This window comes from Erwinia sp., assembly GCF_049696395.1.
Classification (GTDB): Bacteria; Pseudomonadota; Gammaproteobacteria; order Enterobacterales; family Enterobacteriaceae; genus Erwinia.
Genome location: NZ_JBAVTT010000171.1, coordinates 1 through 54,286, shown reverse-complemented (window position 1 = coordinate 54,286; position 54,286 = coordinate 1). Strand labels below are relative to the sequence as shown.

60 protein-coding genes and 5 tRNA genes (1 of these 65 cut by a window edge) are annotated in these 54,286 nt (G+C 53.4%); 39 read left to right on the top strand and 26 right to left on the bottom strand.

Features of this window, described 5'->3' with window-relative positions; all coding sequences use genetic code 11:
• Together yccS and WCC56_RS20060 are read right to left on the bottom strand one after the other, a co-directional pair.
• A protein-coding gene (yccS, locus tag WCC56_RS20065; RefSeq protein WP_424694078.1) for a YccS family putative transporter crosses the window boundary here: on the bottom strand, positions 1 to 1,872 show its 5' portion. 267 nt of this gene lie to the left of the window's left edge; the window shows 1,872 of its 2,139 coding nt (coding positions 1–1,872); it begins with the start codon at positions 1,870 to 1,872; its stop codon lies off the left edge, out of view.
• A gap of 6 nt (positions 1,873 to 1,878) precedes the next feature.
• The gene (locus WCC56_RS20060; RefSeq protein WP_424694077.1) at positions 1,879 to 2,325 is read right to left on the bottom strand and encodes a YccF domain-containing protein; all 447 of its coding nucleotides are present in this window, start codon (positions 2,323 to 2,325) and stop codon (positions 1,879 to 1,881) included.
• 133 nt (positions 2,326 to 2,458) lie between these two features.
• Between WCC56_RS20060 and helD the strand changes: the two genes are divergently transcribed.
• Positions 2,459 to 4,513 carry a DNA helicase IV gene (gene helD, locus WCC56_RS20055; RefSeq protein ID WP_424694076.1) on the top strand — a complete coding sequence of 685 codons (2,055 nt, stop codon included), beginning with the start codon at positions 2,459 to 2,461 and terminating at the stop codon, positions 4,511 to 4,513.
• 32 nt (positions 4,514 to 4,545) lie between these two features.
• Here the strand turns inward: helD and mgsA are convergent, their stop codons facing one another.
• The gene (gene mgsA, locus WCC56_RS20050; RefSeq protein WP_424694075.1) at positions 4,546 to 5,004 is read right to left on the bottom strand and encodes a methylglyoxal synthase; all 459 of its coding nucleotides are present in this window, start codon (positions 5,002 to 5,004) and stop codon (positions 4,546 to 4,548) included.
• Between the two features lie 83 nt (positions 5,005 to 5,087).
• Positions 5,088 to 5,729, bottom strand: a complete 642-nt coding sequence (locus WCC56_RS20045; RefSeq protein WP_424694074.1) for a DUF2057 family protein — start codon at positions 5,727 to 5,729, stop codon at positions 5,088 to 5,090.
• 195 nt (positions 5,730 to 5,924) lie between these two features.
• Between WCC56_RS20045 and WCC56_RS20040 the strand changes: the two genes are divergently transcribed.
• Positions 5,925 to 6,341 (top strand): CoA-binding protein, encoded by a 417-nt coding sequence (locus WCC56_RS20040; RefSeq protein WP_424694073.1) that lies wholly within the window; start codon positions 5,925 to 5,927, stop codon positions 6,339 to 6,341.
• Between the two features lie 28 nt (positions 6,342 to 6,369).
• Here WCC56_RS20040 and hspQ read toward each other — a convergent pair whose 3' ends face one another.
• Positions 6,370 to 6,687 carry a heat shock protein HspQ gene (gene hspQ, locus WCC56_RS20035; protein WP_424694072.1) on the bottom strand — a complete coding sequence of 106 codons (318 nt, stop codon included), beginning with the start codon at positions 6,685 to 6,687 and terminating at the stop codon, positions 6,370 to 6,372.
• Positions 6,688 to 6,748: 61 nt separating this feature from the next.
• Positions 6,749 to 7,939, bottom strand: a complete 1,191-nt coding sequence (gene rlmI, locus WCC56_RS20030) for a 23S rRNA (cytosine(1962)-C(5))-methyltransferase RlmI (protein ID WP_424694071.1) — start codon at positions 7,937 to 7,939, stop codon at positions 6,749 to 6,751.
• Positions 7,940 to 8,028: 89 nt separating this feature from the next.
• On the opposite strand from rlmI, the gene yccX reads away from it, so the two are divergent.
• Entirely contained in the window at positions 8,029 to 8,307 is a 279-nt protein-coding gene (gene yccX, locus WCC56_RS20025; RefSeq protein ID WP_424694070.1) for an acylphosphatase, read from the top strand.
• Between the two features lie 3 nt (positions 8,308 to 8,310).
• Here yccX and tusE read toward each other — a convergent pair whose 3' ends face one another.
• Together tusE and yccA are read right to left on the bottom strand one after the other, a co-directional pair.
• On the bottom strand, positions 8,311 to 8,637 hold the full coding sequence (gene tusE / locus WCC56_RS20020) for a sulfurtransferase TusE (RefSeq protein ID WP_424694069.1): 327 nt from the start codon (positions 8,635 to 8,637) through the stop codon (positions 8,311 to 8,313).
• Between the two features lie 147 nt (positions 8,638 to 8,784).
• Positions 8,785 to 9,441 carry an FtsH protease modulator YccA gene (gene yccA, locus WCC56_RS20015; protein ID WP_424694068.1) on the bottom strand — a complete coding sequence of 219 codons (657 nt, stop codon included), beginning with the start codon at positions 9,439 to 9,441 and terminating at the stop codon, positions 8,785 to 8,787.
• A 216-nt stretch (positions 9,442 to 9,657) separates the two neighbouring features.
• On the opposite strand from yccA, the gene WCC56_RS20010 reads away from it, so the two are divergent.
• From WCC56_RS20010 to agp, 3 genes are all read left to right on the top strand, one after another.
• A tRNA-Ser gene (locus tag WCC56_RS20010) sits at positions 9,658 to 9,745 on the top strand.
• A 225-nt stretch (positions 9,746 to 9,970) separates the two neighbouring features.
• Positions 9,971 to 10,058, top strand: a tRNA-Ser gene (locus tag WCC56_RS20005).
• 304 nt (positions 10,059 to 10,362) lie between these two features.
• The gene (agp, locus tag WCC56_RS20000) at positions 10,363 to 11,979 is read left to right on the top strand and encodes a bifunctional glucose-1-phosphatase/inositol phosphatase (protein WP_424694067.1); all 1,617 of its coding nucleotides are present in this window, start codon (positions 10,363 to 10,365) and stop codon (positions 11,977 to 11,979) included.
• Positions 11,980 to 12,049: 70 nt separating this feature from the next.
• Here agp and WCC56_RS19995 read toward each other — a convergent pair whose 3' ends face one another.
• The 3 genes from WCC56_RS19995 to wrbA all read right to left on the bottom strand — a co-directional run bounded on the left by WCC56_RS19995 (position 12,050) and on the right by wrbA (position 14,445).
• Complete coding sequence (locus tag WCC56_RS19995) at positions 12,050 to 13,423, bottom strand: NAD-dependent succinate-semialdehyde dehydrogenase (RefSeq protein WP_424694066.1); 1,374 nt, start codon at positions 13,421 to 13,423, stop codon at positions 12,050 to 12,052.
• A 172-nt stretch (positions 13,424 to 13,595) separates the two neighbouring features.
• Positions 13,596 to 13,826 carry a YccJ family protein gene (locus tag WCC56_RS19990; RefSeq protein ID WP_013201581.1) on the bottom strand — a complete coding sequence of 77 codons (231 nt, stop codon included), beginning with the start codon at positions 13,824 to 13,826 and terminating at the stop codon, positions 13,596 to 13,598.
• A gap of 19 nt (positions 13,827 to 13,845) precedes the next feature.
• The gene (wrbA, locus tag WCC56_RS19985) at positions 13,846 to 14,445 is read right to left on the bottom strand and encodes an NAD(P)H:quinone oxidoreductase (protein ID WP_424694065.1); all 600 of its coding nucleotides are present in this window, start codon (positions 14,443 to 14,445) and stop codon (positions 13,846 to 13,848) included.
• A 363-nt stretch (positions 14,446 to 14,808) separates the two neighbouring features.
• Here wrbA and WCC56_RS19980 point away from each other — a divergent pair, with 363 nt between their 5' ends.
• A complete protein-coding gene (locus WCC56_RS19980; RefSeq protein ID WP_424694064.1) occupies positions 14,809 to 14,997 on the top strand; it encodes a general stress protein in 189 nt (62 codons plus the stop codon).
• A gap of 101 nt (positions 14,998 to 15,098) precedes the next feature.
• The gene (locus WCC56_RS19975; protein ID WP_424694063.1) at positions 15,099 to 16,025 is read left to right on the top strand and encodes a DMT family transporter; all 927 of its coding nucleotides are present in this window, start codon (positions 15,099 to 15,101) and stop codon (positions 16,023 to 16,025) included.
• On the opposite strand, the gene rutG is transcribed toward WCC56_RS19975, so the two are convergent.
• The 7 genes from rutG to rutA are packed head-to-tail and all read right to left on the bottom strand — an operon-like array spanning position 16,022 to position 21,587.
• Complete coding sequence (gene rutG, locus WCC56_RS19970) at positions 16,022 to 17,350, bottom strand: pyrimidine utilization transport protein G (protein WP_424694062.1); 1,329 nt, start codon at positions 17,348 to 17,350, stop codon at positions 16,022 to 16,024. The genes WCC56_RS19975 and rutG overlap by 4 nt on opposite strands.
• A gap of 47 nt (positions 17,351 to 17,397) precedes the next feature.
• Entirely contained in the window at positions 17,398 to 17,922 is a 525-nt protein-coding gene (gene rutF, locus WCC56_RS19965) for an NADH-dependent FMN reductase RutF (protein WP_424694061.1), read from the bottom strand.
• Between the two features lie 10 nt (positions 17,923 to 17,932).
• Positions 17,933 to 18,523: a malonic semialdehyde reductase gene (locus tag WCC56_RS19960; RefSeq protein ID WP_424694060.1), complete on the bottom strand. Its 591-nt coding sequence runs from the start codon at positions 18,521 to 18,523 to the stop codon at positions 17,933 to 17,935.
• Positions 18,508 to 19,323 (bottom strand): pyrimidine utilization protein D, encoded by an 816-nt coding sequence (gene rutD / locus WCC56_RS19955; RefSeq protein WP_424694059.1) that lies wholly within the window; start codon positions 19,321 to 19,323, stop codon positions 18,508 to 18,510. The genes WCC56_RS19960 and rutD overlap by 16 nt, the downstream gene beginning before the upstream one ends.
• An 11-nt stretch (positions 19,324 to 19,334) precedes the next feature.
• Complete coding sequence (rutC, locus tag WCC56_RS19950; RefSeq protein ID WP_424694058.1) at positions 19,335 to 19,721, bottom strand: pyrimidine utilization protein C; 387 nt, start codon at positions 19,719 to 19,721, stop codon at positions 19,335 to 19,337.
• A gap of 28 nt (positions 19,722 to 19,749) precedes the next feature.
• Positions 19,750 to 20,496, bottom strand: a complete 747-nt coding sequence (gene rutB, locus WCC56_RS19945) for a pyrimidine utilization protein B (RefSeq protein WP_424694057.1) — start codon at positions 20,494 to 20,496, stop codon at positions 19,750 to 19,752.
• The gene (gene rutA, locus WCC56_RS19940) at positions 20,496 to 21,587 is read right to left on the bottom strand and encodes a pyrimidine utilization protein A (protein WP_424694056.1); all 1,092 of its coding nucleotides are present in this window, start codon (positions 21,585 to 21,587) and stop codon (positions 20,496 to 20,498) included. The genes rutB and rutA overlap by 1 nt, the downstream gene beginning before the upstream one ends.
• A gap of 279 nt (positions 21,588 to 21,866) precedes the next feature.
• Here rutA and rutR point away from each other — a divergent pair, with 279 nt between their 5' ends.
• Positions 21,867 to 22,532, top strand: a complete 666-nt coding sequence (gene rutR / locus WCC56_RS19935) for an HTH-type transcriptional regulator RutR (protein WP_424694055.1) — start codon at positions 21,867 to 21,869, stop codon at positions 22,530 to 22,532.
• 33 nt (positions 22,533 to 22,565) lie between these two features.
• Here the strand turns inward: rutR and cycA are convergent, their stop codons facing one another.
• A complete protein-coding gene (cycA, locus tag WCC56_RS19930) occupies positions 22,566 to 23,960 on the bottom strand; it encodes a D-serine/D-alanine/glycine transporter (protein WP_424694054.1) in 1,395 nt (464 codons plus the stop codon).
• Positions 23,961 to 24,168: 208 nt separating this feature from the next.
• On the opposite strand from cycA, the gene WCC56_RS19925 reads away from it, so the two are divergent.
• Complete coding sequence (locus tag WCC56_RS19925; protein ID WP_424694053.1) at positions 24,169 to 24,867, top strand: extensin family protein; 699 nt, start codon at positions 24,169 to 24,171, stop codon at positions 24,865 to 24,867.
• Here WCC56_RS19925 and WCC56_RS19920 read toward each other — a convergent pair.
• Both WCC56_RS19920 and WCC56_RS19915 read right to left on the bottom strand, forming a co-directional pair.
• Positions 24,864 to 25,352, bottom strand: a complete 489-nt coding sequence (locus WCC56_RS19920; protein ID WP_424694052.1) for a DUF4396 domain-containing protein — start codon at positions 25,350 to 25,352, stop codon at positions 24,864 to 24,866. The two genes, WCC56_RS19925 and WCC56_RS19920, sit on opposite strands and share 4 nt — an antisense overlap.
• Entirely contained in the window at positions 25,315 to 25,530 is a 216-nt protein-coding gene (locus WCC56_RS19915) for a hypothetical protein (protein ID WP_424694083.1), read from the bottom strand. Before WCC56_RS19915 ends, WCC56_RS19920 begins: the two co-directional genes overlap by 38 nt.
• Before the next feature lie 695 nt (positions 25,531 to 26,225).
• On the opposite strand from WCC56_RS19915, the gene sdiA reads away from it, so the two are divergent.
• Both sdiA and WCC56_RS19905 read left to right on the top strand, forming a co-directional pair.
• Positions 26,226 to 26,948, top strand: a complete 723-nt coding sequence (gene sdiA, locus WCC56_RS19910; protein WP_424694051.1) for a transcriptional regulator SdiA — start codon at positions 26,226 to 26,228, stop codon at positions 26,946 to 26,948.
• Between the two features lie 128 nt (positions 26,949 to 27,076).
• Positions 27,077 to 27,703, top strand: coding sequence for an acyl-homoserine-lactone synthase (locus WCC56_RS19905; protein WP_424694082.1), 627 nt, complete (start codon positions 27,077 to 27,079; stop codon positions 27,701 to 27,703).
• Here WCC56_RS19905 and WCC56_RS19900 read toward each other — a convergent pair.
• Together WCC56_RS19900 and WCC56_RS19895 are read right to left on the bottom strand one after the other, a co-directional pair.
• Positions 27,700 to 28,038 (bottom strand): GlpM family protein, encoded by a 339-nt coding sequence (locus WCC56_RS19900; RefSeq protein WP_424694081.1) that lies wholly within the window; start codon positions 28,036 to 28,038, stop codon positions 27,700 to 27,702. The genes WCC56_RS19905 and WCC56_RS19900 overlap by 4 nt on opposite strands.
• Before the next feature lie 81 nt (positions 28,039 to 28,119).
• Entirely contained in the window at positions 28,120 to 28,344 is a 225-nt protein-coding gene (locus tag WCC56_RS19895) for a DUF2594 family protein (protein WP_424694050.1), read from the bottom strand.
• Positions 28,345 to 28,584: 240 nt separating this feature from the next.
• On the opposite strand from WCC56_RS19895, the gene uvrY reads away from it, so the two are divergent.
• The 6 genes from uvrY to WCC56_RS19865 all read left to right on the top strand — a co-directional run bounded on the left by uvrY (position 28,585) and on the right by WCC56_RS19865 (position 32,134).
• Positions 28,585 to 29,244, top strand: a complete 660-nt coding sequence (gene uvrY, locus WCC56_RS19890; RefSeq protein WP_424694049.1) for a UvrY/SirA/GacA family response regulator transcription factor — start codon at positions 28,585 to 28,587, stop codon at positions 29,242 to 29,244.
• A complete protein-coding gene (gene uvrC / locus WCC56_RS19885; RefSeq protein WP_424694048.1) occupies positions 29,237 to 31,069 on the top strand; it encodes an excinuclease ABC subunit UvrC in 1,833 nt (610 codons plus the stop codon). The genes uvrY and uvrC overlap by 8 nt, the downstream gene beginning before the upstream one ends.
• A 71-nt stretch (positions 31,070 to 31,140) precedes the next feature.
• Positions 31,141 to 31,689, top strand: a complete 549-nt coding sequence (pgsA, locus tag WCC56_RS19880) for a CDP-diacylglycerol--glycerol-3-phosphate 3-phosphatidyltransferase (RefSeq protein WP_424694047.1) — start codon at positions 31,141 to 31,143, stop codon at positions 31,687 to 31,689.
• A gap of 156 nt (positions 31,690 to 31,845) precedes the next feature.
• Positions 31,846 to 31,921 (top strand) — tRNA-Gly (locus tag WCC56_RS19875).
• A 41-nt stretch (positions 31,922 to 31,962) separates the two neighbouring features.
• A tRNA-Cys gene (locus WCC56_RS19870) sits at positions 31,963 to 32,036 on the top strand.
• 12 nt (positions 32,037 to 32,048) lie between these two features.
• Positions 32,049 to 32,134 (top strand) — tRNA-Leu (locus WCC56_RS19865).
• Positions 32,135 to 32,414: 280 nt separating this feature from the next.
• Here the strand turns inward: WCC56_RS19865 and WCC56_RS19860 are convergent.
• The 3 genes from WCC56_RS19860 to WCC56_RS19850 form a co-directional block, all read right to left on the bottom strand.
• On the bottom strand, positions 32,415 to 32,627 hold the full coding sequence (locus tag WCC56_RS19860) for a hypothetical protein (protein ID WP_424694046.1): 213 nt from the start codon (positions 32,625 to 32,627) through the stop codon (positions 32,415 to 32,417).
• Positions 32,628 to 33,573: 946 nt separating this feature from the next.
• Entirely contained in the window at positions 33,574 to 33,981 is a 408-nt protein-coding gene (locus tag WCC56_RS19855; protein WP_424694045.1) for a DUF2000 domain-containing protein, read from the bottom strand.
• An 88-nt stretch (positions 33,982 to 34,069) separates the two neighbouring features.
• The gene (locus tag WCC56_RS19850) at positions 34,070 to 34,900 is read right to left on the bottom strand and encodes an AraC family transcriptional regulator (protein WP_424694044.1); all 831 of its coding nucleotides are present in this window, start codon (positions 34,898 to 34,900) and stop codon (positions 34,070 to 34,072) included.
• 224 nt (positions 34,901 to 35,124) lie between these two features.
• On the opposite strand from WCC56_RS19850, the gene WCC56_RS19845 reads away from it, so the two are divergent.
• From WCC56_RS19845 to WCC56_RS19745, 21 genes are all read left to right on the top strand, one after another.
• Complete coding sequence (locus WCC56_RS19845; protein WP_424694043.1) at positions 35,125 to 35,556, top strand: MarR family winged helix-turn-helix transcriptional regulator; 432 nt, start codon at positions 35,125 to 35,127, stop codon at positions 35,554 to 35,556.
• 1 nt (position 35,557) lies between these two features.
• Positions 35,558 to 37,255, top strand: coding sequence for an MFS transporter (locus tag WCC56_RS19840; protein ID WP_424694042.1), 1,698 nt, complete (start codon positions 35,558 to 35,560; stop codon positions 37,253 to 37,255).
• Positions 37,255 to 38,349, top strand: coding sequence for an HlyD family secretion protein (locus WCC56_RS19835; protein ID WP_424694041.1), 1,095 nt, complete (start codon positions 37,255 to 37,257; stop codon positions 38,347 to 38,349). The genes WCC56_RS19840 and WCC56_RS19835 overlap by 1 nt, the downstream gene beginning before the upstream one ends.
• Positions 38,349 to 39,728 carry an efflux transporter outer membrane subunit gene (locus WCC56_RS19830; protein ID WP_424694040.1) on the top strand — a complete coding sequence of 460 codons (1,380 nt, stop codon included), beginning with the start codon at positions 38,349 to 38,351 and terminating at the stop codon, positions 39,726 to 39,728. The genes WCC56_RS19835 and WCC56_RS19830 overlap by 1 nt, the downstream gene beginning before the upstream one ends.
• A 294-nt stretch (positions 39,729 to 40,022) precedes the next feature.
• Complete coding sequence (locus tag WCC56_RS19825; RefSeq protein WP_424694039.1) at positions 40,023 to 40,409, top strand: hypothetical protein; 387 nt, start codon at positions 40,023 to 40,025, stop codon at positions 40,407 to 40,409.
• Positions 40,410 to 40,620: 211 nt separating this feature from the next.
• The gene (locus tag WCC56_RS19820; RefSeq protein WP_424694038.1) at positions 40,621 to 41,349 is read left to right on the top strand and encodes a beta-ketoacyl synthase chain length factor; all 729 of its coding nucleotides are present in this window, start codon (positions 40,621 to 40,623) and stop codon (positions 41,347 to 41,349) included.
• Complete coding sequence (locus WCC56_RS19815) at positions 41,342 to 42,142, top strand: lysophospholipid acyltransferase family protein (RefSeq protein ID WP_424694037.1); 801 nt, start codon at positions 41,342 to 41,344, stop codon at positions 42,140 to 42,142. The genes WCC56_RS19820 and WCC56_RS19815 overlap by 8 nt, the downstream gene beginning before the upstream one ends.
• A gap of 16 nt (positions 42,143 to 42,158) precedes the next feature.
• Complete coding sequence (locus WCC56_RS19810; RefSeq protein WP_424694036.1) at positions 42,159 to 42,425, top strand: phosphopantetheine-binding protein; 267 nt, start codon at positions 42,159 to 42,161, stop codon at positions 42,423 to 42,425.
• Between the two features lie 22 nt (positions 42,426 to 42,447).
• Positions 42,448 to 42,696, top strand: coding sequence for an acyl carrier protein (locus WCC56_RS19805; protein WP_013201615.1), 249 nt, complete (start codon positions 42,448 to 42,450; stop codon positions 42,694 to 42,696).
• 10 nt (positions 42,697 to 42,706) lie between these two features.
• Complete coding sequence (locus WCC56_RS19800; protein ID WP_424694035.1) at positions 42,707 to 43,267, top strand: hypothetical protein; 561 nt, start codon at positions 42,707 to 42,709, stop codon at positions 43,265 to 43,267.
• On the top strand, positions 43,264 to 44,607 hold the full coding sequence (locus tag WCC56_RS19795) for an AMP-binding protein (RefSeq protein ID WP_424694034.1): 1,344 nt from the start codon (positions 43,264 to 43,266) through the stop codon (positions 44,605 to 44,607). Before WCC56_RS19800 ends, WCC56_RS19795 begins: the two co-directional genes overlap by 4 nt.
• A complete protein-coding gene (locus tag WCC56_RS19790; RefSeq protein WP_424694033.1) occupies positions 44,594 to 44,941 on the top strand; it encodes a 3-hydroxyacyl-ACP dehydratase FabZ family protein in 348 nt (115 codons plus the stop codon). Before WCC56_RS19795 ends, WCC56_RS19790 begins: the two co-directional genes overlap by 14 nt.
• Positions 44,935 to 46,629 carry a glycosyltransferase family 2 protein gene (locus WCC56_RS19785; RefSeq protein WP_424694032.1) on the top strand — a complete coding sequence of 565 codons (1,695 nt, stop codon included), beginning with the start codon at positions 44,935 to 44,937 and terminating at the stop codon, positions 46,627 to 46,629. The genes WCC56_RS19790 and WCC56_RS19785 overlap by 7 nt, the downstream gene beginning before the upstream one ends.
• 2 nt (positions 46,630 to 46,631) lie before the next feature.
• The gene (locus tag WCC56_RS19780; RefSeq protein WP_424694031.1) at positions 46,632 to 47,054 is read left to right on the top strand and encodes an acyl-CoA thioesterase; all 423 of its coding nucleotides are present in this window, start codon (positions 46,632 to 46,634) and stop codon (positions 47,052 to 47,054) included.
• Positions 47,051 to 47,656, top strand: coding sequence for a LolA family protein (locus WCC56_RS19775; protein WP_424694030.1), 606 nt, complete (start codon positions 47,051 to 47,053; stop codon positions 47,654 to 47,656). The genes WCC56_RS19780 and WCC56_RS19775 overlap by 4 nt, the downstream gene beginning before the upstream one ends.
• On the top strand, positions 47,628 to 49,946 hold the full coding sequence (locus WCC56_RS19770; RefSeq protein ID WP_424694029.1) for an MMPL family transporter: 2,319 nt from the start codon (positions 47,628 to 47,630) through the stop codon (positions 49,944 to 49,946). The genes WCC56_RS19775 and WCC56_RS19770 overlap by 29 nt, the downstream gene beginning before the upstream one ends.
• Complete coding sequence (locus WCC56_RS19765; RefSeq protein WP_424694028.1) at positions 49,943 to 50,509, top strand: DUF3261 domain-containing protein; 567 nt, start codon at positions 49,943 to 49,945, stop codon at positions 50,507 to 50,509. Before WCC56_RS19770 ends, WCC56_RS19765 begins: the two co-directional genes overlap by 4 nt.
• A complete protein-coding gene (locus WCC56_RS19760; protein ID WP_424694027.1) occupies positions 50,509 to 51,666 on the top strand; it encodes a beta-ketoacyl-[acyl-carrier-protein] synthase family protein in 1,158 nt (385 codons plus the stop codon). Before WCC56_RS19765 ends, WCC56_RS19760 begins: the two co-directional genes overlap by 1 nt.
• The gene (locus WCC56_RS19755; RefSeq protein ID WP_424694026.1) at positions 51,659 to 52,132 is read left to right on the top strand and encodes a 3-hydroxy-fatty acyl-ACP dehydratase; all 474 of its coding nucleotides are present in this window, start codon (positions 51,659 to 51,661) and stop codon (positions 52,130 to 52,132) included. The genes WCC56_RS19760 and WCC56_RS19755 overlap by 8 nt, the downstream gene beginning before the upstream one ends.
• Complete coding sequence (locus WCC56_RS19750) at positions 52,129 to 52,860, top strand: 3-ketoacyl-ACP reductase FabG2 (protein WP_424694025.1); 732 nt, start codon at positions 52,129 to 52,131, stop codon at positions 52,858 to 52,860. The genes WCC56_RS19755 and WCC56_RS19750 overlap by 4 nt, the downstream gene beginning before the upstream one ends.
• Positions 52,857 to 54,089: a beta-ketoacyl-ACP synthase gene (locus WCC56_RS19745; protein ID WP_424694024.1), complete on the top strand. Its 1,233-nt coding sequence runs from the start codon at positions 52,857 to 52,859 to the stop codon at positions 54,087 to 54,089. The genes WCC56_RS19750 and WCC56_RS19745 overlap by 4 nt, the downstream gene beginning before the upstream one ends.
• Positions 54,090 to 54,286 lie beyond the last annotated feature (197 nt).

Here is a 54,286-nt window from a genome sequence, read left to right as displayed (position 1 = left end):
CGAGATATAGCTCAGAAAAGAGTGATTAAGGCAGAGCAGACGAAACGCCGCTTCCTTCATGGCCGCCGAGGCGTTTTTTTCTGCCGAGATGTTAGAGACCACGGAGGCCAGTTCGGCATCGCCGTTATGAGCATCACGGCGGGCAATGCGGTAGTCCAGCCGATTGTCTTTTCCCTGGTGATACTGCACCAGAATGGCATCAAGATAGCGGCAGTTTGCGTTTAGCGTGCGTTCTACCACCGAAGACAGCCGACGAAAACGCCAGTCCGGCCAGAGAAACGCCACCGCCAGCCAGGCAATGCCGCAGCCCAGTACCGTATCAATGATGCGGGGAAGGGCGATCTCAAAACCTTCGCCTAGCAGATTGAAACAGAACAATACCAGCAGGGTGATAAACATCGTGGCGTGCGCATACTGTGATTGCCGGAAGGCGAAGAACAGCACCCCGGTGATCACTATCAGCAGCAGCTGCCCTTCTATTGAGGGCACTAACCACAGCAAAGGCAAGCCAAGCACGATGCCAGCCACCGTCCCGACGATACGCAATGCCAGTCTTCGCTTTGTCGCATTATAGTTAGGCTGGCAGACGAACAGGCTGGTCAGCAAAATCCAGTATCCGTGCTCAAGTCCGGTAAGTTGAATAAATCCGTATCCAGCGCAAAGCAGCAGGGACATCCGTACCGCATGGCGGAAAAGTGGCGATTCTGGCGTTAAATGACGGTTGAGGCGTAATCGAATATCCGCCCACCCGGTTAACCCCTCACTGGAGAGCGTCTGGTCATGGAGCTCATGCTGGCTTTCCAGAATCTGCTCTGATTCAAGGGTAGCGAGCTGGGCATCAATAGCCTTCAGGTTGTTTAACAGATAGTGCATCGCCTTCACTTCGCTGCTGCCTGGACGAGCAGTAGCCAAACGATCAAGTGCGGCATTAAGGTGGATAAATGTTCGTTCAAAGCGGCTGTTATGCTGATAGGTTTCACGCAGCAGAATACAGTTGGCCAGCTGTTGGCAGGCTTTCGCCTGCAGCGTCAGCAGGCGCTGGAAGCGAAACAGAATATCGCTGTAACGGTATTCCTGTCTGAGCGCATGATATTGCGCATGTGACGAGCTGGCGCGTTCATGGATATCCTGCGCAACAAAGTAATAATGCAGCGTTCTGCGTGTGCTGCGCTGCCCCCGATCGCCACGAAGACGGGATTGAATCGAGATTTTTGCCTGATTGAGCGTGGCCACCAGCTGGCTGTTGGCCATGGCCACATCAATCAATGAAGCGTTCTCGTTCTCTTCTATATCCGGATCGAACAATCCTGCCTTGGCTTCCAGATAGACCGACAACCCTTCAAAGCAACGGGCGATATTTTCCTGCAAAGGCCTGACGGGAAAGATCACATGACCGGTCAGCGTCAGCAGGTTATACCAGATAGCCCCGACCAGCAGCAGAGAGGGTTGCAGATACCATTGCGGAAACAGCCCAAGACCAAGCAGCGTATAGATTGCGATCAGCAATGCGCCAAACGCGATGGTGGCATAACGTTGCCCCAATGCGCCAAGCAGAATGAATCCCCAGGTAGACAAGGCAAGGCCAATGATGAAAAGCCAGGGATAAGGAGACAGCAGCTCTACAGAGACCGAAGCAATGCAGAAGCAAACCAGGGTGATGACCAGATTGCGCAGCCTACCGCTAAGGCGATCGTCAAGGTCTGCCAGCGCGGCGGCCACTACCCCTAACGTCAGCGGGATGGTCCAGGTGATTTGATTCAACCACCAGGGCAACCCTGCGGTACCAAGCAGGGCGATAAGAATACGCAGGTTGTAAAGCAGCGCACTGTTATAGGCGTAACGCCGCAACCCGGAGCTTAACGAGAAGCGCATCAGTAACTAGTTGAACCGGCTGCGGGCGTTGGCTTCACGCGCGGCTTTTGCCACTTCAACACTGACCACGCGGCGACCCACAGGCCATAACGCGATGGCGGCGATTTTAAAGTTAGCAAGGCCTACCGGAATACCAATAATCGTAATGCACTGCGCAATCCCGGTCATGATATGCATCACACACAACCACCAGCCAAAAAAGACGAACCAGATGATATTCAGCAGCGTGCCGCCAGAGTTCATCAGCGCATTTTTGCGGCCCGGTTCCAGCTCATCAACATGCACCGCTTCATTACCGTAAGGCAGCAGTGACAGTTTGGTAATTTCCCAGCAGGAGCGGGTTAGCGGTAAAGTGAAGATAAAAACAATGCTCACAACAGTAGCAAAGAGCCACGAAAGTGTGGTCAGAAAACCACCGAGAATGAAATTCAGAATGTTTAAAATGGTGCGCATGGATCGTTTTCCTGACAGAGCGTGAGGCTCAAAAATACAATGCGTTGATTGTAGCGCGTTTTAACTCTGGAGCGGTACACTCCTGCCAGCTAAACTACAGCCCATTGAAAGCAACCACAGCCAGAGGCAGGTCATGGAACTGAAAGCAACGTCGCTGGGCAAACATCTGGCGCAGCATCCCTACAATCGGGTACGAATGTTGGCCGCAGGCGTTGAGGTGAGTGGTGAAAAACATGAATATCTCATTCCGTTCAACCAGTTAATCGCCATCAAATGCAAACGCGGGATGGTGTGGGGTGAACTCGAGTTTTCCCTGCCGGAAGAGAAAGTCGTGCGCCTGCACGGCACCGAATGGCAGGAAACTCAGCGTTTTTATCATTACCTCAACCAGGCGTGGCAGCAATGGAGTGAGGAGATGAGTCAGGTTTCTGCTGACGTCCTGCAGCAGCTGGTCAGCCGTTTACGTGACGGTGAACAGCAGGATAAGTGGCTAAAGCGCAGCGATATGGCCGGCTGGCGCACGGCCATTCAGGACGGTTTCTCCTCGGTGCCCTTGCCGGTAGAGCGCCTTAACGAATTCGATAACTGCCGCGATGAGTATCAATTTTGCCTTAGCTGGCTGGAGAACAGCGATACACAGCGGCAAAAACGCAACGCTCAATGGTCAGAGAAAATGCTGACTCAATATGCAGATTTCTTTAATACCGTCGAGACTTCGCCTCTTAACAACGCCCAGGCAAAAGCGGTGGTGAACGGCGAAGACTCGCTGCTGGTGTTAGCTGGTGCGGGCAGCGGCAAGACCTCGGTACTGGTCGCACGTGCAGGCTGGTTGATGCTGCGCAAGCAGGCCAGCGCTGAGCAGATCCTGCTGCTGGCCTTTGGCCGCCAGGCGGCTGAAGAGATGAATGAACGCATCAAGGCACGCCTGAATACTAACGGTATCCAGGCCCGCACTTTTCATTCTCTGGCGTTGAACATCATCCAGCAGGGCAGCAACAAAACGCCTTCAATCAGCAAGCTGGAAACCGACACTTCTCTACGCCATAAGCTGTTAATTGACGTCTGGCGCCAGCAGTGTGCAGAAAAGAAAGCGCAGGCTAACGGCTGGCGGCAGTGGTTACAGGACGAGCTGAAGTGGGAAATCGGCGAAGGGGATTACTGGAAAGAAGAGCGACTGGCTAAACGTCTGGCCAGCAGGCTGGAGCGCTGGCTGGGACTGATGCGCATGCATGGCGGCGCGCAGGCAGCGATGATTGAGTCAGCCCCTGAAGAAGTGCGCGATCTCTTCTCCAAACGCGTGAAGCTAATGGCACCGTTGATGAAGGCCTGGAAAAGTGCGCTGAAAGAAGAAGGGGCGGTGGATTTCTCGGGCTTGATCCATCAGGCGGTCAACATTCTTGATAAAGGCCGGTTTATCAGCCCGTGGAAGCACATCCTGGTTGATGAGTTCCAGGATATCTCGCCACAGCGCGCCGCACTGCTTGCCGCCCTGAGAAGGCAGAATAAGCAGACCGCCTTGTTTGCCGTCGGCGATGACTGGCAGGCTATCTACCGCTTCAGCGGGGCAGAAATGACCCTTACCACCGCTTTCCATCACCACTTTGGTGAGGGCGATCGCTGCGTGCTGGATACCACTTACCGCTTCAACGACCGCATAGGTGAAATTGCCAATAAGTTTGTGCAGAGCAATCCGCATCAGCTAAAGAAACCGCTTAACAGCCTGACCAAAGGGAATAAGAAGTCGATTTCGTTGCTGCCGGAAGATCAGCTGGAGGCGTTACTGAATAAAATCAGCGGTTATGCCACCGCCGATGAACGGATTTTGATCCTGGCCCGTTATCACCATATCCGCCCGGCAGTGCTGGAAAAAGCCAAAACACGCTGGCCAAAGCTGCGGATTGATTTCACCACGATTCATGCCAGCAAGGGGCAGCAGGCTGATTATGTCATTTTGCTGGGATTACAGAGTGGCAAAGATGGCTTCCCCGCAGCAGCAAGAGAGTCCGTGATGGAGCAGGCATTGTTACCGCAGCCGGAAGATTTCCCCGATGCTGAAGAGCGCAGGCTGGCTTATGTCGCCATCACCCGGGCGAAACAGCAGGTTTGGTTACTCTTCGATAAAGCGCAACCTTCTGAGTTTGTGGACGAGATCAAGCGGCTTGGGGTGCCGGTCTTACGTAAGCCTTAACAAGGTGAGCGCGCTGAGGCACGCTCATCAGCTTATTTCAACCGTTCCTGCAAATAGCGTTGATAATCAGGGATAAGGATATCAACAGCCTGAGCAAAGAGTGGCGAGCGGATAATAAAGTCGGCGGTTGCGCGATTCGTTGCCACGGGGATATTCCATACCGTAGCCAGACGCAGTAAGGCTTTGACGTCAGGATCGTGCGGAACGGCGTTTAGCGGATCCCAGAAGAAAAACAGCACATCAATTTTCCCTTCCGAAATCAAAGCACCTACCTGCTGGTCGCCGCCCATGGGACCACTCAGCATTGCCGTTACCGGCAAACCAGTAGCACGCTGAACAAGGTTACCAGTAGTGCCAGTAGCATAGAGCGTATGGGCCTGTAGCACGTCTTTGTGAATATCGACCCACTGCATTAACGAGGTTTTACAGTGGTCATGCGCAACCAGCGCAATGTGTTTCTTTTCCTGAATCTTACGGGTGGTCTGATCCATTCCGGCTTCCTGGTTTCACGTCAATCAGATTGGGGGAACTGCCTGATAAAGCGTATCGAGTGTAGGCGGAAGGCCGGCAGACATCAACTGGTACGCAGGGCGCGCATCAGCATCACAAAGCGTTGACGGGTGGCGGAATCAACCTGTTGATACCAGAGCTGCAGGATACGGCTGCCGGCATGGTTGCCGCTGGCAAAATCCTGTGACTCATTGCCGATCGAGGTGCTGGTGGTTTGTGCCTGAGCAAAGCGGGGAACGGAGGCGACGTTACCTTTCAGGTTGTACATCATCATGGCCTGTTCATAGTTGCTGCCCACTTTTGCCAGCAAACGGTCTTGCTGACTTTCTATAACCGCGCCATGCTCATTAAGCAGCTGGAATTCGGGATGCTTATCAAACGATTTCCCTTGTGCGGTCGTTGCCAGAGGGGGAAGTGTGATGGTGACTGATTTAGCCTGTGTGGTGAAGGTCACGATCAGTGGCACAGACATCCAGGGCGTGGCCATCTGGGCATCTTTTTTCAGGCTTTTCTCGACCCGAAACAGTACCTGATGCTGGCCCTGCTCGAGTTCGAGCCCTTCAGCACCTTTCAGTAACGAACCCGAAATTTTTCGGCCATCCAGCACTAACAGGTCAATATCAGGGGCAAGTTTGAGCGTTGTGGCAGAGACCGTGGTCGCAACCAACAAAGCTAAAACGCCTGTAATGACCAAACGCAGCTTCATTCTTTATTCTTTCTCCAGAGGCGAGGGCACGCAAAACACATCGAATGTATCAAAGTCTTTCAGTATGGCAGGATATTAACATTTTAACATATTTATTCGTGCTATACAGTCAGGAATTGACATCTTCTGTCTGAGGCGTTTTCTCAACAAAGCGACTGCGCATACACTGTTATTCAGTCTGATAAGGAGAGCTGCATGCAAGATAAAATAGTTGCCGATATTCTCACCTCTACACAACACATCGCCTTGGTTGGCGCCAGTGATAACCCTGCAAGGGCCAGTTATGGAGTGATGGCGTATCTGCTGGCGCAGGGATATAAGGTGACGCCGGTTAGCCCAAAACTGGCAGGCCAGACGTTACAGGGGCAAAAGGTCTACGCAAAACTGGAGGATATCCCGGAGCCGATTGATATGGTTGATGTGTTCCGCAATGCCGAAGCGGCCTGGGGCGTAGCTCAGGAAGCTATCGCCGTTGGGGCGAAATCGTTGTGGCTCCAGCTTGGGGTGATTAACGAGCAGGCTGCCGTGCTGGCGGGGGAAGCTGGATTAAAAGTGGTGATGGACCGTTGTCCTAAAATCGAGATCCCACGATTAGGACTGGAAAAAGGCTAAAAAAACCCCGCGCTGCGGGGATTTTGTCTTAATTCCTCAGGCGTGGTGCCTGTAACTGTTCGCGAATCGATGCGGCCAGTTCGTCCATTGAAGGTTGTTCCGGATGGTCGCCCGGCAGCTCCCAGGAGAGCTGGGCTTCTGCCAGATAAGTATGAACGGTCTCGCCGTCTTCATTCTCCATCACGACATGATACCAGGGCGCTTCACGCAGCGATTCGCTGGTAGCTACCTCATCCTCTTCCGGATCGTCTAACGAATATTCCGGATCCACATCAACTACTACGCCGAGGAAACCGTGCAGCTTATGCCGCACCTGTTGTCCGAGCCCAAATTTGCTGGCAATCATCGTGACCTCCTGAGAAACAGTGCCCTGCTACCAAAATGGGGGCAGGGACAGCTTTTTCAAGTCACAGTACGCGGCAGGCAAATCCTTTCAGATACATGCCTTCCGGATAGCTGGCGATCACCGGGTGATCGGCTGCCTGCCGGAACTGCTCTATAAATTGTACATCACGTCCGGCATCCAGCGCGGCATCCGCGATGATTTTCTGGAATAAGTCCGTTGGCATCAGACCTGAACAGGAGAACGTCAGCAGTATGCCGTCCGGGTTCAACAGCTGCATAGCCAACATATTGATGTCTTTATACCCCCGACAGGCACCGGCCAGCTGATTTTTGTTTTCAACAAATTTTGGCGGGTCCATCACGATAAGATCAAACTTCTCACCGTTGTCACGATAGCGACGCAACAGCTTAAACACGTCATCGCGCAGGAACTCAGCCTTAGACAAATCCAGCCCGTTCAGCTCTACGTTCTGGCGGGCAATATCGAGCGCGCCTTGTGAAGTATCAACACTAATGACTTGTTTACAGTCGCCCATCAGCGCAGAAACCGCAAAACCTCCGGTGTAGGAGAAGCAGTTCAGCACCCGGCGATCTTTAGCATAGCGACGAGTCGCCATACGGCTGTCACGCTGATCAAGATAATAACCGGTCTTGTGGCCTGCCTGAATATCGACAAGCAACTTCATACCGTGCTCAACGATAGGCAACTGTTCTGGTGGCGTATCGCCCAGCACGTTGCCCTGAACCAGTTCAAGGCCTTCTTTTTTACGTACCGCAACGTCGGAGCGGTCGTAAATTGCACAGTCCGGATAGCAGCTTTGCAGTGCTGAAATCAATGCAGCGCGCTGATATTCTGCGCCAGCCGACAGCAGTTGCAGCACGAGGAATTTACCGTAGCGGTCAATGGTCACGCCCGGCAGGCCGTCAGACTCACCAGCAATCAGGCGATAGCTGTCGAGGTTATCGCGCTCTGCCAGCCAGTCACGCAGCGACTGCGCAGCCTTAAGGCGACGGATGAAGAAGTCAGTATCAATCGCCTCGTCCTGCTCCCAGCTCCAGACGCGGGCTGAGATTTGTGAGACAGGTGACCAGGCGGCGTGGGCCAGCCAGTTGCCCTGGCTGTCACAGACGTCAATGGTTTCGCCCGACTCGGCTTTCCCTTCCAGGCGAGCAACAGCACCAGAAAAGATCCACGGATGGCGGCGAAGTAAGGATTTTTCACGTCCTTTGGACAGAATTAAACGAACAGTCATATTTGCTATGCTTATACAGTAAAGAATCAGGCGTTATTGTCCGGTGCCAACCGGTAAAATGCAATCTGCGTGGTGAAAGGAGAGAAAATATGACCACTGTCTGCGTAAAAGCCTGGATCCACGGTGTGGTTCAGGGGGTTGGGTTTCGCTACAGCACCCAACATCAGGCTAAGTCGCTCGGGCTGAAAGGCTATGCGAAGAACCTGGAAGATGGCAGCGTTGAAGTGCTGGCCTGCGGGGAAGAGAAAGAGGTTCAGATGCTTATAACCTGGTTAAAAGAGGGCGGCCCCAGAAGTGCCAGAGTGGAAAAAGTGCTGGAGGAACCCCATCAACCGCCGCAGATGCCGGACGGTTTTACCACCGGCTAGCCTTTAAAGGCATTTAGCCGGTTTTGGTAAGCCGGCAATTTTAGTCGCCTGTTTGGCCGGCCCTTTAGGGAACAGGCGGAACAGATAGCGGCTGTTGCCTTTTTCTTCGCCATATTTTTGCGCCATGGCTTTAACCAGCATTCTTACCGCCGGAGAAGTATTGAACTCCAGGTAGAAGGCGCGGACGAACAGCACCACTTCCCAGTGCGGCTCAGTGAGCTCAATGGCTTCTTCCTCTGCCAGTAACGGAGCCAGTTCTTCACTCCAGTCGCTGGTGGACTTCAAATAACCCTGCGCGTCACGTTCAATTTCTTTACCCTGGAATAACACCGTTTTGCCTCTGTGTGTTCTGCTAAGCCACCCAGTTTAGCAAAATGCGCTCAACTGTGGATAGCCTGCACGTGTGGGGTTCTCTTTATACAAGCCATAAAAAAGCCCCGCTAAGCGGGGCTCTTATTCTTGCATCAGCTGCCGCGATTAATTGCTACGCGACATACCCAGAATACTTAACAGGCTGACGAAGATATTGTAGATCGAGACATACAGGCTGACGGTAGCGCGAATATAGTTGGTCTCGCCGCCGTGAATGATGTTGCTGGTTTCCCACAGGATGGCACCTGAAGAGAACAGAATAAACATCACGCTGATGGCCATATGCAACGCTGGAATGTTGAGGAAGATATTGGCCACAACGGCAACCAGCAGAACCACAAATCCAGCCATCATCATGCCGCCAAGGAAGGACATATCCTTACGGGTGGTCAGCACGTAGGCAGAACAGCTGAAGAACACCAGTGCGGTGCCGCCTAACGCCAGACCAATCACATCGCCCATGCCTGCTGAAAGCAGTGAGTTAAGCATTGGACCCAGACAGTAGCCGAGGAAACCGGTAAAGGCGAACGCCGCCAGAATGCCGGTAGGGCTGTTAGCCAGGCGGTAAGTCAGAAACATCAGTCCGTAGAAACCTACCAACATCAGGATGAAACCTGGCGCAGGTAAAGCAAAAACAGTGCTGAGGGTGGCGGTTACGGCCGAAAAGGCCAGTGTCAGCCCCAGCAGGAAATAGGTATTGCGCAGCACCTTGTGAGTGGTAATTAAGGAACTGCTACGGGTAGACGAAACAATGCGATCCATAAAAAGCCTCTTTGGGTCACTAATTTACCTGTGAGAATAGGGAGCAGGGCGAAGGGGGGAAAGGCGTTTTACCCTTCTTTACGTGATCCACGGCTGTTTTAGTGAGCGGGCTGGCGATATTGCCAGCAAAAAAACGTCAATCGGCTGTTTTTCAGGCGATCGAACCGCAACGCACTTTACATCGCCAGGGAGGGTGTTTATAGTTCGCCTCATTGTGGAGGGGTGGCCGAGTGGCTGAAGGCACCGGTCTTGAAAACCGGCGACGGGAAACCGTTCCAGAGTTCGAATCTCTGCCTCTCCACCATCTAATTTAACGGGTCAGCTTAAGCTGGCCCGTTTTGCTATGGGTGGCATAAATTCACCGATTGAACGTTTGTTGAACAACTGAAAATAAATTGCATAAAAGCGCAATAATTCAACAAACTAGCCAAAATTATACTTGGCAAAGCGATCGGTATCCCCTATACTGCGCCCCATCAGTTGCTCAGGAAGTTTAGCCACTCCCTGAAACGGTAACTGGTACTAGTGTGGAGGGGTGGCCGAGTGGCTGAAGGCACCGGTCTTGAAAACCGGCGACGGGAAACCGTTCCAGAGTTCGAATCTCTGCCTCTCCACCATCAAATTCAACGGGTTAGCTTAGGCTGGCCCGTTTTGCTTTCTGCCTTTCCTGTTTTCTCTTTCTCCTGAGCCCGTTGACTAAAGAGCATTCTGAAAAACATCCTGTTTCTTTTCAATCTCCTGATGCGACTCAACGGCAAAGGCGATACTCTGCTATATTCTCAACACCAATGAAGAATGCCCACCCCTGGCCTGAATGTCCAGGAACGCCGAGCGAGCCTCATTTGCGTTGTTGCGAACATTTTACCAACCGCATCGCCATATTACGGCCGGGTGATTTACCTTGAATCAATGGAAAAACACATGATTAAAAAGTTTAGTCTTTGCGCGTTAGCAGTCTGCTCGGCACTCACCGGGATTTCAGCTTATGCTGCTGACGACGATTACCAGCTTGAGCAAGTGTTAATGATGAGCCGTCATAACCTCCGTGCGCCGCTGGCTGATAATGGCAGCGTGCTGGCTCAGTCCACTAAAAAGGCATGGCCAAAGTGGGATGTCCCAGGTGGACAGTTGACGACTAAGGGCGGCGTGCTTGAAGTTTATATGGGCCGTTACACTCGTGAATGGCTTGCGCAGCAAGGGTTGGTAAAAGACGGCGAGTGTCCAACCTCTGAAGATATCTATGCTTATGCCAACAGTCTTCAGCGCACTGTAGCGACGGCTCAGTTCTTTATCACCGGTGCGTTCCCTGGCTGTGATATCCCGGTTTCTCATCAGGATGAGATGGGCACCATGGATCCGGTGTTTAATCCGATCATTACTGAGGGTAGCGAAGCCTTTAATAAGCAGGCTTTGACCGGAATGAACAGCGCCGGAGAGAAACTGGCCCTCAAACCTGCTTTCCAGCGTCTCGAAAAAATCATCGATTACAAATCCTCTGCTGCCTGCGATGGCAAAAAGCAGTGCGATCTCTCAAGTGATAATCAGAACAAGTTCACGGCGGAAAACGGCAAAGAGCCTAACGTTTCTGGTCCACTGAAAGTCGGGAACTCGCTGGTGGATGCCTTCACCCTGCAATATTACGAAGGTATGCCGCTGGACCAGGTTGCCTGGGGCCAGATCAAAACGCCCGAACAGTGGAAAGAGCTGTCTGCAATAAAGAATGGCTATCAGGACGCGTTGTTCACTTCACCTGAAGTAGCGCGGGATGTGGCCGCTCCGTTAGTGGATTACATTCGCAGCATGCTGGTAGATGAAGATAAAGCGTCAGCGCCGAAAGTCACCTTGATGGTGGGTCATGATTCGAATATCGCTTCCCTGCTGACGGCGTTGGATTTCAAACCTTATACCTTACCAGAGCAGAACGAACGCACGCCAATTGGCGGAATGATCCAGTTCCAGCGTTGGCATGACAAGAAAAACGATCGTGAGTTGGTGAAGGTTGAGTACGTTTACCAGACTACCGATCAGCTGCGTAATGCCACGCCACTGTCACTGGATACGCCACCAAAACGCGTCACGTTGCAGATGAACGGTTGCCAGACTGATGCCAATGGCTTCTGCCCATGGGATCAATTTACCCAGGTTCTGAACAAAGCGATTCAGGGCACGCCGATGGCAGTCAACGCAGTTCAACCTGCTGCACCGGCTCCAAAAACTGAAGCTCCAGCACCTGCAGCGGCTAAAGATGCTGCGGCAGATAAAGTGGCTGCAGCGAAGGCCGCTGCCGACCAGGCGGCTGCAGATAAAGCCGCTCAGGCTAAAGCTTCGGCAGAAAAAGCCGCCGCCGATAAAGCCGCTGCTGAGCAGGCCGCGAAAGATAAAGTCGCTGCCGATAAAGCGGCTGCTGAACAGGCAGCCAAAGAGAAAGCGGCAGCCGATCAGCAAGCCAAAGATAAAGCCGTTAAAGATCAGGCAGAAAAACCCAAAGCCGATCAGCCAACTGCGGCTCCTCAGCCACAGACTGAGAAGTCTTCCTGAAGCTGAAGGGCAGATAAAAAAAGGCCGACAATTATTGTCGGCCTTTTTATTGGGCTTAAAAAGTCAGCGATCAGTCACTGCTGACCACAACCAGCTTCTGGTTAACGAATTCTTTGATACCCAAATCAGACAGTTCACGGCCGTAACCCGAACGTTTTACGCCGCCAAACGGCAATTCTGCAGCGGTATCAGTGGCTGAATTGATGTACACCATGCCGGTTTCAATCCGTGAAGCCAGTTTTTTACCGCGAGCAATATCTTTGGTAAATACCGCACCGCCCAGGCCATAGTGGGAATCGTTCGCGAGTTTCACAACTTCATCATCATCCTTCACCACGTAAACCTGCGCTACCGGGCCAAAGAACTCTTCAAAATAGGCCGGATTGTCACGGGTGATACCAGAAAGGATGGTTGGCTCAAAGAAGCAACCTTCACCGGCAACGGCTTTTCCACCAAGATGCAGTTTCGCGCCTTTTGCCACGGCCTGTTCAACTTGTTTAACCAGCGTATCGCGCGCCGTTGAAGAAGAGAGAGGGCCGAGAGTGGTGCTTTCGTCCAGTGGGTCACCAATCTTCACTTCGCGGAAAGCCTGGCTGAATTTTTCAAAGAAGGCATCCGCCACTTTTTCATGCACGATAAAGCGCTTAGCCGCAGTACAAACCTGACCACAGTTGCTGAGACGTGCACCAGCGCCCGATTTCACGGCCTTATCCAGATCGCAATCATCCAGCACGACAAAGACGTCATTTCCGCCCAGTTCAAGGGTGGTTTTCTTCAGGTATTTACCAGCCTGTTGAGCGACAGCACTCCCGGCACGCTCAGAGCCTGTCAGAGCTGCGCCTTGCACACGGTCGTCAGCAATCAGGGAAGCAACCTGGTCGTTACTGATAAACAAGTTTGTCCACGCGCCTTTTGGTGCACCGGCCTCAATCACCAGTTCTTCGAACAGCGAGGCGCAGTGAGGAACATTGGCCGCATGTTTAGCCAGTACGGGATTACCCGCAGCCAGGTTAGGTGCCAGCACGCGCATTAACTGATAGAACGGGAAGTTCCAGGGCTCAACGGCAACCAACACGCCGATAGGGTGGTTTTCAACCCAGGCTTCGCCCAGCTCGGTCGGATAGCGGGTTGGCGCAAGGAAACGCTCGGCATTTTCTGCATAATAACGGGCTATCTGCGCGCAAAGTTTTACTTCGCCACGGCTTTGATTGATCAGTTTTCCCATCTCAAGGCTGGCTGTTTTTGCCAGCTCTTCCACACGGCCATCAATCAGGTCGGCCAGTTTTTTCAGCACCTGTAAGCGGGGCTGAATGTCACCTTTAGACCAGTCTGAATGATAAAGGTCATCTGCAATTTTCAGCGCCTGTTCAACCTGCTGGTCATTATGGTCTGGCCAGGATTTGATCAGCTTATTACTGGCGGGATTAATTGTCTGGTAAGACATACTGCACTCCTTTTCGAGTAATCGGCCTGGCGTTCAGGCAAATGAATATGGCCTTAAGCCTGGTAGAGAAACGCGGGTTTTACAACGTGACCAGTGGGTGGTTTCGGAGCTATCTGAGGTTTTAAAACAACAAAAAGGGCGGATAAATCCGCCCTAAAACCAGTTCCAGGTGCTAAACGTTTTTGCGCTCTACAACCTTATTATCCCAGGTCAGCACGTCCTGATCGGTTTTCTCAAAGGCCCGGAGCAGGACTTCATCGCTGCCCTGTTGCTCCCAGATACCTTCCGCCAGCTTTTCATCGTAATTAGCCACTTCAAAAATGGCCTCCGCAATTTCTGGAGAGGTGCTACGCAGGCTTGCCCACTCGCCTACGTGATGTGCTTTCGATTGTTGCGTTGCCATAATAGTCTCCTGATTGAGGTTATCCGTTCAGTTTTACTGCCAGACCGGCGACATATTCACCCTGATAACGGGCGATGTTCAGTTCTTCTTCGCTGGGTTGTCGCGAACCGTCACCGCCGGCAATGGTCGTGGCGCCATAAGGTGTACCGCCACGGACCTGCGAGATATCAAAGAGTTCTTTGGTGCCATAGCCAATAGGCACGATAACCATGCCGTGGTGGGCAAGAGTCGTCCAGGTGGAGGTGATGGTTTGTTCTTGTCCACCGCCTGTTCCCGTCGAGGCAAAAACGCTGGCCAGCTTGCCATAAAGGGCACCTGAAGCCCAAAGACCGCCGGTCCGGTCGAGGAAATTACGCATCTGACCGGCCATATTGCCGAAGCGGGTCGGCGTACCAAGCAGGATGGCATCATAGTGCGGCAGCTCATCCGGTGTGGCTTCGGCTGCTGACTGCTGCGTTTTTCCGCCAACCTGGGCGAACCGTTCCGCGTCCATGGTTTCTGGAACGCGCTTGATAGTCACTTCCGCTCCGCTCACCCGGCCTGCGCCTTCTGCAACCGCATTGGCCATGGTTTCGATATGTCCGTACATGGAATAATAAAGCACCAGAATCTTTGCCATTTGTTCCCTCGTCGACTGGTTGTTGGATGGTGTGGGATAAAACAGGCCCTGAAGGCAATCAGAAAAGTATAGAAGAGGCTGAGGAGTCATGCTGGTGTCAGCGGTTCTTTTGCTTGAAATGCAGGCATGTGCGATTTTTTCTGGTGAAAAAATATCAGTTTTAATGATGAGATTCTTCAGGTGTTTCTGGCTGTTGTCACCGTTTTGCGACCTCTTTCAGGGATATTTTTTCACCACTTCAGGCTTGATAATCTATGCTTAGTAACGCGGCGGGGAGCAAGCCTTCCCCTAAAGTCGCCACGGCAGGCCGGCTGGCTTTCCGTGATAAAACAGTATGATTGCTTAACTATTCGGAGGTAAGAAATGGCAGAACATCGTGGTGGATCTGGAAATTTCGCTGAAGACCGTAAAAGAGCATCAGAAGCAGGTCGCAAAGGCGGCAAAGTCAGCGGAGGGAATTTCAAGAATGACCCTCAGCGAGCCTCACTCGCTGGCGAAAAAGGTGGGCGTAACAGTCGGGGTAGTAGGAGCAAAACGGAGACGGAAGACTAGCCTGCTTTAAAACCGTCGGGCCATCCCGGCGGTTATGTCACAGAGTTGACCACAGACCTCCCTCCCGGCACACTAGCGCCAAATTACGAACCGAGCCTGCTATGTCTGCCTTACTTTCCCGCTATAAACTTTCGTTTACTCGCCAGGAAATCGTGCTGGTCCTGATCACCCTGATCTGGGGCGGAACCTTTTTGGCTGTTCATCATGCGATGACCGTAAGCGGGCCTTTCTTCTTTGTTGGCACCCGATTTGCCACCGCTGCGCTGGTTTTGGGGGTTCTTTCATGGCGATCGTTGCGGGGCATCACCTGGTATGAAATCAAAGCAGGGGCATTAATCGGAATCGCGATTGGCTGTGGTTACGGCTTGCAGACTTATGGCATGCAAACCATTAGCAGCAGTAAATCAGCCTTTATTACCGCGATGTATGTGCCGTTGGTTCCGTTGCTGCAATGGCTATTTTTGGGGCGCTTACCCGGTTTGATGTCCTGGATTGGCGTGGCGTTGGCCTTTTCCGGCCTGATGTTACTGGCCGGGCCGGACAGTGATTCGCTGGCATTTGGTGCCGGTGAAATTGCCACCCTTGTGAGCACCCTCGCGATTGCTGCAGAAATTATTTTAATCAGTGCCAGTGCAGGAAAAGTGGATGTCAAAAGAGTCACTATCATCCAACTGGCCTGTGCCTCGTTACTGGCCTTTATTCTGATGGTGCCAAATGGCGAATCAGTGCCGCCGTTTTCACCTTACCTGTTGTTTAGTGCTATCGGCCTGGGGTTGGCGAGCGCGTTGATTCAGGTAACGATGAACTGGGCGCAGCGCAGCGTTTCGCCAACTCGTGCTACGGTCATTTATGCTGGTGAGCCGGTTTGGGCGGGGATAGTGGGCCGGGTTGCCGGGGAGCGTTTACCTGGTGCAGCATTGCTGGGTGGGGCGCTGATCGTCATCGGCGTGCTGGTCAGCGAATTGAAGCTGAAGCGTAAAAAAAAGGCGAAGGGGAAACCTTCGCCTGATAAAGCAGAAGTCAGTTAGTTGTCCTGATGGACTACGCCGCTGCCGTTGAGTGCAGCGGCTTTGCGGCGAGTCAGGATGGCGTTAAGGATGATTGCGCCAAAAGTCGCTGTACCGATCCCGCCCATCGTGAAGTTACCGATCTTCAGGGCAAAATCTCCCGCGCCAAGGACCAGCGTCACCGCAACCATAATCAGGTTGTTGTTCTGCCCAAGGTCGACGTTGTTTTGCACCCAAATCCGCGCGCCTGCGACGGCAATCAACCCAAACACCACGATCGAAGCCCCGCCAATGACCGGGCCTGGAATAGTGTGGATTAACGCACCAAACTTAGGCGAAAACCCTAACAGGATGGCTATCACCGCCGCGGCTACAAACACCAGAGTGGAATACACCTTGGTGACCGCCATCACGCCAATATTCTCAGCATAAGTCGTGACACCGCTGCCGCCCACACCGCCAGACAGCATGGTCGCCAGGCCATCACCGACAAAAGCTCTGCCCATATACGGGTCGAGGTTTTTGCCCGTCATTCCGGCAACGGCTTTAATGTGGCCCAGGTTTTCAGCCACCAGGATTACCGCGACCGGAGCAATCAGGAACATGGCATGGCTGTCGAATATGGGTGAGGTGGTCGTAGGTAACCCGAGCCAGGGAACGGCAGCCATCAGGGTGAAATCGATCGGTTTACCCAGTCCCAGTCCATTGGTTAACAGGGCATAAATGGCGCAAGCCACAATCAGGCCGACCAGGATCAGCAGTCTCTGAACCATGCCACGGGTGAATACCGCGACGATGCCGATACAAAGCACGGTCATCACCGCCATCCAGCTGTCAAACATCGACGAAGAGACGCTGTGTACGGCAATAGGCGCCAGGTTCAGGCCGATTGCCATCACCACTGCGCCTGTGACCACCGGCGGCATCAGCTTCTCAATCCAGCGAGTCCCGACCTTCATGACCACAAACCCGATCAAGGTATAGACCAGGCCGCAGGCGATAATGCCGCCCAGCGCCACGCCAAGGTTAGGGTTGATGCCCTGACCAGTAAACCCAGTCACAGCAATCACCACACCCACAAACGCCGCACTCGATCCCAGATAGCTTGGCACTCGTCCGCCGGTGATCAGGAAGAACAGCAGCGTGCCGACCCCAGACATCAAAATCGACAGATTGGGATCCAGTCCCATCAGTAAAGGCATCAGAACAGTGGCACCAAACATCGCTACCGCGTGCTGAAGCCCCATAATCACCGTTTGTCCCAGCGGCAGCGTTTCATCAGGGGCAACTATCCCCTGAGCTGTTGCCGACTGTTTACGCCATTGAGGAAACCAGGAACTCGCCATCGTCTTCTCCAGAGAAGTGAAAAAAGCAGTAACCGCCGTAGGCGGGATTAGGCTTCCTGCCGCAGTACATGGTGATAGCCACGATCAAAATAGATCAGGCCGTGCGTTTCATCGTTACAGACCAGGGCCTGGGCTTCGCAGACCAGCACATCATGGGTGCCCACACTGATCACCTGGGTGATTTTGCAATCAAACGAAGCCACGGCACCGGCCAGAATTGGGGAACCGGTGATCAGCGTTGACCAGTCAGCCGCGATAAAGCGTTCGGCCATCGGTGTTTTGCCGCCGAACAGGTTTGACAGGGATTCATGGCCGGCAGCCAGCGTGTTCACACACAATTGCTGATTGGTCTTGAACACCTCATACACCGAAGCCGAGCGGTTAAGACAAACCAGCAGAGTGGGCGGCGTATCGGTCACGCTGCAAACAGCGGAGGCGGTAAAACCAGCACGTCCAGCCGGTCCATCTGTGGTGATGATATTGACAGCCGCGCCAAGGCGAGCCATCGCGTTGCGGAAATCTTGTTTTTCTACGCCCGACGTTACCGTGGGCGACAGGGTTGCCAGAGACATAATCAGTTCCTTACGCCAGAGTGCAGGCATCAGCAAAGGAGAGACGCGGCAGGCGCGCATAGACTTTGCTGACATCGCCATAACCGATGTTGATTAGCAGGTTGCTTTTCCAGCCACTTTCGGCAAAGAAAGCCGCATCTACTGCCGCGCGGTCAAAACCGGACATCGGCCCGGTGTCTAATCCCATTGCACGACAGGCGCTGATCAGATAAGCCGCCTGCAGCGAGCTGTTGCGGAAAGCCGTTTCTTCCGCCAGCGCCGGGCTGCTGGTGAACCAGGCTTTAGCATCGGCATGAGGAAACAGGTGCGGTAACTGGTCAAAGAACTGCGGATCCCAGGCCACAATCACCGTGGCCGGGGCGCTCAGGGTTTTTTCCAGATTGCCGCTGGAGAGCGTTGGCTTCAGCCGGGCTTTGCCTTCTTCACTGCGCACAAAGCAGAAGCGTGCAGGACTGCAGTTAGCCGACGTGGGGCCCATCTTCACCAGCTCATACAGCTGATGGAGTTGCTCGTCAGTGATCGGGCGATCCTGCCAGCCATTATGGGTACGGGCAGCGGTAAACAGGGTTTCTAACGCAAGAGAATTCAGGGCTTCTGCCATAACAGCTCCAGTTCAGCAGGGGATGAGGTTTCGCTCAGCCAGTTCAGTAACAGTCGGTTAAATGTGCTGCTGTCGGTCACGCTCATCGCATGACCGCCCCAGGACATTTTTTCCAGTGTGGCATTTGGCAGCGCCTCAACGAGGGTTTGCGAGCAGGTCCATGGCACCAGTAAATCATCCTGTGAACAGATCACCAGCACCGGCTGGCTGAGGGTGCTGGCCAGCTCGGTGAAGTCACAGGCCATCAAAGCCGTCAGGCGACGAAGCAGGTTCTCCATTCCCTGGAAATGCGCTGTGTGGAGCGCATCTTCAGCTTCGATTCGGGCCTGATTATCTGCCAGCCAGTCAGCTGGATAGAGAAACAGCGGTTGCGCGCGGACATAGGCTTCAACACCTACATTGAGCAGCAACTCCTGGCGAACGGTAAAGCAGCGACGGGTATGCGCATTCAGCCTCAGCCAGCCATTAACAATCACCAGTCTTGACACTCGCTCGGGGAAGTCGACCGCCAGCTGCATCGCCACCATGCCGCCCAGTGCATGGCCGATAACGTCATAGCTATCGATTCCCAGCGCAGCCAGTTCATCAGCTAATTCAGCCGCCATATCCCGCATGCTGTAGCCTTCTGGCAGCGAGTCTGGGCTGCGACCGGTTCCGCGCTGATCGTAAACCACCACCCGATGGTGCTGGCGCAGTTCATTTAGCTGGGGCAGCCAGAAATTCGCTAACCCGCCTAACCCGGCAGAGAGCACCAGCGTTCTGGCCTGAGGATCGGTCGATCCGGAGAGCTCAATATGCATCTCTTCCTCCGCTACTTAGCGATATGAGCCACGCTGGCAATCTCGATCAACGCATCGGGTTTTACCAGACCACACTGAATGCAGAACCGCGCTGGTTTCTCGCCAGGGAAATACTCGGCATAGACGGTATTCACTGCGGCGTAGTTACTCCAGTCAGTCAGAAAAATAGAGTTGAAGGTCACGTCATCCATCGTGCCGCCAGCGGTTTCAATCACGCTTTTAATGGTTTCCAACACATGGCGGGTTTGAGCGGCGGCATCGCCAACGTGCACCACGTTGTTGTCTTTATCAAAAGGCAAAGTGCCCGAGACATACACCACGCCATCGGCCAGCGTACCTGGTACGAATGGGGCAATCGGAATGCTGGTCCCCGGCGGGGTAATAATCGTTTTAGGCATTGTGCGTTCTCCAGTCAGGTTGCAGGTATCAGGCCGTTTGGTGTTGCTGCAGAGTGTGAGTTTGCAGTGCAGAGCAGAACGTCGACACGTCTGAAACCCAGCCGAAGAACGTTTCGATATTGAAGATCGCTGCCTGCTGGGCGAAAAGCGGGCCAGCCTGATAAGTCGCGTCTTCCAGCACGATGCCGAAATACTCAAGGAAGAAACCATCGCGCAACGTAGATTCAACGCAGACGTTAGTGGCGATGCCGGTAAACACCAGATGACGAATGCCGCGGCTCCGTAACATGCTGTCTAAGGAAGTATTGAAGAAGCCGCTGTAGCGAGGCTTGGGCAGCACGATATCGCCAGGCTGCGGGATCAGCTGATCGACCAAATCATAATCCCAGCCGCCTTTAGCCAGCAGTTTTCCTTCCAGTTCAGGATTCTGGCGCATGGTTTTCAGCGCATTGGACTTGTGCCAGTTTGGCGAGCCTGGTCCACCGGCTTCAACATACCGATCGTCCCAACCGTTCTGGAACCAGATAATTTGAATGCCAGCTTCCCGCGCGGCTTTAACCGCCACGTTGATGTTATCGATCACCGGACGGGTAGCGGAGACATCGAAACCAGCCAGATCCAGATAGCCGCCGGTTGTGGCGTAAGCATTTTGCATGTCCACCACGATCAGCGCAGTTTGCTCCGGTGGAAAGGTAATCGGCTCTGGCCTGGCGGGCAGGGTAAGGGCGTTTTTAGTCGACGCTGTTGTGCAAACTACGGGCTCTTTACTGCTCATTACGCAACCTCCTTCGCGGCTTCAATGGTGTCGATGCGGCACTGCATCAGCGGCTGGATACGCTCGCCAAATTTCTCAATGCCCTGTAAGAAATCATCAAATGTCAGCAACACGCCCTGAGTCCCTTCGACGGTAGCCACCTCATCCAGCATGCGTGCTACGTTGGCGTAAGATCCCACCAGCGTGCCCATATTGATGTTGACCGCTGAAGTCGGGTCAGCCATCTGGCGAACATTGGTATCGCTGCCGGAGGTTTTATCCTGCTGGCTTTGGGTGGTCAGCCAGGAGAGCGCTTCTTCGTCGGCCCCTTCTTTGTAGTGTTCCCACTTCGCGCGGGCAGCTTCGTCGGTTTCATCGGCAATGATCATAAACAGCACGTAAGAGCCGACGTCACGACCCGCTTCATCGGCCGCTTTTTTCATTCGGGTTGCGGTAGGGGCGAAGGCGGTTGGCGTATTCACCCCTTTGCCGAAGCAGAAGTTGTAATCAGCATGTTTGGCTGAGAACGCCATGCCGGCATCGCTCTGACCGGCACAGATCACCTTGATTGGCTTCTGTGGCTGCGGGCTGAGGCGGCAATCGTTCATGGTGAAGAACTCACCTTTAAGATCGGATTTACCGGTGCCCCACAGGTCTTTCAATACCGAGACGTATTCGGTCAGGTAGTCATAGCGGCGAGCGAAGTATTCATCACCTGGCCAGATCCCCATTTGTTCGTATTCAGGTTTCTGCCAGCCGGTCACCAGGTTAACCCCGAAGCGGCCATTGGAAATGGAATCTACGGTAGAGGCCATTCTGGCGACAATCGCGGGAGGCAGTGTCAGGGTGGCGGCCGTGGCATAAATTTCGATGCGAGAGGTCACGGCAGCCAGGCCAGCCATCAGGGTGAAGGATTCAAGATTGTGATCCCAGAACTCGGTCTTTCCGCCAAAGCCACGCAGTTTGATCATCGACAGCGCAAAGTCGAAGTGATAATGCTCGGCTTTCTGCACAATCGCTTTGTTCAGTTCAAAGGTAGGCATGTACTGCGGCGCGTTGGTGGAGATCAGCCAGCCGTTGTTGCCAATTGGGATAAAGACGCCGATTTTCATTGGGATACCTCTGGGTGTGCGTTAGGGTAAAGTTCTGCGCTGCAGTGCTTCCTGCACTCTCCCTGAAGCGGCGCTTGCTGAACTCATTGCAAGCGCTGTGCCAGTTTATAAAAAGGCATAGCAATCATGGCATTGAACGATTTGGGTTAAAGTGATCTGGAGTGTTTGGTCTGAAACAGACCATTTGGTAAAAATTATGTGCACAAAAAGCAGGCATCGTGGTCAATTTAAGTGCATTAGGCCTGGACGAGGGGTTTTGCTATTATCCTGGCAACCCACATGGATCATGAGGTCTCAGTGAATTCTACAGATAAGACATCGGTGAAAGCGCCAACAAGACGCTCTCGTGCAGTAGCAGCGAAACGCACGGCGATCCTCACTGCGGCACTGGCGCTGTTTTCCCAGTATGGCGTGCATGGCACCAGTCTGGATAAAGTGGCAGAAGGGGCAGACGTCTCTAAAACTAACCTGCTCTATTATTTCCCGTCAAAAGAAGCGCTGTATATTGCGGTGTTGAAAGATATTCTCGATATCTGGCTGGCTCCGCTGCGCGCGTTGAGGGAAGATCAACAGCCGCTGGTCGCCATCAGGGACTACATCAGGCTTAAACTGGAAGTGTCACGAGATTATCCGCAGGCTTCCCGCCTGTTCTGCATGGAGATGCTACAGGGAGCACCTTTGCTTAAGGGGGAGCTGGAAGGCGATCTGAAAGGGCTGGTAGATGAGAAATCTGCGGTGATCGAAGGCTGGATAAATCAGGGTAAACTGGCGGCTGTAGAGCCCCACCATTTGATCTTTATGCTCTGGGCCACGACACAGCACTATGCAGATTTTTCAACTCAGGTAGAAGCGGTGACTGGGCAGACGTTAAATGATGAAGGATTTTTCAACCAGACGGTGGAGAACGTGCAGCGGATGGTGATCGAAGGGATACGTGTACGTTAAGTAGAGGTGGGCCGTGCGGCCCACCGGCAACATTTAAGCTTGTTTTCTCTGGCGTAACCACCAGCCAATCCCCAACAGGATAAACCAGATCGGCGTCACCATCAGCGCCTGACGGGTATCCTCTTGCAGCGTCAGCAGTACCAACACAAACGCAAAGAAGGCGATGCACACCCAGCACATAAACTTGCCCAGAGGCATTTTATAGCTGGACTCAGCATGCAGCTCAGGGCGTTTTTTACGGTATGCCAGATAAGAACAAAGAATAATCGTCCAGACAAACATAAACAGGATCGCCGAAACGGTGGTGACCAGGGTAAACACCTGCATCACGTTCGGGATCAGGTAAATCAAGGCAACGCCAGCCAGCAAACACAGGCAAGAGAAGAACAGGCCAGTGGTTGGCACAGCACGGCTGGAAAGCATGCCGAAGCGGCGGTGCGCCACCCCCTGCTGCGACAGGCCATACAACATGCGGCTGGTGGAGAAGATGCCGCTGTTGGCAGAAGAGGCCGCCGAGGTCAGCACCACAAAGTTAACGATACTGGCAGCCGCTGGTAAGCCAATCAGCATAAACATCTCAACGAACGGGCTGCGGTCCGCAACCACGCTGTTCCATGGGGTAACGGCCATGATCACCAGTAACGCGAGCACGTAAAACATAATAATACGCAGCGGAATGGCGTTAATAGCGCGTGGCAGAACCTTTTTAGGATCGTGGGTTTCAGCGGCCGCTGTACCCACCAGTTCAATGCCGACAAAGGCGAATACCGCAATCTGGAACCCGGCAAAGAAGCCGCTCAGGCCTTTCGGGAACATGCCGCCATGATCCCAGATATTGCTGATGGCAGCCTTGCCGCCGCCCGGGGAAGGGTAATGCAGGGCAACCAGCACAATCCCTGTCGCAATCAGCGCCACAATGGCAACAATTTTGATAATGGCGAACCAGAACTCCATCTCGCCGAACAGTTTCACCGTAGCGATGTTCAGTGACAGGAACACTGCAATGCACAGCAGGGCGCTCATCCAGATTGAAAAATCAGGGAACCAGAGCTGGAAGTAAGAGCTGATGGCCACCACATCGGCGATGCCGGTCACCACCCAGCAGAACCAGTAAGTCCAGCCGGTAAAATAGCCGGCCCAGGGACCCAGCAGATCGGCGGCGAAATCACTGAACGACTTATACTCCAGATTCGACAGCAGGAGTTCGCCCATGGCACGCATAACGAAAAACAGCATAAAGCCGATGATCATATAAACAAAAATGATCGACGGGCCAGCCAGACTGATGGTTTTACCGGAGCCCATAAACAGGCCTGTGCCGATAGCTCCCCCAAGGGCGATGAGCTGGATATGACGATTGTGCAAGGTTCGCCGGAGCTCGCCCGGGGCTTCTTCAGTGAGAAGCGTCTCTTTTGATTGGTCAACCATAACGATTTCATGTCCTTTACGTGATGTTATGTAAGCTCTGAAGGCTTTTACGGCGCAAATCTTAACGTAAAAGCCCCGGAATGGCAGGTAAAGTTCGGTATAACCGGACCGATTGCACAAAAACGCCGCTACACTGTTTAATTCTGATTTCGGCCAGACGAAAGCCTGACGGATCTGGAGCTTAGCTGGCGGGGAGAGGATTTATCAGATGAAAGCATTGTTGATTGTTGCCGGTATTTTGCTGCTGCTGGTGGCCATAACGCCCTGGTTTGAGCAGCATCTGCCGTCAGCCTGGAACCCCTTCACGCCTTTAGAAATGACGGACTCGCCTGGCTTTATCACCCGCTATAAACTCAAGCGCCTGGCGGGTGATCCGCAAGCCTGTCTGGCGGTTTTACAACGGGCTCAGCAACAGGGCTACCTTCGCTTCAGCCAACCAGCGCCCACATCCGGCACTTGTCCCTTACCCGATCCCATCAGAGTGCAGAGTTTTGGTGATGTGCGCCTGAGCTCAAGTTTTCTGGCCAGCTGTTCTTTAGCCGTCAGCACCACGATGTTTGTGACTCAGAAGGCTAAGCCGCTGGCCGCAGCAGAATTGGGATCGCCTCTGGCACGCATCGACCATCTTGGGAGTTACGCGTGCCGGAATATCTATCATCGGGCGGAGGGCAGGTTAAGCGAACATGCCACGGCAGAGGCACTGGATCTCTCCGGTTTCAGGCTGGCCAACGGTCAACAGATTAGCGTGCTGAAAGAGTGGCCACGTCAGGGGTCTGGCTCGCAGTGGTTGCACCAGATTTTTCAACAAAGTTGCCAGTTTTATGGCAACTCGATTGGTCCTGACTACAACGCGGCGCATGCCAATCACTTTCATCTTGGCATGCGGGGAAGAGGATATTGCCTTTAGATGACGGGTTTAATCCCTCGTTGCAGAAGAAACCGGTTCGCTGGCCAGGCGAAGACAAAACCGAACAGTAAGGCAATTTGCAACATAAACCAGAAGGTCAGCAGTCGCGGTTCAATCTGACCCTGCAAAATAAAGCGAAACGCCAGCTCCAGATAGAGGGACATCCCAGCCTGATAAACGATCGGCGAAAAAATATCGGTTTTAATTGCCCGCCACAGCGCACGAAATAGAGAGAAGCCTTCTATTTGACGCAGCGCGAAAAATTGCAAAAGCACCCCAAAAAACAGCGATAAAACCAGCGACAGAATAGCGTGAGAGATCAGCAAAGAGTGAAAAGGGATGTCGTTCATCATTGAAATTATCGGAATAGCACCTATATCACCCAGTGCGCAGCCGGCGGCGCAGTGGCTGGTAGAGGAGAAAATTTGTTTTAACTCGGGCTGCTGCTTACCGCGATTGAGGTGCAGCTGAGAAACTGGGGACATTTTTCGTGCAAAAAAACCTCCAGGCCAGCCAGCCAAAAAACGGCATATAGAGGCCTGTAATCGGCCACACCAGATTCATAATCCGTACCGGAAGCGGGCGACGGAGGATGTCTTTGATAATCATCAGGGAAGTACAAGCACCTAACAGGATAAACACCATCGCGAGTCTGTCTAACATCACTATTTCCTTATCGGCATAATGCGTAGAGGGAGGTCTGTTCTATTACCTCCATTCAGTCAGCTAGATTATGGTTCTCTGCCGTTCGAAAGCCAACGAGAGGTAAGACAAATTCACCCTGGCCAATCCCGGCAATTCAGGATGAAAAACAGATTGCGCTGATAAAACCCTGATGATTTGAAGGGTACCCTGTGTTCGCTGCAGATATGTTGATGATTAAACGTAAAGGCAAATATTGACATGAAATAAGATAAAACTGATTTATTTCAATTTGATATGCGTATTTTTGTTGGGTGGGCGAGGGCGCGATGAATCGAGGAACTTCGACTATTCAGTAAAACTTTAGCAGGGATTACTGCTGACAGGGTGGTCATAAATATTGAATGTTTTCAGGAAAAATCCTATTCTAATTGGGTGAATGAATTCGCGGAGCAAGGCTTGATTTTTAGCCTTTTGAGCGCCATGTAAACACTCTTTTTTGTTCTTTTATAAATTAAATTGACAGCGCTTTTAATGAATGAGGATTCTGCTCTTCATTCGTTGGATGCATATATCGGTAATTAAGGTTATTATCACCTGAAGGAAAAATTAATTTTTACATTAATTTTTTTTCTCGTTTTAATTCATTTTTTCCCACACCACCGAAAATTATAAGCAAAATTTGGGGCGTTCGTCGTATCCACGATGAGGAATTAATGACTTCTGATAGCTATTTCAGTTGGCGTGAAAAAATACAGCTTGCATTCCTGAATGTGACAGATTTGTCGGAGATTACAGCACTCATCGAGCAGCAGGCGCTCGAGTTGGGATTTGACTTTTATGCACTCTATATTCGTCATCCTGTGCCTTTCACCCGACCGAAAATTTTCATTTACACCAGCTACCCTAAAAAGTGGGTCAAAGCGTACCAGAAAGGGAATTTTGCTGCGATAGACCCCGTTATCGAAAATTGCCAGATCCCAGGTAAAATATTGTTATGGGATGAACCTCTTAGCCGCAGTGGTCAAAAAGTGTTTGAGGCGGCTAAAGAGTATGGCATTCAAAGCGGATTTTCAGCCTGTGCAATGGCGAAAAATAGATCCATTGGTATATTATCAATGGCATCAGGTAAAACTTTCGAAAAGATAATGTTAACGCCAGAAAAGCAACTTAAGCTTCAGTGTTTATCGGTGCTGATTATGGAGGCGTTACAACAAGTGAAAGATATTTCCATGTCGATCATGAACATGGAATTAAGCCAGCGGGAGCTGGAGATACTCAAATGGACGGCGGAAGGAAAAACCTCAGCAGAAATATCGCTGATCCTGTCGATTTCAGAGAATACGGTCAATTTCCATCAGAAAAAAATGCAAAAGAGGTTCAATGCACCCAACAAAACCCAGGTGGCCTCTTACGCAGCCGCAATCGGTCTACTTTGAGGGAGATGCAACTACCAGATTTGGTAGTTTCGTAATGTTAATCGGTTGTCTACCCTGCGCGCAGGGTGACAACCCTGATCTAGCCGTGAGGAGCGGCGTTCACGAGGGAATGCGATAGGGGATCAATGATGAAAATTATCCAAACAAAGCTCAGGGATATGCCGTCCTCATTGCTGGCAGAACTGGGAAGTTACCGTTACAACGTTTTTGCCCGCGGGGAAGGGTGGTCAATCCCTTCTCGTCTTAGCACGCCTGGCCAGGAGTACGATCGTTTCGATCGCTCTGATGTGGTTTGGCTGATTGCCTGGAAAGCTCAGCATGGTATCTGCGGTTGTGCGCGGCTGATGCAGTGGCAGGATCCTGAAACAGGCGCAATTCTTGAGCCTGGTGAGAAAAAAAGCCCGGCCGAGGTTCCTGTTTGGGAAATGTCGCGCTTTTCGGCGAAGCTGGACATTGATGTTGAGCTGCCCTTGAGCATTTTATGGCATAGCGTGCAGCTGGCGGAGCAGTCGGGGATTGAGTATCTCTACAGTGCCGCTACGCCGATGCTGGAACAGATGTTCGAACAGCATCAGGTGGTTTACGAGCCTTTAAATGCTGGCGTCATCCAGTCTGAAGACAATCTGTTTGCCGTCAGGATCCCGGTGAATCAGCCACAGCTGGCGGAGAAGTTTCAAGGTGCGCGCCGTTTCAGTCCGGAAGAAGTGTTACCCACTTTGGGTGTTTCCGTCAGTTGGAGCGCAAGAGGCCGCTAAGCGTGCCACTTCGCCCACAGCGTAATCAGCAGCCAGGCGGCCAGGCACCAACAGGCAACCGCACTGCTTAACGCATAGGGTAAACGCATCATGCTGACAAAATACCAGAGTGAAAGCAGATAGACGAAATAGGGAATGATGGCCCACATACCAAAAACGATCGTGGTGCGCAGCGCTTCAATGCCACGGTCGCTGGCCACAATGTAGTGAGCAATCAGCGCGAAGGTGGGAAACAGAGGGAGAAGGCCAGCGATGTAATAGTTGCGGGTCTTCGATAACATCCCGATCAGCACGACGACCAGCGCACCGAGTACCGCTTTGAAAAGTAAGCCCATTGTTCCGTTCAGCTCAAGAGAAAAGGTAACCATGTTACAACGCTGAAGGAAAAGCAATGGGCTAAGGCGTGGCAGATAAAATTATTGGCGATAAGCCTGTTTAATCTGCTTAATGGTGCTGCTGAACACGTCAGCCTGCTGCTGATCGGTCAATTGATCAATATACCTTTCCATATTAATGATGACTTTGCCGGCATCGGCTTGTCCCATCCCTTTTAACATGAAGGTAACGAGTGCTTTCATACAGGCCATTTCTTCTGACAGAGTTTTGGCTTCTTGGCTGGTTGAAAAGTCAGTGTTGCTCATGATTTCTCCTTGTTGTCATCATCAATTCAACGCGGTTCACGCCCGGCGTTGAAAATGTAAATCGATAACAAGTATATCACATAACCCGGGCTGAGAAGCCACAGCGACAGCGGGTCACGTGAAATGCTTTCACCGGACAAAGTCTATTATTTCAGTTCAATCAGCGGCTAAAAAGAGGTAAGATCCGGCCTCCTTAAGCATCCTGATCCACTCTGGTAGTGCCCACTTGGAGAGACCTTTTTGATTAGCGTTTTTCTTGTTGATGACCATGAACTGGTCCGCGCCGGTATCCGTCGAATACTGGAAGATATAAAAGGTTTCCAGGTGACCGGAGAGGCAAACTGCGGCGAAGATGCGGTGAAGTGGTGTCGTGCCAACAGTGCGAACGTGGTGTTGATGGACATGAATATGCCAGGTATTGGCGGGCTGGAAGCCACGCGTAAAATTGTGCGCTACAATCCGGACATTAAAGTGATTATGCTAACGATTCATACCGAGAATCCGCTGCCGGCTAAAGTGATGCAAGCCGGGGCTTCAGGTTATCTCAGCAAAGGTGCAGCCCCTCAGGAAGTGGTCAATGCCATTCGCCAGGTCAACTCTGGTCAGCGTTATATCGCTTCAGATATTGCTCAGCAAATGGCGCTCAGCCAGATCGAACCGAATACTACGGACTCGCCGTTCGACAGTTTGTCGGAACGCGAATTGCAGATTATGCTGATGATCACCAAGGGTCAGAAAGTTGCCGACATTTCCGAGCAACTGAATCTGAGCCCTAAAACCGTTAACAGCTACCGTTACCGCATGTTCAGCAAGCTCAACATTAGCGGTGACGTTGAGTTAACGCACCTGGCCATTCGTCATGGCTTGTTCAATGCGGAGTCGTTAATCAGTAGTGAATGAACAGTTTGATGCTAAATCCTTCCTGAAATCGGTTACCAGCCAGCCAGGCGTTTATCGCATGTATGATGCAGGTGGCACGGTTATCTATGTCGGCAAAGCCAAAGATCTGAAAAAAAGGCTTACCAGCTATTTCCGCGGCAATCTTGGCAGCCGTAAGACGGAAGCGCTGGTAGAGGCTATCCGGCAGATTGATGTCACGGTAACCCATACCGAAACCGAAGCGCTGCTGCTGGAACATAACTACATCAAGCTCTATCAGCCACGCTACAACGTGCTGTTGCGTGATGATAAATCCTATCCCTACATCTTTTTAAGTGCGGATGCGCATCCTCGCCTGGCAAGCCATCGCGGTGCTAAACACGCCAAAGGCGAATACTTCGGCCCCTTTCCAAACGGCTATGCCGTGCGGGAAACGCTGTCGTTGTTACAGAAGATCTTTCCGGTACGGCAGTGTGAAAACAGCGTTTACCGCAACCGTTCACGTCCGTGCCTGCAATACCAGATTGGTCGGTGCCTTGGCCCCTGTGTTAGCGGTCTGGTTACTGAAGAAGAGTACGCCCAGCAGATTGAATACGTGCGGCTGTTTCTCTCCGGCAAGGACGATCAGGTGCTGAATCAGCTGGTTTCCCGCATGGAAAGCGCCAGCATCAGCCTGAAATTTGAGGAAGCAGCCCGTCTGCGGGATCAAATACAAGCGGTACGCCGGGTAACTGAACGTCAGTTCGTCTCCAATAATGGGGATGATCTGGATGTTATTGGCGTAGCATTTGATAACGGAATGGCTTGTCTGCATGTCCTGTTTATCCGTCAGGGTAAGGTGCTGGGCAGCCGCAGCTATTTCCCGAAAGTGCCTAATGGCACTGAGCTGGCGGAAGTTGTGCAGACTTTTGTCGGGCAGTTCTACCTGCAGGGCAGTCAGGCTCGCACCTTGCCAACCGACATCCTGCTCGACTTTACCTTGCCGGAAAAAGATCTGCTGGCTGATTCACTGACTGAGCTGGCCGGGCGTAAAGTCTCAATTCAAAGCAAACCCCGTGGCGACCGCGCACGTTACCTGAAGCTGGCGCGAACCAATGCCAGCACGGCTCTGGTCAGTAAGCTTTCTCAGCAGTCGACTATTCATCAGCGATTGAAGGCGCTTGGGGAGATCCTCGACCTGCCTGAGATTAACCGGATGGAGTGTTTTGATATCAGTCATACCATGGGCGAGCAAACCGTGGCGTCCTGCGTGGTATTTGATCGTAATGGCCCACTGCGTGCCGAGTATCGTCGCTATAACATTACCGGTATCACGCCGGGAGATGACTATGCCGCGATGAACCAGGTGCTTCGTCGCCGATATGGCAAAGACCTTGAAGAGAGCAAAGTTCCGGATGTGATCCTGATTGACGGGGGGAAAGGGCAGTTAGGCCAGGCAAAAAATGTCTTCGCCGAACTGGATGTTGCCTGGGATAAAGATCGGCCGATTTTATTAGGCATTGCCAAAGGCACCGATCGTAAAGCCGGACTGGAGACGCTGTTCTTTGAACCAGAAGGGGAGGGTTTTAACCTGCCACCGGACTCCCCGGCGCTGCATGTTCTTCAGCATATTCGTGACGACTCTCACAATCATGCAATTACGGGCCACCGCAATAAGCGGGCTAAAGTGAAGAACACCAGTGCACTGGAAACAATTGAAGGGATTGGTCCTAAGCGTCGGCAGATGCTGCTTAAGTATATGGGCGGCCTGCAACCGTTGATGAATGCCTCGGTGGATGAAATTGCGAAAGTCCCTGGTATTTCCCAGCTGTTGGCGGAGAAAATCTTTTATTCGCTGAAACACTAAGCATTGCAACCCCTGGAGCAATGTAGGAACATAGGGACAAATTCTACTCTGCCCAAACAGTTAGCGTACCTATGCATTTTAATATTCCGACCTTACTTACCCTGTTTCGTGTCGTTTTGATCCCGTTCTTTGTACTGGCTTTTTACCTGCCATTTGAATGGGCTCCGCTTGTATGTGCGTTGATCTTCATCTTTGCCGCGATCACCGACTGGTTCGATGGCTATCTGGCCCGCCGCTGGAAGCAAACGACCCGATTTGGTGCGTTTCTTGACCCGGTAGCGGATAAAGTGATGGTCGCGATGGCTTTGGTGCTGGTTGCCGAGTATTTCCACTCATGGTGGATTACCTTGCCAGCGGCGACGATGATCGCCCGTGAGATTATTATCTCTGCATTGCGTGAATGGATGGCTGAAATTGGCAAACGCAGCAGCGTGGCCGTTTCCTGGATTGGCAAAGTGAAAACGACCGCACAGATGTTGTCGCTGTTTGCTTTGCTGTGGCGTCCGGACAGCACCGTAGTGGGAATGGGTGTGGTTGCATTGTACATTGCTGCCGTGCTGACTTTCTGGTCGATGTTCCAGTATCTCAACGCTTCGCGCGGGGATTTGTTTGAACAGTGATCGATGCGATTCAAAAAGCAGCAAACGGACAGAAAGTGAGGATAATTGTGTTGACTCATTTCTCCAGGTCAGTAGAATGCAACGCATCGAAAGGCAGCTGGTCTGCCAGAAGATAAAGTAAATCAGCAAGTTCTGCGATTATCGCAGCTGTTGAATGCGGGAATAGCTCAGTTGGTAGAGCACGACCTTGCCAAGGTCGGGGTCGCGAGTTCGAGTCTCGTTTCCCGCTCCAAATTTTAATCATCAGAAAGTCTGGTGATACAGCAAGATTAAGGCGCGTTGGCAGAGTGGCCATGCAGCGGATTGCAAATCCGTTAACCTCGGTTCGACTCCGGGACGCGCCTCCACTTTACACCCATGCCCGGGTGGTGAAATCGGTAGACACAAGGGATTTAAAATCCCTCGGCTTATGGCTGTGCGGGTTCAAGTCCCGCCCCGGGCACCATCTTTAGTACCGATTAAACTCGAATAAAATCAAAGCAATAAGCAGTGATGTCGTAACCGCCCAAGGGCGGTTTTTTTGTGCCTGTCATTCGGCAGTGACGGCAAAAGTGATGATAGCCTCAGGCATAAAAAAACCGGCCATAAAGACCGGTTAAAGCTGTGTGTTATCTTTATTTTTATCCGTCAGCTTGCAGCATCCGGTAAGAGGTTATCGGCAAATACTCGCCAGGCATGAGGGTTTTTGTTCATCCTGTCTAAATACTTTGTGGGGAACGCTGGCCTCACTCGCCGTTGATGCGGTGCTTCATTTCTCGCTGGTGCTTAAAGTAGTCTTCGCCACAGTCAGCGGAGCAGAACGCGCTGTTGGGCACTACGGCTTCATCTTCGCACCAGATGCATTTGCCATCAGGGCTGGTGATCACCGGTTGTCGGGCTGACATGGCTGCTGAGATGAGGGCTTCCTCACGTTCTTGTGCTAAATCTACATCGTCCATTGCTTCTCCTCCTGTGAAACTTTATCAGTTTGGTTGAGGGCTCAGTGCACCGTCTTCAACCATTAAGTTAAATCACACACTCTAATAATGCCGATCACTATTAACGTCAGGGCGACTATTATAGCCGAAGCTCAATCCCCTGCAAATTTTTTGCACCTGCAGACTTACCTCACCCTCCTGAAGAGAGGTTCCCTGGGTAGAGAGGTTGTTATTATTTCAGAGAAAGGGGGGACATTAAGGTGGCGATGAAAATGATGTGATTATCATTTACAGAAGTGACGTAGCAGATAAACCTGAACCGGGATAAACGATTTTGAGTTTAAGACTTTTTTAACCTGTCTGAGCTGAATTTTCCGGGCCTTGAGGAATAATCATTCAATGACTTGCTGTTATACCCGTCGAAGAATTTAAAAAAACCATGAGCGACAGCAGCCTGCGCCTGCACTGAGGTGCTCTTTGTCGGGCGCAAGGGGAGGAAGCGCCTTATCATCAACAGAGCGGCTGCATACCGACATTTTGCTGTTCTACTATTGGCACAGCTAAGCTGTACAACTCCTGATAATATTGACCTTCATCTTTCCTTGCCGGACGATAACTTCCACATTCCCGGCAAACATGCGGGACTATTGAAACATCAAGTTGGTGTGTTGGCATGACCACTCTCCTTGTTATTCACATTAATGAATTAATTTCGCAACGATGAGTAATCAATTTTTAAAGAAGTGTCAAATATATCCATTTTTAATTAAACATTAATTTCTTTAAAAATCGGTGTCTGTGAGGGGGTCAGCTTTTTAATAAAAAAAAGCCAGCATGCTTGCGCTACCTGGTGGCATCTTTTTTATGTCGAACAGAAAAAATAGACCTTTCCTCTCCAGGAGGCTACCCCTCTGAACTGGAGCCACATTCGGCTCCAGCAATACCGTAACAGGTAACTCCCCTGACGTTAACCGTACAGCTTTAAATTACTGGTTAGCTTACGCAGCGCTTTTCTCTCGCCGACGATGCCGACACCAAGATGTTGCAGTTCGTGCGTGGGGATCTGCCTGACGGCAGCGCAAAATGCGGCATAATCGACGGTCATTTGCCCCTCAACCGGGAACAAAATGGCATCAAAGCCCCTTTCATCACACTGGCTGACCAGCGAAACCAGCCGTTCATTATTGGCCGCCAGCACTGGAATGCCGACGGGAATCAATCCCGGATAAGCTTTCTCATTGCCATCAACCAGTTCTGACCCAACAAAATGGGGATGACGCTGGCCCAGGGTTAATGAGAGCACCGCAGCAGCATTGGCGGCTTTGCCAACGGGCAGATCGGCGTTAAGGATCACAACGCAACGTAACTCGTTCATTTCGCTCTTCTCATGCAGGTAAAAGAGCAGATTAGGGCAGGGTTAGCGTTCAGTCTGGAAGATTTGTGCAGATCAAGGGGTATCAGCCTTAAAGAAGCGTATGGCCTTGCTGGTAGCGAGCGGGGGTTAACTGATAGGCGCGACGGAACCAGCGGCCAAGATGACTTTGGTCTGCGAAGCCCAGCTGCGCGGCTACATCTGCCGGAGAAACTCCCTCAGCCAGTAAACGGCGGGCATGCGTCAGGCGCAACTGGATCAGCCAGGCATGAGGCGGCAGGCCAAAATGAGCCTGAAACTCACGAGACAGGCGAAAGCGATCGACATCCAGGGCCTGGGCCATATCACTGAGGCCAATATTTTCATGCAGATGATCGTGCAGCCAGGCGCTGGCTTTCAATGCCAGGGATTTTTCATGTTGCGGGATGATAATCGATTTCCGCCAATGCTGATGCTGAGTAAGGGTCGCAAACAGTTGCTGCATAGCGCTCTCTTTGACGATTTTTAACTCACGATCGTGCAGGCACTGAAAGGCATTAAAGGTGGCCTGGGCCAGACGTCGATCGCCAGAGAGCGTACGGGCAAAATTCAGTTCAAAGCTGTCAGGTACGTTGCCGAATACCGCTGCCAGCTGCTGCCGCATAAAATTGGGGTCGATGTAGAGCATCCGGTAGGTAAACCCGATGTCGTCAACAGCATCGCCATCGTGCAGCTCACCAGGCTCTAGCAGGAAAACAGTCCCCGGTCGGCTTTGGTGCTTCTGCTTACGGGAGTGAAACTGTTGCACGCCTTGCTCGGTAACGCCAACGAGATAAGTATCGTGCCAGTGTGGGTCATAAGCATGACCCGTGAAATGGGCACGGATCGCTTCCACAGGCATCTCATCATCTCTGGAAAGGTGTACCCAACCTGGCGTAATCATTGAACTGGCTCCCTTTGCGTTGTCTGTCAACAGAGTAACTTTCAGCACCAAACGCTGGCAACGCTTGGTTCTTCGTATGCATAGCAAAGCTGTAACCTAAAAGAGTCACTTTTTCTCCATTTTTTTACTTCTTTTTCACACCTTTCGCTTCCTGGCGACTATGATCCTTGCTTATAATTAGCGCCAACATTTAGTTAGACCTCTAATCATTAGGCTTCTATATTTTGAATGCTCAGGAACTCAACTTTTCCCGCTTACTCCATTTGACGGCGCATGCCTGGCGTCAGGCTATTGACCGTCGAATGAAAGACAACGGACTGAGCATGAGCAGCTGGATGGCCGTAGCCACTATTGCTATTCAGGAAACACCGATCACTCAGAAAGAGCTGGCTCAGTCGCTGGGCCTGGAAGATGCCAGCGTGGTTCCGTTGATCGATCGCCTGGTGAAGCAACAACTGGTGGAGCGTTTTCAGCCGGAAGACGATCGCCGCAAGCGCCTGTTGCACGTTACTCCGCAGGGTAATGAGCTTTATCAAAAGCTGAAAGTCGAAGCGGATAGCCTGCGCAACGAGCTGCTGGCAGACATCAACAGCGACGAACTGGCCATTACCCAACGCGTCCTCCAGCGCCTGTTGAAAGCCACCGAGGCGAAATAACATGCGCGGGACTCGACAAGACCCTTTCGCCCCGCGCGAATGGGCACCAGGCGAAAAACCGATGCTGCCTGGTTCGCCTTCCACGCCGTTGCACCCGACACATAAGCGCATCGCTTTTGGCCTTATTGGCCTGCTGATCTCGATTACGGGTGCGCTGAGCAATGCGCTGGTCACCGCCAATCTCACTAACCTTCAGGGCGTGTTCGGCGCTTACAGCAACGAGATTGCCTGGCTGCCTGCGGTCTATGTGATGGGAAATATCTCCATCAACCTTCTGTTGGTTAAGTTTCGGCAGCAGTTTGGCCTCAGAGCCTTCACCGAAGCCTTTCTGGTGCTGTATGTGCTGGTGTCGTTTTTTCATTTGCTGGTCAATGACCTCAGCTCTGCGATCATTGTGCGCACAGCACACGGCATGGTCGGCGCGGCGCTCAGCTCGCTGGGAATTTATTATCAGGTTCAGGCCTGGCCCGCTAAACACCGGCTGAAAGCCCTGACCATTGGGTTAGGCGCGTCTCAGCTGGCGATCCCGCTGGCTCGTCTGTTCTCTACTGAGCTTTTGCAGCTTGATGAGTGGCGTGGTCTGTATCTGTTTGAGCTGGGGCTGGCGATGATTTGCCTTGGTGCCGTGTTGGTTTTAAAACTGCCGCCGGGCGATCGAATCAAAGTGTTTGAGAAAAAAGACTTCCTGACTTTCCTGTTGATGGCACCCGGAATGGCGCTGTTTTGTGGCGTGCTGTCGCTGGGCCGTATCGAATGGTGGACCAGCACGCCGTGGCTGGGCATCTGTCTGGCTTTAGGCCTGGTGCTGGTGATTGCGGCCGTGGTACTGGAACATAATCGCAGTAATCCGTTGATTAATACGCGATGGCTACGAACGGGCGCGATCTTCCGGCTGGGTATTGTGATGATCATGCTGCGCGTCACGCTGGCGGAGCAGAATACCGGCGCAATTGGTTACCTGCAGCAGGTTGGTTTGCTTAACGATCAGATGCAGCATCTGGCGATGGCGATCCTTGCCGGTGTCGTGACCGGTATCGTCGTCAGTGCCCTGACCATCAACGTCAAGCATCTGAGCTGGCCGATTGTGATGTCACTGCTGTTGATTATGGTGGCCTCGTTGATGGATTCGCAGTCCAGCCCGCTGACCCGTGCCAACAACATGTATTTCAGCCAGTTCCTGCTTGGCTTCAGCAGTACCTTCTTTATTGCCCCGGCGCTGTTACTGAATATTGGCAGCGTGGTGACGCAACCTAAAAACCTGGTCAGTCTGGTGGTGCTGTTTGGTATGAGCCAGAACATCGGTGGGCTGATGGGCTCGGCGCTGCTGGGGACATTCCAGACCTGGCGGGAAAAATATCACTCCAGCCTGCTGGCGGATCAGCTTTCCTATCTCAACCCCAATGTGACGGAAAGGCTTACCCAGTACACCAATCTGTTCAACAGTTTTATTGGCGACAACGCATTGCGCGGCGCGGAAGGGGCGGTGCAACTGCAAACCGTCGCTACCCTGCAGGCCAACGTGCTGGCCTATAACGATACCTATCTGCTGACGGCGGGCATGGCCTTTATCACCCTGATCTGGGTGCTGTGGCGTTTGTCACGGCTGCGCTATCTCAACTGGCAGCAGGCAAAACGGGAAGCAGCAGCAGAATTACGCGCAATGCAACAACCCACTTCTTCGATTAGCACGGGGCAATAATGAGTCAGCAGGAACAGAGCCAATTCTCTGAGCGTGAAAGAACTAACAAACTGCGTATTATCTCGATCGCCCTTGGGGCAGGAATTGCGTTAGTCGGCGTGCTGGTAATCTTGTATGCCTGGCAACTGCCGCCCTTTACCAGTCAGATCCAGTCTACAGAAAACGCCTACGTGCGCGGTCAGGTCACCTTTATCAGCCCGCAGGTTAACGGCTATCTGACTTCGGTTGAGGTACTGGATTTTCAGCCTGTGAGGCAGGGTGATGTGCTGATGACCATCGACAACCGCATTTATAATCAGAAGGTGCACCAGGCTGAAGCGCAGCTGGCGATGAAAAAGGCCGCACTGGCCAATAATCTCCAGCAGCGTCGCAGTGCTCAGGCGGTGATCGAACGGAATCAGGCAGCGCTGGATAATGCCAAAGCGCAGGCGGTCAAAAGCGGGCTGGATCTTAAGCGGGTTGAAAATCTTGTCTCCGACGGCTCTCTGTCAATCCGCGAGCGCGATGCCTCACGCGCCAGCAACAGCCAGACCATGGCGGATGTGCAGCAGGCAAAAGCCACGCTTGATGTCTCTCGCCAGGATCTTCAAACCGTGATCGTTAACCGTGCCTCGCTGGAAGCCGATGTTGCCAGTGCGGCGGCGGCTCTTGAACTGGCTCAGATCGATTTGGATAACACGAAAATTATCGCACCGCGTGACGGGCAGCTGGGGCAGATTGCTGTCCGCCAGGGCGCGTATGTCACAGCCGGAACGCGCCTGACCTCCGTTGTCCCCAAACAGCTCTGGGTCGTAGCCAATATGAAAGAAACCCAAATGGCGCGCATCAAGCCAGGCTTGCCAGTGACCTTCAGCGTAGATGCCCTCAACGAAGAGCGCTTTGAGGGCGAGGTGGAATACATATCACCTGCGGCAGGTTCAGAATTCAGTGCCATCTCGCCCGATAATGCCACCGGTAACTTTGTGAAGATTGCCCAGCGAATTCCGGTGCGCATCAAAATCACCAGCGAAAATCCCACGCATCTGCGTCCGGGAATGTCCGTAGAGGTGAACATTGATACTTCTGGCGAGCAAGACAGTCAGGAGGCGAAGTAATGCGCTGGCCAACCTCACTGCTGGCGGCCTTGCTCACCGCCACACTTGCTGGCTGTGCAACGGAAGTCGACAAAGCACCGGGTTCGCTGCCGATCCCTCAACAATGGCGTAATCAGGTTGGACCTTCTTCTCCGGTAGAAGCGAACTGGTGGCGCGCGTTTGGTGATGCCGATCTGAACCGTCTGGTTGAACAGGCATTGCGTAATAACCTGGATATTCTGACTGCCCGTTCGCGGGTCGATCAGTACCGTGCCGAATTGCGGGGTGCTCAGGGGGATAATTATCCCACTTTAGAGGCAGGCGTGGCGGCATCCCATGCACGAGCGCTCTCCTCGGTGAGCGGGCAACCTTACGAATACGCGGTATTCCAGGGACTGCTACAGGCTAATTATGATGTGGATTTGTGGGGCGCTCGCAGTAGCAGCATCGACGCAGCAAAAGCGACGCTGGCCGCACAACAGGCCGCTGCCTCTGCCGCTGAGTTAACGGTGGCGAGTTCAGTTGCTTCTGGTTATATGACCTTAGTGTCACTGGATGAACAGCTGCGGGTCACTCAGGCAACGCTTTCCTCGCGTGAGGATTCATTAAAGCTGGCCCAGCGCCAGTATGAAACCGGCTATACCTCGAAGCTGGAGTGGGTACAGTCCGAATCGGAACTGCAAACGGCGAAAGCCCAGATCCCGGTGTTGCAGCACCAGATCGCTCAGCAGGAAAACGCCCTGAGCATCCTGGTCGGGATGAATCCCCGAGAGATAGCCCGGCAAAGCCAGTATGACCATGTCGCGCCGCAAACGTTGCCTTCAGTGTTACCTTCCGAACTGCTGCAACGGCGTCCGGACATTGTTCAGGCTGAACGTCAGCTGCTGGCGGCGGACAGCACGCTGGAGTCGTCCAGGGCTCAATTGCTGCCTTCGCTTAACCTGACGGCGACCGGCACCCTGCAAAGCTCTGTGCTGCACCAACTGGCGGACAATCCTTTCCGCCTGTGGAGCATTGGCGGCAGTGTTCTGGCCCCTTTGTTGAACAGGGAAGCGTTAACAGCCCAGGTGGATGTGTCGATGGCTTCGCGGAATCAGGCCTTGTACAGCTATGAGAAAGTGGTGCGTAATGCCTTCAGTGAAGTGAATAACGACCTGGATGCTATCGACCGCTATCAGCAACAATTGACGGAATTACAAAAGCAGGAACAAATCGTCAGCGAAGCGCTGCGCATTTCACGTAATCGTTATCAGAATGGGTATGCCTCTTATCTTGATGAACTTGATGCCCAGCGCACCTTGTTTACCACTCAGTTGAACGTGGTGCAGGTGAAAAATAATTTACTGCTGGCCCAGATTGATCTCTACCGCGCACTGGGTGGTGGCTGGAACCCGCAGTAAAGAACATGGGCAGGCGGGAAAGGAAAACCGCTGCCCTTTACCCTCCCTAAAAAACTGCCTTTCCTGCCAAAGTTAGCGAAAAATCCACCTAAATATCCCACAGGTAGTCATTGTTGCTGATTCCAATAGGCCTGCACTATTCAGGGATTTTTGCGCTTCGCATTCTTTAGCAACGGGTGCTATTATGCGCGCCAATATATTAAATAAGCGTCACCTTTGGCCGTAATTTGATTTGGTAGTTACGCTGATTGAACACCACTACGCTATTTCAAGAATAACTTTTCAGGGTTAATTATGGTTAAGATCCGTGTCATTCCTGCGCTGATTGTCGTATTTGCGTTAGCTGGCTGTTCCCGCACTGAACCTGTTCAAAACATCAATGAAACCGTCTCCTTACAGTACAGTAATGAGCAGCTAAAAGAGGCGATCCTTCAGGCTGGCCTCTCCCGCCAATGGGTGATGACGCCAGCAGGGCCGGGGGTTATCAACGGCATGTTGTCCCAGCGCGGGCACACTGCCACTATTCGCGTGACCTATTCCAACGGCAGTTACAGCATCAATTATGTCAGCAGCAGCAATTTGAAGGCAAAACGTGGAAGAATTCACCGCAATTATAATCACTGGGTAGCTAACCTGGATCAGGATATTAAGCTCCGCCTCGCTTCTCAGGCTGCTAAATAAGCAAACGATCGGGTTACCCTCACAAAATGCATCAGTAGCCTTAAAGATTAAAGCCGGTTTGCCGACAACCTTTTCAGATAGCCAGTTCGGTTAAAACACCTGCTCCCTGCAATTGCGGGTAAATCTGAGTGCTATCAGGGCCAGGCAGACGCTATGCTTAGTGGAATGTTCTGCCCTGCAGAGGGCGGAACGCTTTATGAAGATTGGACGTATGAAATTAGCTTTTACACTCCTCGACTGGCAGGCCAGCGCACCGGGACTGAACGAGCAAGCCGACTGGGAACAGTGGGCCAGCCAGACTCCCAGCCTTGATGCCTCCCAGCCGATGGCCAAAACACGCTTTCTGCCGATGATGACGGCCCGACGACTGACGGGCGGAAGCCGTGCAGCCGTAGAAAGTGGTCTGGCACTGCTTAAGCGCCAGCGGGTCGATGCCATTGTGTTTACCAGCCGCCACGGTGAGCTGGAGCGAAATCTGCGGATCCTGACCTCGCTGGCCAATGATGAAAGCCTCTCTCCCACGGATTTCACCATGTCAGTGCACAATGCCGCCGTTGGCAGCCTGACTATTGCCGCTGCCGCACCGCTGGTCAGCACTTCTCTTGCGGCAGGCGTGGACTCTTTCCAGCAGGGATTGGTTGAAGTGAGCGCGCTTCACTCAGCCGGTTATCAGCAGGTGTTACTGGTCGATTTCGAAGGTGCTGTGCCTGAATTTTATCACCCTCATTTACCAGAGGGCGCTTTACATAGCCCTTATGCAGTCGCTTTATTACTGGCTGCGGGTGATAAATGCTGCTGTGTATCCAGTCCGGCAGAGAACAAAGAACAGGGCGGTTTGCCCCAAAGCCTGATGTTTCTTCATGCTTATCTTGCCGGTTCTTCGGCTTTTAGCCTGAAAGGCGATCGACTGAACTGGTCGTGGGAATGTCGTTATGACTGACTCAACCTGTAGCAAAAGCGCTGGTGCCGCGGCCTGCAACAGAGTCTGGCGCATTATGATGACGGGCCTCTGTTTTACCTTGTTTGGCCTGGGTGGCCTGATGTTATCGCTGGTGTGGTTTAATTTGCTGCTGCTGGTTCAGCGTAATCCTGTCCGCCGCCGCCAGCTAGCCCGCCGCAGCATTTCAGCCAGCTTTCGTTTCTTTATGCGTACCATGACCTTTTTAGGCGTGCTGGATTACCGCATAGAAGGAGCAGAGATCCTGCGCAGCGACCGTCGTTGCCTGGTGGTCGCGAACCATCCCTCATTGATTGACTATGTCATGCTGGCTTCGGTCATGCCGGAGGTGGATTGCCTGGTGAAAGCCGATTTGCAGCGTAACGTCTTTCTGCGCGGCGTAGTCCGCTCCGCCAACTATCTGGTTAACAGCCAGGCAGAAACCCTGCTGCCAGACTGCCAGCAGCGGCTGGAGGAGGGCGAGGCGATCATGATCTTCCCTGAGGGAACCCGCACGCGCTATGGCGAACCCCTTAAACTGCAGCGCGGCGCAGCAAATATTGCCGTGCGCTGTCAGTGCGATTTGCGTATTGTGCACATCCGATGCACCCAGCGAATGCTGGATAAACAAAGCCGTTGGTACCAGGTACCGCCGGAAAAACCGCTGTTTACCGTGACGGTCGGTCAACGGATAGACAGCCAGCAATTTATGGCAGGGGATGAGGATGCTCAGGCGCTGGCCGCCCGACATCTGACCCAGTATTTACAGCAGGCATTAACCCCAGAACATCAATAATTATTCGGAAACAGGTATGGAAGAGCTAGCGCTTGAAATAAAACAGATGATCATCGATACCCTCAATCTGGAAGAGATTGCCGCGGAAGAGATCGACAGTGAAGCCCCTTTATTCGGCGACGGATTAGGGCTGGACTCTATCGATGCGCTGGAGCTTGGGCTGGCGGTGAAAAATCGCTATGGCGTGGTGCTGTCAGCCGAAAGTGAGGAGATGCGCCAGCATTTTTATTCCGTCTCCACGCTGGCGGCCTTTATCCTGACTCAGCGCAAGCTGGGTGCCTGATCCTCAACATCGCGAGTTATTTATGGATAAGAATGAAATTTATCAGGAAGTCACCGGCCTTCTGGTGAAACTTTTTGAATTAGACGCGGATGACATCAAGCCGGAATCACGGCTGTATGAAGACCTGGAACTGGACAGCATTGACGCGGTAGACATGGTCGTGCATCTGCAAAAACGTATCGGCCGCAAAATTAAGCCGGAGATGTTTAAAGCCGTGCGTACGGTGCAGGATGTGGTCGACGCGGTTGACCAACTGATCCGCGAAGGGTAATTCACCAGAGATGCAGCGGCTGTTGCAGGGCGTCAGTGCGCTGATGATGGTTGCCTGGCCGTTTCTGGTCTGGCTCTCATTAACGCACCCCACCTGGCGCTGGTTGTTACCTCTGGCCGCGGTGCTTTTCCTGTTGCGCTGGCTGGCTTTGCGGGGCAGCCATGGCGCCCTTTCCCTGGTGGGGAAATGGCTGGCACTGGCCGGGGCCGGGTTAAGCCTCAGCAGCCTGTTCCTGCGGGATCATCATTTGCTGCTGTGGTATCCGGTGATGGTTAACTGCCTGATGCTGCTGCTGTTTGGCAGTTCGTTAGTCAGCAGGATGCCGCTGGTAGAACGGCTGGCTCGTCTGCGTGAACCGGACCTGCCTCCCCGAGCCATCCTCTGGACCCGGCGTGTCACTCAGGTCTGGTGTCTGTTTTTCATTTTTAATGGCAGCGTCGCGTTGGCGACCTGTCTGATAAACAATCTTCTCTGGTGGACGTGGTGGAACGGGCTGGTCAGTTATCTGTTGATGGGGCTGTTGATGGCAAGCGAGTGGCTGCTGCGTCAGCGTATGAGAAAGCAGGCATGAACAAGGCGATCCCAGCCGGACAGTGGCTGACCGTAAGCGCTGAGGGGCCGATTGCCCGGCGTGGCAGCCAACTTTATACGCGGCAGCAATGGCAGCGTGAGGTTCTGGCATTAGGCCATTTCCTGCTGGCTCAGCCACAGCAGAAGTGGGCGCTGTGCTTTGAGGACAGCTACCTGTTCAGCATTGCGCTGCTTGCCGCATTACATGCAGGCAAAACCCCGGTGCTCCCCGGTCATTGCCGCGAATCATTGTTGCAGGAACAAAGCCGTGAATTTGAGGCCGTGCTGACGGACACCTCATTGACGTTGACCTGTCCGGTGATCGCTTTCGCGGGTGCGGTTAGCAATGTGAAGGATCTCCCCGCGTTACCTGCAATTGACCCCATGGCTTTTATCGTCCTGTTCACTTCCGGTTCGACCGGGACACCGCGACAGATCGTCAAGCCGCTGAGCTGCCTGGATGAAGAAGCCCGTTGGCTGGCGGAGCGCTGGGGCGATCGCCTTCAGGGCTGCACGGTCATCGCTTCTGTCAGCCATCTACATCTTTATGGCCTGACCTTCCGCATTTTCCTGCCGCTGGCACTTGGGCTGGTATTTGACTGCCGCCAGGTGTTTTACAGTGAACAGCTGTCCGCTCAGGACCCAAGTCTGAAATTCGCCTTTATCAGCAGCCCGGCCTTTCTGCGCCGTCTGGATCGCAGCCTGGCCGCGCCGAATTGCAGGTTGATTGTTTCCGCTGGCGGAGTGTTGCCCTGGAGCAGCGCGCAGGAGGTTAACAGCTGGCTACAGCAGCCGGTGGATGAAATTTATGGCAGCACAGAAACTGGCGTGCTGGCTACCCGTATCCGCAGTACAGAAGACCAATCCTGGCAGCCTTTTAACGGCGTGCATTTCTCTCAGGACGATCGCCAGCGCTGGTGGGCAACCTCCCCACTGATCCCCCAGGTTGAAGGCCTGCAGCTGGATGACAAGCTGCAATTCGAAGAAAGGGGATTCCAACTCTGTGGCCGCTACGACCGCACGGTAAAAATTGAAGATAAGCGCGTGTCGCTCAGTGAGATTGAACGACGACTGTTGGCTTTGCCGCAGGTTATTGATGCGGTGGCGCTCTCGGTCAGCCGACCAGAACGCAGTGGAATTGGTGTGGTACTGGTGCTGAATGCCGCCTACAGTGAACAGGAACTGGCCCAGCTGAAGCGAGACTGGCGGCATGAGCTGCACCGCTGGCTGGAGCCCGTGGCTATGCCGCGTTACTGGCGGATCGTAGAGACGATCCCTCACAACAGTCAGAGCAAGCGTGCCTGGCCGCAAATACAGGAGTTATTTTATGCTGCCCGTTGAACTCTCCTGCCAGCAGCAGGCTGATAAGGTTGAGCTGGAGTTGAAAGTCGAAGCGGATCTGTTTTGGTTTCGCGGACATTTCCCCACGCAACCGATCCTGCCAGGTGTCGCTCAGCTGGATTGGGTGATGCATTACGGTCTCTCTTTACTGGCGCCGGGCAAACAGTTCTCCGCCATCGAAAATATAAAATTTCAGCAGCCGATCCTGCCAGGAAAAACCCTGAAGCTGACGCTTAGCTGGCAGGAAGCCAAAAACTGGCTGCTGTTTGACTATCAGATCCTCGGTGATGAACAGCCTCAGCGAGCCAGCAGCGGGAAAATATCGCTGTGCTAGCCGCAGATTTTTCCCCTTGCGTGGTGATCCCCTGTTACAACCATGGGGCGATGATGGCCTCGGTGCTGGCGCGGCTGGCGCCTTTTAACCTGCCGGTTATTATCGTTGATGACGGCAGCGACGAGGCTACACGCCTGCAGGTTGAGCTGTTACTGAACGAGCAGATAACCTTAATCCGTCTGGCGGAAAATCAGGGGAAGGGGGCTGCGGTGATGCGCGGGCTTAAGGCCGCAGCCGAAGCTGGCTTCAGCCATGCGTTGCAGGTAGATGCAGATGGTCAGCATCAGATTGAAGACTGCCCGCAGATGCTGGAAGAAGCCCGGAAACATCCCGATTATCTGATTTCAGGCCAGCCGGTGTATGACGATTCGATCCCGAAGTCGCGCCTTTATGGCCGTTACGTCACCCATTTCTGGGTCTGGGTTGAGACGCTCTCCTTCTCCATCAAGGACAGCATGTGCGGTTTCCGCGTTTACCCGCTGGCACCCACGCTTTTGCTGGCAACCCGTCATCCCATCGGTCAGCGGATGGATTTCGACACGGAAATCATGGTTCGCTTGTACTGGGCTGGCACGCCAAGCCGCTTTATCGCTACCCGCGTGACTTATCCGCAGGATGGGATCTCGCACTTTGATGCGCTGCACGATAATTTGCGCATCTCGTGGATGCACACCCGGCTGTTTTTTGGCATGTTGCCACGCATTCCTGCCCTGCTGAAGCGCCGTCGCGGTGAGCATTGGGCGGTGGCGAAAGAACGAAAAGGACTGGCTGGCCTGAAGTTTATGCTGTGGATCTACCGTCTCTTCGGGCGCGGGCTGTTTACGTTGTTCCTCTGGCCAGTAATTGGCTTCTACTGGTTAAGCGGGGGCCCGCAGCGCGAAGCTTCCCGCCAGTGGTTGCAGACAGTGCAAGAGTACGCCGCGGAAAAAGGCCTCAGGCTGCCGGGCCGATTAAGCAGTTTTCACCATTTCCTGCGCTTCGGTGAGGCAATGCTGGAGAAGATTGCCAGCTGGCGCGGCGACCTGCGCTGGGGAAAAGAGATCGATTTTGCCCCCGGAGCGGAGGAAGCGCTTGCCGCAGGGCAACCAGGCGGAAGGCTGATCCTCGCCTCCCACCTGGGTGATATTGAAGCCTGCCGCGCGCTGGCACAGCAGGTGAGTGGGCTGGTGATCAACGCGTTGGTCTTTACTGATAATGCCCAGCGTTTCCGCCAGGTGATGGATGAGATCGCGCCGGAGGCCAGTAAACAGGTGATCCCGGTGAGCAATATTGGCCCGGACACGGCCATCCTGTTGCAGCAGAAACTGGATGCTGGGGAATGGGTAGCCATCGTTGGCGACCGCACGGCGGTGAATCGTCAGCGAGGCGGCGTAAGAAGGGTTATCTGGAGCACCTTCTTTGGCAAGCCAGCGCCTTTCCCGCAGGGACCTTTTGTGCTGGCGGCCGCGTTGCGTTGTCCGGTGCTGCTGATGTTCGCTGTGCGTGAGCAGGGCCAACTTAAACTGCATTGCGAACCTTTTGCCGACCCGCTGCTGTTGCCAAGGGCAACCCGACAACAAGCGTTGCAGGAGGCTGTTGATCGCTATGCCGCCAGGCTTGAGCATCACGCGCTGCTAGCCCCGCTGGACTGGTTTAATTTTTTTGATTTCTGGCAGCTGCCGGATCAACCGCAAGAGAAAGAGGAGTAACAGTGTTAAACGATCCGCGTTTTTCTGTTGAAGTTGAGCTGAGCATTCCCTTCCATGATGTGGATGCCATGGGCGTTGTCTGGCACGGCAACTACTTCCGTTATTTTGAGATTGCCCGCGAAAAATTACTCGGCAAGTTTAACTACGGTTACCGCGAAATGAAGGCCTCTGGCTATTTGTGGCCGGTGGTGGATACGCGGGTGAAGTACCGTGGGGCGCTGACCTTTGAGCAAACCATCCGGGTGCGCGCCACGCTGGAGGAGATCGAAAACCGTCTGCGCATTAACTACCAAATTTTCGATGCGCAGAGCGGCCAGCGTCTGACCACGGGTTACACCATTCAGGTGGCCGTGGAAGAGGGCAGCCAGGAGCTGAGCTTTGTCTCGCCACCGATTCTTTTTGAACGGCTGGGAGTTCAACCATGATCAAATCACTGCTCGCCGGTCTGCTGCTGTTCAGCGCCGCGATTCAGGCCGTCACGCTGGAAGATTTACAGCAGCGCTTCGCCAGCCAGCCGGTCGTGCGGGCTGATTTCACCCAGCTGCGTGAAATTAAAGGCATGGCGCAGCCGTTGAAATCCAGCGGTGAGCTGTTAATTGCGCAAGATAAAGGGCTGTGGTGGCAGCAGGCAAAACCTTTCCCGTTGACGCTGGTTCTGGATGACAAGCGCATGGTGCAGGTGATGAACGGCCAGGCCCCGCAGATTATCACCGCAGAAAGCAACCCGCAGATGTTCCAGTTTAATCACCTGATGCGGGCGCTTTTCCAGGCAGATCGTACAGTACTGGAACAGAACTTCTCGCTGGACTTTAAAGACCAGGGACAGCAGAAATGGCAGCTGGTGCTGACGCCTACCACCTCTCCGCTGGATAAGTTATTCAATACCATTACGTTGCAGGGCGCAGAGTATCTGGACGCGATTAAGCTGAACGATCGTCAGGGCGATAAAACCGACATTACGCTCAGCAACCAGCGCCTGACGCCTGCCAGCCTGACTGATGAAGAGCAGAAGCGTTTTGTTTTCTAAGTCTCCGCGCCTTCTCGCCCTCGGTTGGCTGGCTGTTTGCCTGCTACTGAGTGCCGTGCTGGTGACATTACTGCCCAGAGCCACCCTCAACAGCAGCGTGCTGGCCTTATTGCCAGAGCAAACCATGGGTGATATTCCAGCCGACTTGCAGCAGGGCTTTATGCAGCGGTTGGACCGTCAGCTGGTCTGGCTGGTTAGCGCCGGAGACAGGAACGATCCTGACGTCGCAAACTGGATGCTGCAGCAGTTGCAAGGGATGCCCGTTCTGGAGAGTGTTCAGGGGCCGATGACCCACGATCGTCAGCAAGCCTGGGGCAAGTTCGCCTGGCAGCACCGCAATGCGCTGATCGACCCGGCAACCCGGGCCCGGCTGCAAAACGGCGGGGCAGCACAAGGGAACTGGGTTCTTGGGCAGCTCTATTCGGCTTTTGCTGGCGTCAGTGGCAAAGAATTGTCTAACGATCCTTTGCTGCTGGTGCGCGGGGCGCAGCTGGCGATGCAACAGAACAGTGGCCAACTTGGGCTTAGCCAGGGCTGGCTGACCACCACGGATAAGCAAGGCAAGGTCTGGTATTTCCTGCATGGGGAACTCAAAGGGAATTCCTTTGATATGCAGCAAAGCCAGGCGGTGGTGGCGCAGCTGGCGGCGTTAAAAATCAGGCTGCAGGAAAAGTATCCGCAAGCACAGTTACTGTCACGAGGGACCGTTTACTTCAGTGATTTTGCCAGCCAACAGGCAAAGCATGATGTTTCAACCCTGGGTGTAGCGACCCTTATCGGCGTGCTGTTGCTGGTGTTCTCGGTTTTCCGCTCCCCACGTCCGTTGTTTTTGTGCGCGCTCTCGGTGGGCATTGGCGCGCTGGCTGGCATTACCGTTACGCTGCTGGTGTTTGGCGAACTGCATCTGATGACGCTGGTGATGAGCCTGAGCATCGTGGGGATTTCTGCCGACTACACGCTGTACTATCTGACCGAACGCATGGTGCATGGCGCCGATGCCACGCCAGCCGAAAGCCTGAGTAAGGTGATCCGTGCCTTGTTGCTGGCACTGGGGACCACCGCAATAGCCTGGTTGATTATGGTGTTCGCGCCGTTCCCTGGTATCCAACAGCTGGCGGTCTTTGCGGCTGTTGGGCTGACGGCCTCCTGCCTGACGGTGATTTGCTGGTATCCATTGCTGGTCAAAGGGCTGCCCGTTCGCCCGGTCCCAGCGCTCGCTTTAATGGGACGTTGGCTGGGCAGCTGGCGGAGAAACCGCACCGTGCGCGTTGGATTACCGCTGCTGGTGGCTGTGATCTCCCTCGTTGGGCTGACCAGACTGCATGTTGATGATGATATTTCTCAGCTCCAGACGCTGCCTCCTGCCTTGCTGGCACAGGAAAAGCAGATTACCCGGTTAACCGGTCAGAGCGCCGATCAAACCTGGATGGTGGTGTACGGTGATACGCCGGAACAGACCTTGCAACGTCTTGAGACGCTGGCACCGAAACTCGCCAACGCCAAAAACCAGCACTGGCTGGGGAATTACCGTCTGTTGCCGCTTTCCTCACAGGCCAGGCAGCAAAAAGATAACCAGTTGTTACAAAGCGCGACTGCTGGCGTGATGGCGCAGCTGCGTCAGGCTGGAGTCGAAGTGGCCGATCCCGATTTATCGGCAATGACCCTGACACCGCAGCAATGGCTCTCCAGCCCGAACAGTGAAGGCTGGCGTCTGTTGTGGCTCTCGGTTCCCTCCGGACGTAGCGGTGTTCTGGTGCCGGTTGAAGGTGTGAAAAACAGCGCGGCGCTGGCCGAAATAGCCAAAAGTCTGCCGGGTGTGAGCTGGATCGATCGCAAGGCCACTTTTGATCACCTGTTCGCTTTCTACCGCACGTTGCTGGGCTGGCTTCTGGCCGCTGCTCTGGTGGCGATTGCGCTAAGCTATATGCTGCGTCTGGGCTTGCGCCAGGGCGCGATCTGCGTTCTGCCTTCCGTGCTTTCACTGGGTGGCGGGCTGGCGGCATTAGCGCTCTCAGGCCATTCACTGAATCTGTTCTCGCTGCTGGCCCTGGTTCTGGTGCTGGGTATCGGCATCAATTACACCTTGTTCTTCAGTAATCCCCGCGGCACGCCGATAACCTCGTTGCTGGCCGTGACGCTGGCGATGGCAACCACGCTACTGACATTGGGCATGCTGGTCTTCAGCAGTACCCAGGCTATCGCCAGTTTTGGCATTGTGCTTTGCAGCGGCATATTTACGGCCTTCCTGCTGGCTCCCCTGGCGATGCCGCTAAAAAGGAAAAAGAGATGAGAGTGATTGCGGTGGCCGCACTGGCCATGATGCTGCTGGCTGGTTGCGCCAGCAAACCCGATCAGAGCAAACCAGAAGCCTGGCTCAAGCCTGGTGTAAAGATGATGCTGCCGGATCCAGGGATTACCCCGGCGTTTACTCAGCAGCAGTTGCTGACCGGAACCTTCAAAGGTAAGCAGCAATCGCTGCTGGTGTTGCTAAGCGCCGATCGTGATCAGTTGACGCTGGCCGGACTTTCTTCACTGGGAATTCGTTTATTCAGAGTGAGTTACGATCACACCGGCATTCACACTGAGCACTCTCTGGTGTTGCCAGAGATGCCGCCAGCCAGCCAGGTGCTGGCCGACATTATGCTGAGCCACTGGCCAATCGCCGCCTGGCAGCCGAGATTACCGGAGGGCTGGACCCTCAGGGACAGCGGCGACCGTCGCCAGCTGCGTGACAATCACGGCAAGTTGATTACCGAGATCCGTTACCTGCAACGCGGATCGCAACGTGAGCCAGTGAGTATTCAGCAGTTTGCTTTTGGCTATCAAATCCTTATTCAACATCTGGACGCCTGATGATCTACATTTCGGCAGTCGGTATGCTCAGCGCGCTGGGTAATGACATGGCAACAACGGCGGAAAATCTGGCGAGGAATGAAGCGCCAGGTATGCAGCCCGACAGCGGTTGGCTGCCAGAGGGAAAATCCTGCTGGACAGGACGGATCACAGCAGCGTTGCCGCCCATTCCTGACTCTTTTGCCGCTCACCGCAGCCGCAATAATCAGCTGTTGCTGGCCGCTTTGCAGCAAATTCAGCCGCAGGTTGATGAAGCCATCAGCACCTTCGGAGCAGACCGTGTCGCTGTGGTACTTGGCACCAGTACCTCGGGGCTGCATGAGGCCGACAGTAAGGTGGCGGAAAGTGCTGATGGGTATCACTACTATCAGCAAGAGCTTGGCGATCCTTCAAGGTTTCTGGCTCAGTATCTGCACTTATCAGGCCCGGCTTACACGCTCTCAACAGCCTGTTCATCAAGCGCCAGAGCGATAATCAGTGGTCAGCGTTTGATTGACTCCGGACTGGCTGACGTAGCAATTGTTGGCGGTGCAGACACCTTAAGCCGGATGCCAATTAACGGCTTCGACAGCCTTGAGTCTTTGTCTGGCGTTCGCTGTGCTCCGTTTAGCAAACAGCGTAACGGCATCACCATTGGAGAAGGCGCAGCGTTGATGTTGCTGACCAGAGTCCCGCAGCAGGTTGCCCTATTAGGCGTAGGCGAGTCTTCTGATGCTTACCACATGTCGGCACCGCATCCCGAAGGTGAGGGCGCTATCCGGGCGATTAAGATGGCGCTCAGTCAGGCTAATCTGGCACCTGATGCCTTGGGGTATATCAATTTGCACGGTACGGCGACGCGTCTTAACGATCAGATTGAAGCTGGTGTGGTGAATGCGCTGTTTGGTGAGCGCATTCCCTGCAGTTCGACCAAGCATCTGACTGGTCATACGCTGGGCGCAGCAGGGATTTGCGAAGCCGCAATAAGCTGGCTGATCCTGACACAATCTGTTCCTTTACCGCCGCAGGATTTCACCCACACGGAGCAGGATGATACGCTGCCTGCCTGTGGGGTGTTATTGCAGGCTCGCCCGTTGGTGGGGTCTGCAGTGATGAGTAACTCTTTTGCCTTTGGCGGCAACAATACCTGCCTGATTTTGGGAAAGTGTAATGGTTGAATACAAGAGTGCGGCAGAGTATCTGCCCCACGATGCTCCAATGGTGCTGGTGGAGAAAGTGCTCTCCGTCGGGGAAGAACAGGCCAGCTGTCAGGTGAGGGTGGGCGAAGGTGTTCTGGCGCCGTTTCTGACGGCGGAAGGCGATCTTCCTGCCTGGTTTGGCATAGAGATTATTGCGCAAGCTATTGGCGTCTGGTCAGGCTGGCATGGCCGCCAGCTTCACGACAGCAAGCCTTCGCCGGGTATGCTGCTTGGCGGACGCGGCTATCGCTGCCAGAGCGCTGTTTTTCCAGCAGGATCAACGCTGGAAGTGACCGTCACGCTGCTGATGCGGGATGAGAAAATCGGCAGTTTTGAGGGCGTAATCAGCATAAATGGCGAACGTTACGCCAGCGGCAGGCTGAACACCTATCAGCCTGACCAGGAAGAACTCCACCAACTTTTGCAACAGGGTAAAAACGGATGACACGTTCAGTATTGGTCACGGGTGGCAGCAAGGGCATTGGACGGGCGATTGCCTGCCGCCTGGCCGCCGAGGGTTTCACGGTTGTGGTGCATTATCACAGCGACCGCGCCGGTGCAGAAGAGACGCTGCGCCTGATGCAGCAGTCTGGCGGTCTGGGCCGTTGTCTGGGCTTTGATATTGCTGACCGGGAACAGTGCCGTACCCTGATCGAGCAGGATATTGCGGATCATGGTGCCTATTATGGCGTGGTCAGTAATGCTGGCATTACCCGTGACGGAGCGTTTCCGGCTCTGAGTGAAGATGACTGGGACAGTGTGATCCATACCAATCTGGACAGTTTTTACAACGTGATCCATCCCTGCATTATGCCGATGATTGGCCTGCGTAAAGGCGGCCGAATCATCACGCTTTCCTCCGTATCAGGCCTGATGGGGAATCGCGGGCAGGTAAACTACAGTGCGGCTAAAGCGGGCATTATTGGCGCCACCAAAGCGCTGGCGATTGAGTTAGCTAAGCGAAAAATCACCGTAAACTGCATTGCGCCAGGCCTGATTGATACCGGGATGATCCAGATGGAGCCGGTAGCGGTAGAAGAGGCGATGAAGATGATTCCAATGAAGAGAATGGGGCAGGCTGACGAAGTCGCCGGGCTGGCAAGTTATCTGATGTCAGATATCGCCGCGTATGTCACCAGACAGGTCATTTCAATCAATGGAGGCATGCTGTGATCCGCCGTGTAGTCGTGACAGGGATGGGGGGCGTCACCGCCTTTGGTAACAGCTGGTCAGAGATTTCCGCCAGGATGCGTGCTGGCCGCAATGCCGTGCGCAAAATGCCCGAGTGGCAGGTTTATGACGGTCTGAACACCTTGCTGGGTGCGCCGGTAGATGATTTCACTCTGCCAGATCATTACACGCGTAAGCGCATTCGCTCGATGGGGAGAGTGTCGTTGATGGCGACCCGTGCCAGCGAGCTGGCGCTGGAGCAGGCGAATCTGCTGGGGCATCCAGTGCTGACTAACGGCGAAACCGGCATTGCCTATGGTTCATCAACGGGCAGCACGGGCCCGGTCAGCGAGTTTGCCACTATGCTGACGGAGAAGCACACCAACAACATTACCGGCACCACGTACGTCCAAATGATGCCGCACACGGCTGCCGTCAACGCCGGTTTGTTCTTTGGTTTACGCGGCCGGGTTATCCCAACCTCCAGCGCCTGTACTTCAGGCAGTCAGGCGATTGGTTATGCGTGGGAAGCGATTCGTCACGGTTATCAGACGGTGATGGTAGCCGGGGGTGCAGAAGAGTTGTGTCCATCAGAAGCCGCGGTGTTTGACACGCTGTTTGCGACCAGCCAGCGCAACGATGCGCCGGAAACCACGCCTTCTCCGTTTGATAAGCAGCGTGATGGTCTGGTGATTGGTGAAGGTGCCGGAACGTTGGTGCTGGAAGAGCTGGAGCATGCAAAAGCGCGTGGCGCGACCATCTATGCCGAGATCGTTGGTTTCTATACCAATTGCGATGCGGCCCATATCACCCAGCCGCAGCGGGAAACGATGCAAATTTGCATTGAAGGCGCGCTGAAGATGGCGGAACTGAAGGCCGAGGACATTGGTTATATCAATGCACATGGCACGGCTACGGAGCGCGGTGATATCGCGGAAAGTCAGGCCACGGCGGCCATTTTCGGCGACCGAACTCCGATCTCTTCTTTCAAGAGCTATTTCGGCCATACGTTAGGAGCCTGCGGTGCGCTTGAGGCGTGGCTGAGCATTGAGATGATGCGGGAAGGGTGGTTTGCTCAGACGTTAAATCTGACCGACCCCTCAGAAGAGTGCGGTGAGTTGGATTACATCATGCACCAGCCACGAGCGATCCAAACCGATTACGTCCAGTCGAACAACTTCGCCTTTGGAGGCATTAATACCTCGTTGATCTTCCGCCGCTGGACGGAATAGGGGCGTCGGCATAGAGCGCGTTGTTAAGATCCAAAGTTCAAGGACGGCTGCGGTGGTAAGGCGTCAGCATAGAGCGCGTTATCCGAGACGCTCGTAGTGGAAAATGCAGCTCCACACAAAGTCGCAGCAACAGTGAAAGCCTGGATGCAGCATCCCTGCTGCATACACTCGGCTAACGCGCTCTATGCCGCCACCCA

What these genes read in the sequence shown, in the direction of transcription:
- WCC56_RS20060 (WP_424694077.1), bottom strand. Translation starts at nt 2,325, where the DNA reads ATGCGCACCATTTTAAACATTCTGAATTTCATTCTCGGTGGTTTTCTG.
- helD (WP_424694076.1), top strand. Translation starts at nt 2,459, where the DNA reads ATGGAACTGAAAGCAACGTCGCTGGGCAAACATCTGGCGCAGCATCCC.
- mgsA (WP_424694075.1), bottom strand. Translation starts at nt 5,004, where the DNA reads ATGGATCAGACCACCCGTAAGATTCAGGAAAAGAAACACATTGCGCTG.
- WCC56_RS20045 (WP_424694074.1), bottom strand. Translation starts at nt 5,729, where the DNA reads ATGAAGCTGCGTTTGGTCATTACAGGCGTTTTAGCTTTGTTGGTTGCG.
- WCC56_RS20040 (WP_424694073.1), top strand. Translation starts at nt 5,925, where the DNA reads ATGCAAGATAAAATAGTTGCCGATATTCTCACCTCTACACAACACATC.
- hspQ (WP_424694072.1), bottom strand. Translation starts at nt 6,687, where the DNA reads ATGATTGCCAGCAAATTTGGGCTCGGACAACAGGTGCGGCATAAGCTG.
- rlmI (WP_424694071.1), bottom strand. Translation starts at nt 7,939, where the DNA reads ATGACTGTTCGTTTAATTCTGTCCAAAGGACGTGAAAAATCCTTACTT.
- yccX (WP_424694070.1), top strand. Translation starts at nt 8,029, where the DNA reads ATGACCACTGTCTGCGTAAAAGCCTGGATCCACGGTGTGGTTCAGGGG.
- yccA (WP_424694068.1), bottom strand. Translation starts at nt 9,441, where the DNA reads ATGGATCGCATTGTTTCGTCTACCCGTAGCAGTTCCTTAATTACCACT.
- agp (WP_424694067.1), top strand. Translation starts at nt 10,363, where the DNA reads ATGATTAAAAAGTTTAGTCTTTGCGCGTTAGCAGTCTGCTCGGCACTC.
- WCC56_RS19995 (WP_424694066.1), bottom strand. Translation starts at nt 13,423, where the DNA reads ATGTCTTACCAGACAATTAATCCCGCCAGTAATAAGCTGATCAAATCC.
- WCC56_RS19990 (WP_013201581.1), bottom strand. Translation starts at nt 13,826, where the DNA reads ATGGCAACGCAACAATCGAAAGCACATCACGTAGGCGAGTGGGCAAGC.
- wrbA (WP_424694065.1), bottom strand. Translation starts at nt 14,445, where the DNA reads ATGGCAAAGATTCTGGTGCTTTATTATTCCATGTACGGACATATCGAA.
- WCC56_RS19980 (WP_424694064.1), top strand. Translation starts at nt 14,809, where the DNA reads ATGGCAGAACATCGTGGTGGATCTGGAAATTTCGCTGAAGACCGTAAA.
- WCC56_RS19975 (WP_424694063.1), top strand. Translation starts at nt 15,099, where the DNA reads ATGTCTGCCTTACTTTCCCGCTATAAACTTTCGTTTACTCGCCAGGAA.
- rutG (WP_424694062.1), bottom strand. Translation starts at nt 17,350, where the DNA reads ATGGCGAGTTCCTGGTTTCCTCAATGGCGTAAACAGTCGGCAACAGCT.
- rutF (WP_424694061.1), bottom strand. Translation starts at nt 17,922, where the DNA reads ATGTCTCTGGCAACCCTGTCGCCCACGGTAACGTCGGGCGTAGAAAAA.
- WCC56_RS19960 (WP_424694060.1), bottom strand. Translation starts at nt 18,523, where the DNA reads ATGGCAGAAGCCCTGAATTCTCTTGCGTTAGAAACCCTGTTTACCGCT.
- rutD (WP_424694059.1), bottom strand. Translation starts at nt 19,323, where the DNA reads ATGCATATTGAGCTCTCCGGATCGACCGATCCTCAGGCCAGAACGCTG.
- rutC (WP_424694058.1), bottom strand. Translation starts at nt 19,721, where the DNA reads ATGCCTAAAACGATTATTACCCCGCCGGGGACCAGCATTCCGATTGCC.
- rutB (WP_424694057.1), bottom strand. Translation starts at nt 20,496, where the DNA reads ATGAGCAGTAAAGAGCCCGTAGTTTGCACAACAGCGTCGACTAAAAAC.
- rutA (WP_424694056.1), bottom strand. Translation starts at nt 21,587, where the DNA reads ATGAAAATCGGCGTCTTTATCCCAATTGGCAACAACGGCTGGCTGATC.
- rutR (WP_424694055.1), top strand. Translation starts at nt 21,867, where the DNA reads ATGGATCATGAGGTCTCAGTGAATTCTACAGATAAGACATCGGTGAAA.
- cycA (WP_424694054.1), bottom strand. Translation starts at nt 23,960, where the DNA reads ATGGTTGACCAATCAAAAGAGACGCTTCTCACTGAAGAAGCCCCGGGC.
- WCC56_RS19925 (WP_424694053.1), top strand. Translation starts at nt 24,169, where the DNA reads ATGAAAGCATTGTTGATTGTTGCCGGTATTTTGCTGCTGCTGGTGGCC.
- WCC56_RS19920 (WP_424694052.1), bottom strand. Translation starts at nt 25,352, where the DNA reads ATGTCCCCAGTTTCTCAGCTGCACCTCAATCGCGGTAAGCAGCAGCCC.
- WCC56_RS19915 (WP_424694083.1), bottom strand. Translation starts at nt 25,530, where the DNA reads ATGTTAGACAGACTCGCGATGGTGTTTATCCTGTTAGGTGCTTGTACT.
- sdiA (WP_424694051.1), top strand. Translation starts at nt 26,226, where the DNA reads ATGACTTCTGATAGCTATTTCAGTTGGCGTGAAAAAATACAGCTTGCA.
- WCC56_RS19905 (WP_424694082.1), top strand. Translation starts at nt 27,077, where the DNA reads ATGAAAATTATCCAAACAAAGCTCAGGGATATGCCGTCCTCATTGCTG.
- WCC56_RS19900 (WP_424694081.1), bottom strand. Translation starts at nt 28,038, where the DNA reads ATGGGCTTACTTTTCAAAGCGGTACTCGGTGCGCTGGTCGTCGTGCTG.
- WCC56_RS19895 (WP_424694050.1), bottom strand. Translation starts at nt 28,344, where the DNA reads ATGAGCAACACTGACTTTTCAACCAGCCAAGAAGCCAAAACTCTGTCA.
- pgsA (WP_424694047.1), top strand. Translation starts at nt 31,141, where the DNA reads ATGCATTTTAATATTCCGACCTTACTTACCCTGTTTCGTGTCGTTTTG.
- WCC56_RS19860 (WP_424694046.1), bottom strand. Translation starts at nt 32,627, where the DNA reads ATGGACGATGTAGATTTAGCACAAGAACGTGAGGAAGCCCTCATCTCA.
- WCC56_RS19855 (WP_424694045.1), bottom strand. Translation starts at nt 33,981, where the DNA reads ATGAACGAGTTACGTTGCGTTGTGATCCTTAACGCCGATCTGCCCGTT.
- WCC56_RS19850 (WP_424694044.1), bottom strand. Translation starts at nt 34,900, where the DNA reads ATGATTACGCCAGGTTGGGTACACCTTTCCAGAGATGATGAGATGCCT.
- WCC56_RS19840 (WP_424694042.1), top strand. Translation starts at nt 35,558, where the DNA reads ATGCGCGGGACTCGACAAGACCCTTTCGCCCCGCGCGAATGGGCACCA.
- WCC56_RS19835 (WP_424694041.1), top strand. Translation starts at nt 37,255, where the DNA reads ATGAGTCAGCAGGAACAGAGCCAATTCTCTGAGCGTGAAAGAACTAAC.
- WCC56_RS19830 (WP_424694040.1), top strand. Translation starts at nt 38,349, where the DNA reads ATGCGCTGGCCAACCTCACTGCTGGCGGCCTTGCTCACCGCCACACTT.
- WCC56_RS19825 (WP_424694039.1), top strand. Translation starts at nt 40,023, where the DNA reads ATGGTTAAGATCCGTGTCATTCCTGCGCTGATTGTCGTATTTGCGTTA.
- WCC56_RS19820 (WP_424694038.1), top strand. Translation starts at nt 40,621, where the DNA reads ATGAAATTAGCTTTTACACTCCTCGACTGGCAGGCCAGCGCACCGGGA.
- WCC56_RS19815 (WP_424694037.1), top strand. Translation starts at nt 41,342, where the DNA reads ATGACTGACTCAACCTGTAGCAAAAGCGCTGGTGCCGCGGCCTGCAAC.
- WCC56_RS19810 (WP_424694036.1), top strand. Translation starts at nt 42,159, where the DNA reads ATGGAAGAGCTAGCGCTTGAAATAAAACAGATGATCATCGATACCCTC.
- WCC56_RS19805 (WP_013201615.1), top strand. Translation starts at nt 42,448, where the DNA reads ATGGATAAGAATGAAATTTATCAGGAAGTCACCGGCCTTCTGGTGAAA.
- WCC56_RS19800 (WP_424694035.1), top strand. Translation starts at nt 42,707, where the DNA reads ATGCAGCGGCTGTTGCAGGGCGTCAGTGCGCTGATGATGGTTGCCTGG.
- WCC56_RS19795 (WP_424694034.1), top strand. Translation starts at nt 43,264, where the DNA reads ATGAACAAGGCGATCCCAGCCGGACAGTGGCTGACCGTAAGCGCTGAG.
- WCC56_RS19790 (WP_424694033.1), top strand. Translation starts at nt 44,594, where the DNA reads ATGCTGCCCGTTGAACTCTCCTGCCAGCAGCAGGCTGATAAGGTTGAG.
- WCC56_RS19775 (WP_424694030.1), top strand. Translation starts at nt 47,051, where the DNA reads ATGATCAAATCACTGCTCGCCGGTCTGCTGCTGTTCAGCGCCGCGATT.
- WCC56_RS19770 (WP_424694029.1), top strand. Translation starts at nt 47,628, where the DNA reads ATGAAGAGCAGAAGCGTTTTGTTTTCTAAGTCTCCGCGCCTTCTCGCC.
- WCC56_RS19765 (WP_424694028.1), top strand. Translation starts at nt 49,943, where the DNA reads ATGAGAGTGATTGCGGTGGCCGCACTGGCCATGATGCTGCTGGCTGGT.
- WCC56_RS19760 (WP_424694027.1), top strand. Translation starts at nt 50,509, where the DNA reads ATGATCTACATTTCGGCAGTCGGTATGCTCAGCGCGCTGGGTAATGAC.
- WCC56_RS19755 (WP_424694026.1), top strand. Translation starts at nt 51,659, where the DNA reads ATGGTTGAATACAAGAGTGCGGCAGAGTATCTGCCCCACGATGCTCCA.
- WCC56_RS19750 (WP_424694025.1), top strand. Translation starts at nt 52,129, where the DNA reads ATGACACGTTCAGTATTGGTCACGGGTGGCAGCAAGGGCATTGGACGG.